The 57671-nt window shown below is 65.7% G+C and carries 52 protein-coding genes, 1 tRNA gene, 1 pseudogene and 1 riboswitch (1 of these 55 running past the window's edge); of the genes and pseudogenes, 39 read left to right on the top strand and 15 right to left on the bottom strand.

The annotated features are described in order from the left end of the window. The 5 genes from BMW75_RS02730 to BMW75_RS02715 form a co-directional block, all read left to right on the top strand. Positions 1-662 carry the 3' portion of a UbiH/UbiF family hydroxylase gene (locus BMW75_RS02730; RefSeq protein WP_092576440.1) on the top strand. The gene continues 508 nt to the left of window position 1, outside the view, so only the last 662 of its 1170 coding nucleotides appear in the window; its start codon lies beyond the left edge, outside the window; its stop codon occupies positions 660-662. 136 nt (positions 663-798) lie between these two features. Beyond that, entirely contained in the window at positions 799-1587 is a 789-nt protein-coding gene (locus tag BMW75_RS02725) for a DsbC family protein (RefSeq protein ID WP_092576437.1), read from the top strand. 66 nt (positions 1588-1653) lie between these two features. After that, complete coding sequence (locus BMW75_RS02720; RefSeq protein WP_092576434.1) at positions 1654-2613, top strand: D-2-hydroxyacid dehydrogenase family protein; 960 nt, start codon at positions 1654-1656, stop codon at positions 2611-2613. A 345-nt stretch (positions 2614-2958) separates the two neighbouring features. Next, entirely contained in the window at positions 2959-3492 is a 534-nt protein-coding gene (locus BMW75_RS29000; RefSeq protein ID WP_139208481.1) for a hypothetical protein, read from the top strand. Further along, positions 3455-4006: a hypothetical protein gene (locus BMW75_RS02715; RefSeq protein WP_139208479.1), complete on the top strand. Its 552-nt coding sequence runs from the start codon at positions 3455-3457 to the stop codon at positions 4004-4006. Before BMW75_RS29000 ends, BMW75_RS02715 begins: the two co-directional genes overlap by 38 nt. Before the next feature lie 84 nt (positions 4007-4090). Here the strand turns inward: BMW75_RS02715 and ttcA are convergent, their stop codons facing one another. Further along, positions 4091-5059 carry a tRNA 2-thiocytidine(32) synthetase TtcA gene (gene ttcA, locus BMW75_RS02710; protein WP_092576429.1) on the bottom strand — a complete coding sequence of 323 codons (969 nt, stop codon included), beginning with the start codon at positions 5057-5059 and terminating at the stop codon, positions 4091-4093. 2 nt (positions 5060-5061) lie between these two features. Next, positions 5062-5421 (bottom strand): dihydroneopterin aldolase, encoded by a 360-nt coding sequence (folB, locus tag BMW75_RS02705; RefSeq protein WP_008164827.1) that lies wholly within the window; start codon positions 5419-5421, stop codon positions 5062-5064. Positions 5422-5543: 122 nt separating this feature from the next. Here folB and BMW75_RS02700 point away from each other — a divergent pair, with 122 nt between their 5' ends. From BMW75_RS02700 to BMW75_RS02680, 5 genes are all read left to right on the top strand, one after another. Continuing rightward, entirely contained in the window at positions 5544-6446 is a 903-nt protein-coding gene (locus tag BMW75_RS02700) for an NAD(P)/FAD-dependent oxidoreductase (RefSeq protein WP_092576426.1), read from the top strand. A gap of 125 nt (positions 6447-6571) precedes the next feature. Beyond that, the gene (locus tag BMW75_RS02695; RefSeq protein ID WP_092576424.1) at positions 6572-7540 is read left to right on the top strand and encodes a Bug family tripartite tricarboxylate transporter substrate binding protein; all 969 of its coding nucleotides are present in this window, start codon (positions 6572-6574) and stop codon (positions 7538-7540) included. Beyond that, positions 7541-8206 carry a 3-oxoacid CoA-transferase subunit A gene (locus tag BMW75_RS02690; RefSeq protein WP_092576421.1) on the top strand — a complete coding sequence of 222 codons (666 nt, stop codon included), beginning with the start codon at positions 7541-7543 and terminating at the stop codon, positions 8204-8206. A gap of 1 nt (position 8207) precedes the next feature. Then, a complete protein-coding gene (locus BMW75_RS02685) occupies positions 8208-8924 on the top strand; it encodes a 3-oxoacid CoA-transferase subunit B (RefSeq protein WP_092576418.1) in 717 nt (238 codons plus the stop codon). 88 nt (positions 8925-9012) lie between these two features. After that, entirely contained in the window at positions 9013-9975 is a 963-nt protein-coding gene (locus BMW75_RS02680; RefSeq protein WP_092576415.1) for a Bug family tripartite tricarboxylate transporter substrate binding protein, read from the top strand. A 465-nt stretch (positions 9976-10440) separates the two neighbouring features. On the opposite strand, the gene thiC is transcribed toward BMW75_RS02680, so the two are convergent. Continuing rightward, positions 10441-12354, bottom strand: a complete 1914-nt coding sequence (gene thiC / locus BMW75_RS02675) for a phosphomethylpyrimidine synthase ThiC (protein ID WP_076517514.1) — start codon at positions 12352-12354, stop codon at positions 10441-10443. Between the two features lie 63 nt (positions 12355-12417). Further along, a riboswitch (TPP riboswitch) is annotated at positions 12418-12525 on the bottom strand. A 233-nt stretch (positions 12526-12758) separates the two neighbouring features. On the opposite strand from thiC, the gene BMW75_RS02670 reads away from it, so the two are divergent. Further along, a complete protein-coding gene (locus BMW75_RS02670) occupies positions 12759-13322 on the top strand; it encodes a SecDF P1 head subdomain-containing protein (RefSeq protein WP_092576412.1) in 564 nt (187 codons plus the stop codon). Positions 13323-13395: 73 nt separating this feature from the next. On the opposite strand, the gene BMW75_RS02665 is transcribed toward BMW75_RS02670, so the two are convergent. Further along, entirely contained in the window at positions 13396-13845 is a 450-nt protein-coding gene (locus tag BMW75_RS02665) for a helix-turn-helix transcriptional regulator (RefSeq protein WP_175493077.1), read from the bottom strand. Between the two features lie 54 nt (positions 13846-13899). Between BMW75_RS02665 and BMW75_RS02660 the strand changes: the two genes are divergently transcribed. After that, on the top strand, positions 13900-14619 hold the full coding sequence (locus BMW75_RS02660) for a response regulator transcription factor (protein WP_254791925.1): 720 nt from the start codon (positions 13900-13902) through the stop codon (positions 14617-14619). On the opposite strand, the gene proB is transcribed toward BMW75_RS02660, so the two are convergent. The 5 genes from proB to BMW75_RS02635 all read right to left on the bottom strand — a co-directional run bounded on the left by proB (position 14616) and on the right by BMW75_RS02635 (position 18814). Beyond that, a complete protein-coding gene (gene proB, locus BMW75_RS02655) occupies positions 14616-15752 on the bottom strand; it encodes a glutamate 5-kinase (RefSeq protein WP_076517508.1) in 1137 nt (378 codons plus the stop codon). The two genes, BMW75_RS02660 and proB, sit on opposite strands and share 4 nt — an antisense overlap. A gap of 55 nt (positions 15753-15807) precedes the next feature. Beyond that, complete coding sequence (gene obgE, locus BMW75_RS02650; RefSeq protein WP_092576406.1) at positions 15808-16944, bottom strand: GTPase ObgE; 1137 nt, start codon at positions 16942-16944, stop codon at positions 15808-15810. A gap of 199 nt (positions 16945-17143) precedes the next feature. Beyond that, positions 17144-17404, bottom strand: a complete 261-nt coding sequence (rpmA, locus tag BMW75_RS02645; RefSeq protein ID WP_006389959.1) for a 50S ribosomal protein L27 — start codon at positions 17402-17404, stop codon at positions 17144-17146. Between the two features lie 34 nt (positions 17405-17438). After that, positions 17439-17750 (bottom strand): 50S ribosomal protein L21, encoded by a 312-nt coding sequence (rplU, locus tag BMW75_RS02640; protein ID WP_006216228.1) that lies wholly within the window; start codon positions 17748-17750, stop codon positions 17439-17441. Positions 17751-18055: 305 nt separating this feature from the next. After that, positions 18056-18814 (bottom strand): IclR family transcriptional regulator, encoded by a 759-nt coding sequence (locus BMW75_RS02635; RefSeq protein ID WP_092576403.1) that lies wholly within the window; start codon positions 18812-18814, stop codon positions 18056-18058. 141 nt (positions 18815-18955) lie between these two features. Here BMW75_RS02635 and BMW75_RS02630 point away from each other — a divergent pair, with 141 nt between their 5' ends. The 13 genes from BMW75_RS02630 to BMW75_RS02570 all read left to right on the top strand — a co-directional run bounded on the left by BMW75_RS02630 (position 18956) and on the right by BMW75_RS02570 (position 36578). After that, the gene (locus BMW75_RS02630) at positions 18956-20125 is read left to right on the top strand and encodes a fumarylacetoacetate hydrolase family protein (protein WP_092576399.1); all 1170 of its coding nucleotides are present in this window, start codon (positions 18956-18958) and stop codon (positions 20123-20125) included. A gap of 180 nt (positions 20126-20305) precedes the next feature. After that, on the top strand, positions 20306-21271 hold the full coding sequence (gene ispB, locus BMW75_RS02625; protein WP_076517504.1) for an octaprenyl diphosphate synthase: 966 nt from the start codon (positions 20306-20308) through the stop codon (positions 21269-21271). Between the two features lie 141 nt (positions 21272-21412). After that, positions 21413-21489: transfer RNA gene (locus tag BMW75_RS02620), tRNA-Pro, on the top strand. Between the two features lie 661 nt (positions 21490-22150). Continuing rightward, positions 22151-23410 (top strand): nucleotide sugar dehydrogenase, encoded by a 1260-nt coding sequence (locus BMW75_RS02615; RefSeq protein ID WP_083714209.1) that lies wholly within the window; start codon positions 22151-22153, stop codon positions 23408-23410. A 38-nt stretch (positions 23411-23448) separates the two neighbouring features. Further along, positions 23449-25929, top strand: a complete 2481-nt coding sequence (locus tag BMW75_RS02610; protein ID WP_092576397.1) for a hypothetical protein — start codon at positions 23449-23451, stop codon at positions 25927-25929. Continuing rightward, positions 25926-27983 carry a glycosyltransferase gene (locus BMW75_RS02605; protein ID WP_092576394.1) on the top strand — a complete coding sequence of 686 codons (2058 nt, stop codon included), beginning with the start codon at positions 25926-25928 and terminating at the stop codon, positions 27981-27983. Before BMW75_RS02610 ends, BMW75_RS02605 begins: the two co-directional genes overlap by 4 nt. A gap of 51 nt (positions 27984-28034) precedes the next feature. Next, positions 28035-29192 (top strand): polysaccharide biosynthesis/export family protein, encoded by a 1158-nt coding sequence (locus BMW75_RS02600; protein WP_076517499.1) that lies wholly within the window; start codon positions 28035-28037, stop codon positions 29190-29192. Positions 29193-29199: 7 nt separating this feature from the next. Then, complete coding sequence (locus tag BMW75_RS02595) at positions 29200-30537, top strand: ABC transporter permease (protein WP_092576391.1); 1338 nt, start codon at positions 29200-29202, stop codon at positions 30535-30537. Between the two features lie 9 nt (positions 30538-30546). Continuing rightward, positions 30547-31263, top strand: coding sequence for an ATPase (locus BMW75_RS02590; protein ID WP_076517495.1), 717 nt, complete (start codon positions 30547-30549; stop codon positions 31261-31263). A 121-nt stretch (positions 31264-31384) separates the two neighbouring features. Beyond that, positions 31385-32416: a KpsE/RkpR family capsule polysaccharide export protein gene (locus BMW75_RS02585; RefSeq protein WP_172805905.1), complete on the top strand. Its 1032-nt coding sequence runs from the start codon at positions 31385-31387 to the stop codon at positions 32414-32416. Beyond that, positions 32409-34328 carry a tetratricopeptide repeat protein gene (locus BMW75_RS02580; RefSeq protein WP_092576387.1) on the top strand — a complete coding sequence of 640 codons (1920 nt, stop codon included), beginning with the start codon at positions 32409-32411 and terminating at the stop codon, positions 34326-34328. Before BMW75_RS02585 ends, BMW75_RS02580 begins: the two co-directional genes overlap by 8 nt. Positions 34329-34339: 11 nt before the next feature. Next, positions 34340-35548, top strand: a complete 1209-nt coding sequence (locus tag BMW75_RS02575; RefSeq protein ID WP_092576385.1) for a pectate lyase family protein — start codon at positions 34340-34342, stop codon at positions 35546-35548. A gap of 19 nt (positions 35549-35567) precedes the next feature. Beyond that, positions 35568-36578, top strand: coding sequence for a glycosyltransferase family 9 protein (locus BMW75_RS02570; protein ID WP_092576382.1), 1011 nt, complete (start codon positions 35568-35570; stop codon positions 36576-36578). Positions 36579-36753: 175 nt separating this feature from the next. On the opposite strand, the gene BMW75_RS02565 is transcribed toward BMW75_RS02570, so the two are convergent. Further along, positions 36754-38844, bottom strand: a complete 2091-nt coding sequence (locus tag BMW75_RS02565) for a PhoX family protein (protein ID WP_092576379.1) — start codon at positions 38842-38844, stop codon at positions 36754-36756. 184 nt (positions 38845-39028) lie between these two features. Then, the gene (locus BMW75_RS02560) at positions 39029-39412 is read right to left on the bottom strand and encodes a SecDF P1 head subdomain-containing protein (RefSeq protein ID WP_092576376.1); all 384 of its coding nucleotides are present in this window, start codon (positions 39410-39412) and stop codon (positions 39029-39031) included. Between the two features lie 395 nt (positions 39413-39807). Here BMW75_RS02560 and BMW75_RS02555 point away from each other — a divergent pair, with 395 nt between their 5' ends. Genes BMW75_RS02555 through BMW75_RS02535 form a run of 5 tightly spaced genes read left to right on the top strand, consistent with a single transcriptional unit; the run spans position 39808 to position 43956 of the window. Then, positions 39808-40431: an HAD-IB family hydrolase gene (locus BMW75_RS02555; protein ID WP_092576373.1), complete on the top strand. Its 624-nt coding sequence runs from the start codon at positions 39808-39810 to the stop codon at positions 40429-40431. Continuing rightward, positions 40428-41318 carry a decaprenyl-phosphate phosphoribosyltransferase gene (locus BMW75_RS02550; RefSeq protein WP_092576371.1) on the top strand — a complete coding sequence of 297 codons (891 nt, stop codon included), beginning with the start codon at positions 40428-40430 and terminating at the stop codon, positions 41316-41318. The genes BMW75_RS02555 and BMW75_RS02550 overlap by 4 nt, the downstream gene beginning before the upstream one ends. A 2-nt stretch (positions 41319-41320) precedes the next feature. Next, on the top strand, positions 41321-41659 hold the full coding sequence (locus BMW75_RS02545) for a DMT family transporter (protein WP_092576369.1): 339 nt from the start codon (positions 41321-41323) through the stop codon (positions 41657-41659). 15 nt (positions 41660-41674) lie between these two features. Continuing rightward, positions 41675-42814 carry a hypothetical protein gene (locus BMW75_RS02540; RefSeq protein ID WP_092576366.1) on the top strand — a complete coding sequence of 380 codons (1140 nt, stop codon included), beginning with the start codon at positions 41675-41677 and terminating at the stop codon, positions 42812-42814. After that, complete coding sequence (locus tag BMW75_RS02535) at positions 42811-43956, top strand: hypothetical protein (RefSeq protein WP_092576364.1); 1146 nt, start codon at positions 42811-42813, stop codon at positions 43954-43956. Before BMW75_RS02540 ends, BMW75_RS02535 begins: the two co-directional genes overlap by 4 nt. Here the strand turns inward: BMW75_RS02535 and BMW75_RS02530 are convergent. Next, entirely contained in the window at positions 43856-44809 is a 954-nt protein-coding gene (locus BMW75_RS02530; RefSeq protein WP_092576362.1) for a LysR substrate-binding domain-containing protein, read from the bottom strand. The two genes, BMW75_RS02535 and BMW75_RS02530, sit on opposite strands and share 101 nt — an antisense overlap. 186 nt (positions 44810-44995) lie before the next feature. Here BMW75_RS02530 and BMW75_RS02525 point away from each other — a divergent pair, with 186 nt between their 5' ends. From BMW75_RS02525 to BMW75_RS02485, 9 genes are all read left to right on the top strand, one after another. After that, a complete protein-coding gene (locus BMW75_RS02525) occupies positions 44996-46339 on the top strand; it encodes an MFS transporter (protein WP_092576359.1) in 1344 nt (447 codons plus the stop codon). Between the two features lie 2 nt (positions 46340-46341). Continuing rightward, a complete protein-coding gene (locus BMW75_RS02520) occupies positions 46342-47436 on the top strand; it encodes a M14 family metallopeptidase (protein ID WP_092576357.1) in 1095 nt (364 codons plus the stop codon). 299 nt (positions 47437-47735) lie between these two features. Beyond that, positions 47736-48545 carry an ABC transporter permease gene (locus BMW75_RS02515; protein ID WP_172805904.1) on the top strand — a complete coding sequence of 270 codons (810 nt, stop codon included), beginning with the start codon at positions 47736-47738 and terminating at the stop codon, positions 48543-48545. 3 nt (positions 48546-48548) lie between these two features. Further along, positions 48549-49595, top strand: a complete 1047-nt coding sequence (locus BMW75_RS02510; RefSeq protein WP_092576351.1) for an ABC transporter ATP-binding protein — start codon at positions 48549-48551, stop codon at positions 49593-49595. Between the two features lie 8 nt (positions 49596-49603). After that, positions 49604-50485 (top strand): ABC transporter permease, encoded by an 882-nt coding sequence (locus BMW75_RS02505; protein WP_092576348.1) that lies wholly within the window; start codon positions 49604-49606, stop codon positions 50483-50485. A gap of 28 nt (positions 50486-50513) precedes the next feature. Beyond that, on the top strand, positions 50514-51761 hold the full coding sequence (locus tag BMW75_RS02500) for a metal-dependent hydrolase family protein (RefSeq protein WP_092576345.1): 1248 nt from the start codon (positions 50514-50516) through the stop codon (positions 51759-51761). A 5-nt stretch (positions 51762-51766) separates the two neighbouring features. Then, positions 51767-53425 carry an amidohydrolase family protein gene (locus BMW75_RS02495; protein WP_092576343.1) on the top strand — a complete coding sequence of 553 codons (1659 nt, stop codon included), beginning with the start codon at positions 51767-51769 and terminating at the stop codon, positions 53423-53425. Beyond that, positions 53425-54408: a CobW family GTP-binding protein gene (locus BMW75_RS02490; protein ID WP_092576340.1), complete on the top strand. Its 984-nt coding sequence runs from the start codon at positions 53425-53427 to the stop codon at positions 54406-54408. Before BMW75_RS02495 ends, BMW75_RS02490 begins: the two co-directional genes overlap by 1 nt. A gap of 89 nt (positions 54409-54497) precedes the next feature. After that, a complete protein-coding gene (locus BMW75_RS02485; RefSeq protein WP_092576338.1) occupies positions 54498-55547 on the top strand; it encodes an ABC transporter substrate-binding protein in 1050 nt (349 codons plus the stop codon). 149 nt (positions 55548-55696) lie between these two features. Here BMW75_RS02485 and BMW75_RS29390 read toward each other — a convergent pair. The 3 genes and pseudogenes from BMW75_RS29390 to BMW75_RS29905 form a co-directional block, all read right to left on the bottom strand. Further along, a pseudogene (locus tag BMW75_RS29390) lies at positions 55697-55918 on the bottom strand (RHS repeat domain-containing protein); the annotation flags it as partial. 485 nt (positions 55919-56403) lie between these two features. Beyond that, complete coding sequence (locus tag BMW75_RS28995) at positions 56404-56754, bottom strand: hypothetical protein (protein ID WP_139208477.1); 351 nt, start codon at positions 56752-56754, stop codon at positions 56404-56406. An 11-nt stretch (positions 56755-56765) separates the two neighbouring features. Further along, positions 56766-57671: RHS repeat-associated core domain-containing protein (locus BMW75_RS29905; protein ID WP_175493076.1), on the bottom strand; the 906-nt coding region annotated here is incomplete at its 5' end.

Below are 57671 nucleotides of genomic sequence, written 5' to 3'. Positions count from 1 at the left end.
ACGAAGCCGAATCCTACGGCGACACCGGCCTGGTGGTGCACCTGGACGCGGAACTGCCGCACCACGGCACCGCGTTCCAATGGTTCCGCGACGACGGCGTGCTGGCCCTGCTGCCGCTGCCCGACACCGCGGACGGCCCGCAGGTCTCCATGGTCTGGTCTATGCGCAGCGACCTCGCCCAGCCCTTGCTGGACTTGCCGCCGGACGCCCAGGCCGCGCGGCTGGAGGCCCTGCTCGCCGAGGCCGCCGAAGGCCGGCTGGGCCGGCTGAAGGTCCGCAGCAAGCTGCATGGGTTCCCCCTTACGCTGGAACGCGCCCAGATGGTGGCGCCCGGCATCGCGCTTGCCGGCGACGCGGCGCATCGCCTGCACCCGCTGGCGGGGCAGGGCCTGAACCTCGGCCTGGGCGACGTCGAGGCGCTGGCCCGCATCGTCGCGGGGCGCGAGCCGTTCCGCCAGGCGGGCGACCTGCGCGTGCTGCACCGCTACCAGCGCGCGCGGGCCGAGCCGGTCCTCGCCATGCGGCTGGCCACGGACGGCCTGCACAAGCTGTTCGCCTCCAGGGCGACCCCGCTGGTCTGGCTGCGCAATGCCGGCATGCATTGGGTCGACCGGGCGCCGCTGGTTAAGCGCCGCCTGATTGCCGGGGCGTCCGCCAACTGAACCAGCAGGCCGGCGGAACCCGCGCTGGCGCGCGGACGTCTGATAGCTATCGGACCCTGGCCTTGCGCCGGGGCCGCGCCTGCCGGATCGGTTACGCTGTCCGGCTGAGCACACGAAGACACGTACAGGAGCACCGATGAAATTCCGCATTTCCCCCACCCTGGCGGCTTGTTTCCTGGCGGCGGGCATCGGCCTGTCCGCTTCCGCCCAGGCCCAGGACGGCAAGTCCGTCTCCACGCAGTCCGTGGGACAGCCGGCCAAGGGCGAGAAAAGCGTCTCCACCACCGAGCTCGACCCGCAGTCGGCTGCCGTGAAAGAACGCTTCCAGCAGCGCTTTTCCGGCATGAACGTCACGACCGTGCGCCGCACCCCTTATGGCCTCTTCGAAGTGCAGCTCGGCATGGACCTGATCTACACGGACGAGGGCGTCACGTGGGTCATGGAAGGTCCGCTGATCGACGCCATGACGCGCCGCGACGTCACCCGCGAATCCCAGGAAAAGCTCAGCGCCGTCACATTCGACCAGTTGCCGCTGGATCTGGCGATCAAGCAGGTCAAGGGCGACGGCTCGCGCAAGGTCGCGATCTTCGAAGACCCCAATTGCGGCTATTGCAAACAGTTGCGCAAGACGCTCGAGGGCGTGGACAACCTCACGGTCTACACCTTCCTCTATCCCATCCTGTCGCCCGATTCCAAGGTCAAGGTGCGCAACGTGTGGTGCGCCAAGGACCAGGGCAAGACCTGGGACGACTGGATGCTGCGCGGCAAGACGCCGCCCGCCGCCGATTGCGAGGTGCCCGAAGACAAGCTGCTGGCGCTGGGCCAGCAACTGATGGTGCGCGGCACCCCGACGCTGTTCTTTGCCGACGGTTCGCGCATCAGCGGCGCGCTGCCGCTGGACCAGCTCAAGGCCCGTTTGAACTGACCGGCGCACGTTGCGCCGGCCCGGGTGGGGTGGCGCAACACGCGCCACCCCACCCGGAGACCAGACTTGAAAATCGCAATACTCGACGATTACCACGACGTAGCCCGGCGCTATGCGGATTGGACCTCTCTGGGCGGTGACGCCGAGGTCCAGATCTTCAACAACTTCATTCCCGACGATCAGGTCGAGACCACGCTTGAATCCTTCGACGTGATCGTCGCCATGCGCGAGCGCACGCCGTTCCCCGCGTCGCGCATCCGCGCCTTGCCCAAGCTGCGCCTGCTGGTCACCACCGGCATGCGCAACAACGCGATCGATTTGCAGGCCTGCGCCGAGCAGGGCATCGTCGTCTCCGGCGCGCCGGGCAGCGCCGACGCCAACACCGCCACGGCCGAGCTGGCCTGGGCGCATATCCTGGGCCTCTTCAAGCATCTGCCCGCCGAAGACGCGGCCATGCGCCGCGGCATGTGGCAGACGGCCATGCCCGAACCGCTGGCGGGCAAGCGCCTGGGCGTGGTCGGCCTGGGCAAGCTGGGCGCCGCAGTGGCCAAGGTGGGCCTGGCCTTCGGCATGGACGTGGTGGCCTGGAGCCCCAACCTGACCGACGAGCGCGCGCAGGCCGCCGGCGTCACCCGCGTGGACAAGCACGAACTCTTCTCCACGTCCGACGTCGTGAGCCTGCACCTGATCCTGTCCGACCGCAGCCGCCACGTCGTGGACGCCACCGCCCTGGCCGCGATGAAACCCACCGCCTACCTCGTCAACACCTCGCGCGCCGGCCTGGTCGACCAGGAAGCCCTGATGGACGCCTTGGTGAAATTTCGCATCGCCGGCGCCGGCCTGGACGTGTTTCCCGAAGAACCGCTGTCCCCGACCGATAGCGTGCGCGACCTGGACAACGTGATCCTGACCCCGCACCTGGGCTACGTCAGCCGCGAGAACTTCGAAGCCTTCTACCAGAACTGCCTGGAAGCCGTGAAGGCGTGGGCAGCGGGCAAGCCGATCCGGGTGCTGAACGCGGCGTAAGCGTGCCCTGGGTTGCCGTCGTCGGCACCTGACGGCGGCGCAAGATGCGGCGCCGGGGGCAGGTATGGTCCCCGGCCAGAAAGAATTCGAAAATTGTCCTAGGGCACGCCATCGCGAATTGATCAATGCGCGATTAAAGCCTGCTTTCTCTCCCACATAGGACTGGGCCTATATCCTTTTTTGAGCAGCCATATACAGTCCATCGATGTGGCATCAGGAGAAGTAAGAACATTTCGGGCGCCACCTATTCGGAACGACTGTTGGACGGTCAATCAATTAAGCAGATAAAGGCGCTCGATGTCTCAGCTTGGATATATAGCCAACGGAACATCCGGATGGCTCAGGGTGAAATTGGAACCGTCAGGCACACAAATATCGTTGCCCGAGTTCATTCGGGTACAGCACGAACGATCTGCGGGCGGACGAGACTTTTTTACCGTGCATGAGGGCGTGCATGCAGGAAAGCGATGTTCGGTTGTCGGCGGATATCTCAAATTCGGCAATCCGGGATACAAGCCTGAGGCGAGGCTGTCCTTCAGCTTGAGCCGTGAGCTGCTTTCTTGGTCAGGCCATCAAATCAGGGCGATTACCTCGTCGCTCAACGCAGTCCCATTGGGCACGCATCCGATCCAGATTCCCGATTTTCCGCATACCGGCGGGGCGCATTACATGAGCCGGTCCGAATTTTCCAAAAGCTGGTTTTACTTGGGAAGAGGCAATGCCGTAGCCAATAACAACGACCGCTACTTGCACCCGGGTGCGGTCAGCGCAGGTTGCATTACAGTTGACGCAAATCGATGGACAGAACTCTATCGTCATCTAATCCTTTGCAGAGGCAACGATGGAAAATCGGTCGGCACGGTTGCTGTGGTTGATTAGCGGTGCGCTCGTGGCCTTGATTGGATGCGCGGAAGCCGAACCTGTGCCGCCAGCGGTTTTGACGCAAAGACAGTTGTCCGACCCCCAAGCTGTCTCCCAATGGCTGCGGGAGAATCCGGGGGGCGTCGACGCGAAGGGGGCGGCCTTTGCCTACGACGAGGGCCAGAAATACAAAAGCAGGAATGATTGGTCAGCCGCCGCAAAATCGTTTGGCGAGAGCGCCATTCGCTACCCCACTCCGCAGGTTTTGACCGAGTACGTGACAGCAATCCTGCGGATGTTGGGCGAGATTCGAGCCAGGAAGGGGGCGACAAGCCTCGGGATCGAGGGCGATATGAATTTCGCCCTGCTGCAATATCAGTCCGTCATGGCGGCGGATGACGTGCTGGATTCCTTGACCGAGCACGAAAAAAAGCTGGTCCAGGCCAACATCGCATGTTTGGGCAATTTCTTGAAGTCTCGGCAAGTGGCCGGGGACTGCCAACCACTGCTCGACTATGGAATACAGCCCTGAGGAAAACGAGATAAGGTCAGTCGCGGTGCTGTAGATGCGGTGTGCGCGGGCACGCGCCCGCTCACACCCTGCAACCAAGCGCCATCACCCGCGCGAAAACACCACCTTCTTCTCCACAATCCCGCCCGGCTCCGCTGCCTGCGGCGTATCCCCGCAGGCCTCGTCCGCATCCTCGTCGGGATCGACCGCGTCGAACGCCGTGTCGCCGTTGGCGTCCGGCACGCCCGTGGGCTTGAGGCCCACGAAATCGAACAGGTCGCGGTCCATCAGGTGCGAGGGCACCACGCGCGACAGCGCGTTGAACACGTTCCAGGAACGGCCCGGGTGCTGCTTGTCCCATTCCTTGATCATGCGGCCCACTTCCTTGCGCTTCAGGTTCTCTTGCGAACCGCAGAGGTTGCACGGAATGATGGGGAATTGCTTGAGTTCCGAGTAGGCGATCAGGTCGGTCTCGGGGATATACGCCAGCGGGCGGATCACGGTGTGGCGGCCGTCGTCGGACACCAGCTTGGGCGGCATGCCCTTGGCCTTGCCGCCGTAGAACAGGTTCAGGAAGAACGTGGCCAGGATGTCGTCGCGGTGGTGGCCCAGCGCGATCTTGGTGGCGCCCAGCTCGGATGCGACGCGGTACAGGATGCCCCGGCGCAGCCGCGAACAGAGCGAGCACATGGTCTTGCCTTCTTCCAGCACGCGCGTGACGATCGAATACGTGTCCTGCGTCTCGATGTGGAACGGCACGCCCAGTTCCTTCAGGTACTGCGGCAGGATGTGGTCGGGAAAGCCCGGCTGCTTCTGGTCCAGGTTCACGGCGATCAGTTCGAACTTGAACGGCGCGCGCTTCTGGAGCTGGAGCAGGATGTCCAGCATGGAATACGAGTCCTTGCCGCCCGACAGGCAGACCATCACGCGGTCGCCGTCTTCGATCATGTTGTAGTCGGACAGGGCGCGCGTGGTCTCGCGCGCCAGGCGCTTGGTCAGCTTGTTGGCTTCAAAGCGCGCCTTTTCGTCGGCGGGCGTGCGGAACTGCACGCCGGGGGGAGCAATATCGTTCATGGTCAGCGGGTGATCTGGATTTCCACGCCCACCGCGGCGCAGTCGGAGAAGGCCATGGGCTTGCTGATGCGCAGGCGCAGCGCGCGGATTTCCTGGAAATCGGCCAGCAGGCGCGCGGCGACCTGTTCGGACAGGGTTTCGATCAGGTTGACGTGCGCCTGCGTGCATTCTTCGACGATGGCCTCGCGCAGGCGGCGATAGTCCAGCACGCTGTGGATGTCGTGGTCGTCGACCGAGCGCTGGATGTCCACGTCGAAGTCGGCGTCGACATGCAGGGGCTGGGTGGCGCGGCGCTCGTGCTCGAGGATGCCGATGCGGGCGTCGAGCGCAAGCCCGGAAAGAATGATGCGGCGAGTGGGCATGATGAAAACCTGGGTGGAATAGCCGGAATTGTAAGGCGGCGGCGGGACAGGGGGGCGCGCTGGCTACAATCCGGCCATGTCCGGGCGCCCGCGAGGCGCCGGCGCTGTCAATAAGGGGTGAAATGCAACAGATGCACGATTCGGTCATTGTAGGCGGCGGCCCGGCCGGCGCCTCCTGCGCCCTGTGGCTGGCCCGGCTGGGGCTGTCCCCGCTGCTGGTCGAGGCCAGCGCCCGCCTGGGCGGCCTGGGCAATGACAATCCGTTCGCCGACGACTGGATCGCCGTCTTGCCCGGCGTGACGGGCCAGCAGGTCGCGGCCAACATCGACACCAGCGTGCGCGCCGCCAACGTGCCCATGCGCCTGGAAACCCGCGTCACCGGCGTGCGGCCCTGCAAGGGCGGCATCGAGGCCACGCTGGCGGGTCCGGCCGGGCAAACCAGCCTGGCCCGCGCGCGCACCCTGGTCATCGCCTCGGGCGTGCGCGCGAAGGGCCTGCCCGACCACCCCGCCGGCTCGTCCTGGCCCGGCGTGCTGATCGGCCCGGGCTCGCCCATCGTGGCGCAGGACTATTCGGGCCTGTCCGTGGCCGTGCTGGGCGGAGGCGACAACGCCTTCGAAAACTATGTCTACGTGCGCAACCGGGGCGCGCGCACCGTCCATCTTTACGCCCGCAGCGTCCGGGCCCAGCAGCAGTGGGTCACGCGCGCGGGCGTCGAAGGCGTGCACATCGGCCCCTACAAGGTGGACCCGGCTGCCCGCAGCGTGGACGGAAGGCAATACGACCTGATCCTGGTCTTTTACGGCTGGGAACCGCAGGCCGTGTTCGCCGACGACCTGCGGCTGGCGCGCGACGAGCGCGGCTACATCCGCACCGACTTCGCCACCGCCGAGACCAGCGTGCCGGACATCTACGCGATCGGCGAGGTCGCGCACCGCATGCACCCCTGCGTGGTCACGTCCATGGCGGACGGGGTGGTGGCGGCCAAGGCCATCCAGCGGCGCTGGGAGCGCGCGGGCGCCTAGGGTTTGCGCTGATCTTCGGCCCAGGCGAAGCCACACCTCCGGATTCCAGAATAGGCATTTGTCCGCGCCGCGCCCACACTCATGCGCATTAGTTGACCAATCAATGGTCACGCAGGGAGACAAGCATGATGTGTGCGCATCGCTGGCTGGCAGCCGGCGCGGTGGCGATCGCCATGGCGAATCCGGCCCAGGCGGCCTGGCCTGAACGGCCCATCACCCTCATCATCCCGGCCGCGCCCGGCGGCACCACCGACACCTCGGCGCGGCTCATCGCCGACAAGCTGTCCGCCAAGCTGGGCCAGCAGGTCATCGTGGAGAACCGGGCGGGCGCCGCGGGCATCATCGGCGCGCAGGCGCTGGCGCGCGCCCGGCCCGACGGCTACACGCTGCTGATGGGCAACATCGGCCCCAACGCCATCAACTACGCGCTGTACAAGACGCTGCCCTACAAGCCCGCCGACTTCTCGCCGGTGACGCTGGTGATCTCGGTGCCCAACGTGCTCGTCGTGAACGCGGCCTCGCCGTCCCGCAGCGTGGCGGAGCTGCTCGCGCAGATCCGGCAGGATCCCTCCAAGGTGTCGTTCGGCAGCTCCGGCGCCGGCCAGTCGCCGCACCTGTCCGCCGAAATGTTCAAGCAGCGCGCCGGCATTCCCGGCACCCACGTGGCCTACAAGGGCGCCGGTCCCGCCGTCGCCGCGCTGCTGGGCCAGCAATTCACGTTCATGATCGACAACCTGCCCAGCTCCATGCCGTACATCCAGTCCGGCAAGCTGCGCGCGCTGGCCGTCACCAGCGCCCAGCGCCTGGCGGAACTGCCTGACGTGCCGACCATGGCCGAAGCCGGCGTGAAAGACATGGTCGTCACCGCCTGGTTCGGACTGGTCGCGCCCGCCGGCACGCCGCCCGACGTCATCGACACGCTCTACGCCGCCACGCGCGATGTCGTGCGCAGTCCCGAAATCAGCGAACGCTTCAGAGCCATGGGCGGCCAGGCCGGCGGCAACACGCCCGCGGAGTTCGCGGCCTTCATCGACCAGGAACGCGGCCGCTGGAAAAGCATCGTGGACGCCGCGGGCCTCGCGCAGGAGCAATGAGTGATCGACAAGATTAAAGCGTCCATGGCACAGGCCGTGGCAGTCATTCCGGACGGCGCCTCGGTGCTGGTGGGCGGCTTCGGCGAAGCGGGCGTGCCCTACGAATTGCTGCAATGCCTGGCCGATCTGGGCCGGCGCGACCTCACCATCATCTCCAACAACGCCGGCACGTTTGAACGCGGCATCGCCGCGCTGCTGATACGCAAGCAGGTCAAAAAAATCATCTGCTCGCATCCGCGCCCGCCCAACTCCGAGGCCTTCGCGCGCGCCTACCGGGCCGGCGAGGTCGAGCTGGAATGCGTGCCGCAAGGCACCCTGGCCGAGCGGCTGCGCGCCGCGGGCGCCGGACTCGGCCCGTTCTACACGCCCACGGGCTACGGCACGGAACTGGCGCAAGGCCGCCGGCAGGAAGTCATCGACGGCGTCGGCTACGTACTGGAGCAGCCCCTGCGCGGCGACTACGCCCTCATCCGGGCGCACCTGGGCGACCGCTGGGGCAACCTGATGTACCGCCACGCCGCGCGCAACTTCAATCCCGTGATGTGCATGGCCGCCCGGCACGCCATCGCGCAGGTCGACGAAATCGTGCCGCTGGGTTCCCTCGTGCCGGAACAGATCATGACGCAGGGCATCTTCGTGAAATCCGTCGTGCGCGTGGAGGCCTGACATGCAGGACATCATCGGATTGACCCGTCAACAGATCGCGCAACTGCTGGCCAGCGACATCCCCGACGGCGCCATCGTCAACCTGGGGATCGGCATGCCCACGCTCGTCGGCGACTACCTGCCGCCGGACCGCGAAATCCTCCTGCACAGCGAAAACGGCATCCTGGGCATGGGCCCGGCCGCCGCCGGCGAGCAGACGGACCCCGACCTCATCAACGCCAGCCGCCAGCCCATCACCTTGCTGCAAGGCGCCTCCATCACCGAACACACCATCTCGTTCGCCATGATGCGCGGCGGCCATCTCGACTACGCCGTGCTCGGCGCCTTCCAGGTGTCGGAGCGGGGCGACCTGGCCAACTGGAAAACCGACGCCGCCGACGCCATCCCCGCCGTGGGCGGCGCCATGGACCTGGCCGTGGGCGCCAAGCAGGTGCTCGTCACCATGGAACACCGCGGCCGCGACGGGACGCCCAAGCTGCTCAGGCAATGCACCTATCCGCTGACCGGCCGGGGCGTCGTGTCGCGCGTTTACACCGACCTTGCCGTCATCGACGTCACGCCCACGGGCCTGCAGGTGCACGCCATGAAGGCAGGCATCAGCGAAGACTTCCTGCGCTCGGTCACCGGCGCCCCGCTTGGCTTTCCGGCCGCGCCGCGCACCATCGTGGTCGATGGGGCGGGGGTGCCGCGATACGAATCCGGGGGCGGCGATGGCTGATGCCGGGCTCCGAATGCGGTGATACAGGACGCCGGCGATTCCCGCCGCGCCCGAAATCTTGCGCCCGGTCCCGGGCAAAGGAGTCTCCATGATCCGATCGATCCTGGCCGCCGTATCGGCAAGCCTGCTGTGCCTGGGGGCGGCGCAGGCCGCGCCAGCCTATCCCGACAAGCCGATCACGCTGCTCATTCCCTATCCGCCGGGCGGCAGCGCCGACATGCTCGCGCGACCGCTGGGCGCCGAACTCCAGAAGAAATGGGGCCAGCCGGTCGTCCTGGAATACAAGCCGGGCGCCGGCGGCGCCATCGCCTCGGCCCAGCTCGCGCGCGCCAAGCCCGACGGCTACACCGTGCTGATGGTGCTGGCTGCCCACGCCATCAACCCCAGCCTGTACCCCTCGCTGCCCTACGACACGCGCAAGGACTTCGCACCGGTCTCCCTGGTCGCCACCCTGCCCATGCTCGTCGCCGCGCCGTTGGCCACGCCCGCCGACACCATTCCCGAACTCATCGCCTACGGCAAAAGCCACCCCGGCAAGCTCAGCTTCGCCTCGGCCGGCAACGGCAACACCAGCCACCTGGCCGCGGAAATGTTCAAGCACCAGACCGGCGCCGACATGATGCACGTGCCCTACAAAGGCAGCGGCCCCGCCGTCGTCGCGCTGCTCGGCGGCGAAGTGTCGCTGATGTTCGACAGCATTTCGACGTCGCTCCCGCAAGTGCAGGCCGGCAAGCTCAAAGCCATCGCCGTCACCGGCGAACATCGCTCGCCCCTGCTGCCGAATGTTCCGACCGTGGCCGAGAGCGTGCCCGGCTTCGTCGTGAATGGCTGGTACGGGATATTGGCGCCCGCGGGCACCCCAAAGTCGGTCGTCGACGCCTTGAGCAAGGGAATCGCCCAGGCGGTGACCGCGCCGGCGGTGAAACAGCAGCTATCGGGATACGGGTACGAAGTGGTCGGATCCACGCCCGAGGAATTCGGCGCACACATCGACCGCGAACTGGGCGCTTGGAAGAAAGCGGTTGAAGTTTCCGGGGCCAAGGTGAATTGAGCCATGACGCGCTGCCGATCATGGCCGGGGGGGCAGAGTCCGCCCCACTAGAACCCAGCATGCTGCGCAGCCACACGCGAAGCGTCATCATGCCGACGCAAGACACCGCGTAAGCCCCCAAAGGCCGCCCGCGCGGCCGGCCGGGGGCGGGCCCCGCAAGACGCTCCAACCCCTAATCAGTGCAGGCAAGAACCTAAAGAACCCCACCCGCCCCAGCGCCCGCAAAGCTGAAACCACCAAAGCCCGGTGTGGCGTGGGCCTGGGGTGGGCGGGGCGTTCAGGTGCGCCCGACGGAATCCGAAGGAGTCGCCGAAGGCGAGGACGAGGATGAGGAAGGGGCAGTCCGGAGCGAAGGCTCCGGACCGCAACCGGAGCCCCGCTCACCCCAGGCCCACGCCGCGCCGGGCGTCGCAAGAACGCAATCCGAAGCCAAAAAATAGCCCCAAACAAAGCCCCTCAAAAAAATCACTGCCGCTGATAAACCTCACTCCCTTTCCGCACAAACTCCACCGACTTCTCCTGCATCCCCTTCTGCAACGCCTCTTTCTCGCTGACCCCCTGTGCCGCCGCATAGTCCCGCACATCCTGCGTGATCTTCATGCTGCAGAAATGCGGCCCGCACATCGAGCAGAAGTGCGCCACCTTCATCGAGTCCTTCGGCAGGGTCTCGTCGTGGAACTCCTTGGCGGTGTCCGGATCCAGCCCCAGGTTGAACTGGTCATCCCAGCGGAACTCGAAGCGCGCCTTCGACAAGGCGTTGTCGCGGATCGCCGCGCCCGGGTGACCCTTGGCCAGGTCGGCCGCATGCGCCGCGATCTTGTACGTGATGATGCCGTCCTTGACGTCCTTCTTGTTCGGCAGGCCCAGATGTTCCTTGGGCGTCACATAGCAGAGCATCGCCGTGCCATACCAGCCGATCAACGCCGCGCCAATGCCCGAGGTGATGTGGTCGTAGCCCGGCGCGATGTCCGTCGTCAGCGGCCCCAGCGTGTAGAACGGCGCCTCGTGGCAATGCTCCAGCTGCAGATCCATGTTCTCCTTGATCATCTGCATCGGCACATGTCCGGGGCCTTCGATCATCACCTGCACATCGTGCTTCCAGGCCACCTGCGTCAGTTCGCCCAGCGTCTTCAGCTCGGCGAATTGCGCCTCGTCGTTCGCGTCATAGCCCGAGCCCGGCCGCAGCCCGTCGCCCAGCGAAAAGCTCACGTCGTACGCCTTCATGATCTCGCAGATCTCTTCAAAGCGTTCATACAGGAAGCTCTCCTTGTGGTGCGCCAGGCACCACTTCGCCATGATCGAGCCGCCGCGCGAGACGATGCCGGTCATGCGGTCCGCGGTCATCGGAATGAACGGCAGCCGCACGCCCGCGTGGATCGTGAAATAGTCCACGCCTTGCTCGGCCTGCTCGATCAGCGTGTCGCGGAAAATCTCCCAGGTCAGATCCTCCGCCTTGCCGTCCACCTTCTCCAGCGCCTGATAGATCGGCACCGTGCCGATCGGCACCGGCGAATTGCGGATGATCCATTCGCGGGTCTCGTGGATATGCTTGCCGGTGGACAAGTCCATCACCGTGTCGCCGCCCCAGCGGATCGCCCACGTCATCTTCTCCACCTCCTCGCCAATGCCCGAGCTGACCGCGGAATTGCCGATGTTCGCGTTGATCTTCACCAGGAAATTGCGGCCGATCGCCATCGGCTCCACTTCCGGGTGGTTGATGTTGGCCGGGATGATCGCGCGGCCGCGCGCGATCTCGGCGCGCACGAATTCCGGCGTAATGGCGGCGGGGATGGATGCGCCGAACGATTGTCCCGGATGCTGGCGCAGCAGGCGCTTGACCATCTTCTCGCCGTCGGGGCCGCTGTCGCGCAACGTCTGCAGATAGTGTTCGCGGCGCAGGCTTTCGCGGATCGCCACGAATTCCATTTCCGGCGTGATGATGCCGCGTCGCGCATAGTGCATCTGCGACACGTTCGCGCCGGACTTCGCGCGGCGCGGGGGGCGCTGCAGGTCAAAGCGCATCGCCGTCAGCTTCGGATCGGTCAGGCGCGACTTGCCGTAGTCGCTGGTCGGGCCCGCCAGCACCTCGGTGTCGCCGCGTTCCTCGATCCACGCGCGGCGCAATGCCGGCAGGCCGCGGCGGATGTCGATCTTGACCTCGGGGTCCGTGTAGGGACCGCTACAGTCGTACACCGTCAACGGCGGATTCTTCTCTCCGCCGAACATCGTCGGCGTGTCGTCCTGCTCGATCTCGCGGAACGGCACGCGGATGTCGGGGCGCGAGCCCACTTCATACACGCGGCGGGATTTGGGCAGCGGTGCGACGGCCGCCGCGTCGACTTCGGCGGTGGCGGCCAGGAATTTGGGATTGGCGTTCATGGAAAGCTCCAAGCGAGTGGTTGGAGCCGATCGGGATGGACTCCCGCCTGGGCGTGCGAAGACGCGTGGCGGGAATACGCTCCCAGCATCGGCATTATCCGTACTGGTACGAAGGGACTCTCTCAACACGTCGCCGCCTGAAGAGCGGGACGAGTACCCCTGCGTGAACGCGAAGTATAGAGCGAAGACGACGCCGTGCATCCATCAACCTGCGCACCGCGTCCCGCCCAACGCAAATCGGCGCGGAAAACGTGCCGCCAAGCATGCTGGTATTACTGCTTTACATTTGGATTCAGTCTCGGCAGACACTGTCATTCAGGTTCGGTACACTTTTTTCCACACGCCGCGTGTACAGTCTTAGAGTCTTACCGTCCGGCATCAGCCCACTTAAGAAGGAATCGAGCATGCAACTGAACCTACGCACATTGGCGCCCGCCCTCGTAGTCGTGACATTGGCGCTAGCGGGTTGCAAGACCGCCCCGACTAAGACGTCCGACGCCGCGGCCACTCCCCAGGCGGGCCAGCAATCGACGGCCCCCGCCACCGCGACGCGCGTGGATTTCTACCTGGCCAAGCGCGAACCCGGCCCCGGCCTGCGTGAGGTCAACCTGCCCGACGGCAAGCTCTATCTTCAGGAAACGCCCGTCCTCACCCGCGCCGACCTGACCGACGCCGCCGCGCTGGTGGATCGCCAGGGTCAAAACTTCGTGGGCCTGCGCTTCTCCGAGGCCGGCACGCGCAAGCTCACCACGGTCAGCACCGCCAACGTCGGCAGCGTGCTTGCCCTGGTGATCGACCAGGAACTGGTTGCGGCCCCGCTCATCGGCGAACCGCTCAACCGCGGCGTGCTGGCATTCGGCGTGCCGTCCGCCCAGGCCGCCTCCGAAATCGCCGCCCGCATCCGCGGCGACGCGGTCACGCCGCCCGCGGCCGGTGGCGCCGCCCCGGCGCCCGCCGCCAAGCCCTGATCGGGGCAAACGCAAAAAAGCCCGGCTTGCCGGGCTTTTTTTCGTCCAGGGGGGCGGAGTTCGCGCGGCGCGATCAGCCGGGCTTGCGGCCCCGCGGCTTGATGCCGCGCCTAAGCAAGGTCGTTTCGATGAAGGTCTGCGTCAGCGCCTCCAGCATCGCGCGGTCTTCCGGCGTAAGCGACTCGAACTGCGAAGGCGAGATATTGGGGTAGGGCCAGGGCGCCATCGGACGGGGCCGGCCGCCGGGACGCGGCGCCGATTCGGCCACGCCCGATACCGGCAGCGTGTTGCTCAGGTCGTAGCCGTCCATGGGAAGCTCCATGGGACCCTTGCCGGTTTCCAGCCATTCGACCTCAACCTTCAGCACCTGCGCCAGCTTGCGCGCGGATCGGCTGGAATGCCGCAAACCGCTTTCGTAGCTGCCGATTGCACTTTGGGAGATGCGCACCAGACGCGCGAGCGCCTTCTGCGTGTGGCCACGTAAGAGACGCGCGTGCTTCAGTCGGTCTGAGAATGTTTTCACAAGGCGATTGAAGCTTGCTGATCTGTCACTTTGGTGGCTATAAGTATTACTTAGGTGATAACTGGCAAGGGCAACTTCATGCTGGAGCGGGGCGTCGTATTCGTCGTGCAATCTGATGAAATAGCCGGCAAGAATCTTGCCGCTGCGCTGCGTCAGTTCCGGTGGGACGTCCGCGTCTTCGACTCGCTGGCGGCGCTGCAGGAAACCCTGCCGCGCCACCCCGCCGACCTCCTCGTGTTGCGGGGGTCCTGCGCGGCCATGCCCGAGCTCATCGTCGGATTGCGCCGCGCCGCGCCGGGCGCTTCCGTCGTGTGGCAGGCCTGCGGCGCGTCCCCGGCCGAGCGGGCGGCCGCCCTGGATGCGGGGGTCGACGCCTGCGCGCCGGCCACCACCGAGCCGTTGGAATGGGATGCCCTGCTGCGCAGCCTGTACCGGCGGGCGCGGCGCGGCATGTGCGCATGGCGCGTTGTCGCGCCCGCACGCCTGCTGGTCGGTCCTGCCGGCGAGCGTCTGCCGCTCACCGTGCGCGAGCGCGCCATCCTCGTTCGGCTGTTCAATGCGCCGGGCCACTGCCTGCATCGCGAAAGCTTCTTTCCCGGCGCCGCAGGCGATCCCCTGGACGGTGCGCGCCGGGTGGACGTGGTCGTGTCGCGGCTGCGCAGCAAGGCGCGCCGGTTCAACATCGAACTGCCTGTGCTGGCGGTGCGGGGGTGGGGGTACATCCTGCTGCCCCAGGGCGTCGCCAGGACGCCGGCCGGGGCGGACAAGGGCTAGAGCACGACCAGATTGTCCCGGTGCATGAGCTCGGGTTCGGTCATGCTGCCCAGGATGCGTGCGATCTGCGACGACGGCTGGCGCAGGATGCGGCGCGTGTCGGCAGACGAATAATTGATCAGGCCCCGGGCGCATTCATGGCCCTGGCTGTCCACGCAGGCCACGACGTCGCCGCGGCCGAACTCGCCTTCCACGTCGGTGACGCCGATCGGCAGAAGGCTCTTGCCTTCGCGCAGCAGCGCCTGCACCGCGCCGTCATCCAGCACGACGCGCCCGCGCAACCGCAGGTGGTCGGCCATCCACTGCTTGCGCGCCGACCACACCGGCAGCACCGCACGCAGTTCGCTGCCGATGCACTCGCCCTGGGCCAGCCGCGTCAGCACGTTGCGCTCGCGGCCAGACGCGATGACGGTGTGCGCGCCGCTGTGCGCCGCGCGCTTGGCGGCCAGCACCTTCGTGAGCATGCCGCCGGTGCCGATGCCGCTGCCCGCGCCGCCGGCCATCGCTTCCAGCGCCGGATCGCCCGCCTGGGCGTGCGACATGAACGTGGCCTGCGGATTCTTGCGCGGGTCGGAATCGTAGAGCCCGCGCTGGTCGGTCAGGATGACCAGCGTGTCGGCTTCGATCAGGTTGGTGACCAGGGCGCCCAGCGTGTCGTTGTCGCCCAGCCGGATTTCGTCGGTGACCACCGTGTCGTTTTCGTTCACGATCGGCACCACGCCCAACCGCAGCAGCGCAAACAGGGTGCTGCGCGCGTTCAGGTAGCGGTGGCGGTCAGCCAGGTCCTCGTGCGTCAGCAGGATCTGCGCGGTGCGCAGCCCGTGCTCGGCAAAGGCGGCTTCGTAGGCCTGGCACAGTCCCATCTGGCCCACGGCCGCCGCGGCCTGCAGTTCGTGCATGACGGACGGGCGCTTGCGCCAGCCCAGGCGCGCCATGCCTTCCGCGATGGCGCCGCTGGAAACCAGCACGATCTGCTTGCCCTGCTTGTGCAGGGCGGCGATCTGCGCGGCCCAGTGCGCGACGGCGGCGCGGTCCAGGCCTCGGCCTTCGTTGGTGACCAGCGACGAGCCGACTTTGGCGACGATGCGCTGGGCGTGGGTGACGACGGAAACGACGGGTGATTCAGCAGACATGATGGCGGCCGGCTGCGGCGAAAAAAAGCGTAATCGTAGGGACTGCGATTATGGCTTATTCGTCGTCGCCGCGCGGCGCGGCGGGCTTGTCGGCGTCGGTGCGCTTGTCGTCAAAGCGCGGGTCCGGCGCCACGTAGCTGCCATCGGCCTGGTCCTGCGCAAGCTGTTCTTTCTCGCGTTCGGCGTCCAGGTAGTCCTGCAGCGCGTAGATCAGGTCCTGCGTGCCTTCGCCCGACAGCCCGGAAATGCCGAATACCGGCCCCTTCCAGTCATAGGTCTCGATGAAGCGGCGCTTGGTGTCCTCGGGATCGGGCACCATGTCCAGCTTGTTGAGCACCAGCCAGCGCGGCTTGGCAGCCAGCTCGGGGTCGTAGCGGCGCAGTTCCTCGACGATGGCCCGCGCGTCGGCCACGGCCTGCTCGACCGGATCGGCGTCCGGGTCGGGCGTGGATACGTCCACCAGGTGCAGCAGCACGCGCGTGCGCGCCAGATGGCGCAGGAACAGGTGGCCCAGACCCGCGCCCTCGGAGGCGCCTTCGATCAGGCCGGGAATGTCCGCCACGACGAAGCTGCGCGACGGCGACGTGCGCACCACGCCCAGATTGGGATGCAGCGTGGTGAAGGGATAGTCGGCGATCTTGGGCTTCGCGTTGGAAATGCGCGTGATCAGCGTCGACTTGCCGGCGTTGGGCAGGCCAAGCAGGCCCACGTCGGCCAGCACCTTCAGTTCCATGCGCAGGTAGCGGTGTTCGCCTTCCTTGCCCGGCGTCCATTGCTTGGGGGCGCGGTTCACGCTGGACTTGAAGTGGATGTTGCCCATGCCGCCCTGGCCGCCCGCGGCCAGCACGACCTTCTGGTCGTGGGTGCTCAGGTCGAACAGGACTTCGCCGGTCTCGGCGTCATGGATGACCGTGCCCACCGGCACGCGCAGGGTGATGTCGGGGGCGGCTGCGCCGTACTGGTCCGAGCCGCGGCCGTTTTCGCCGTTCTTGGCGCGGTGCAGGCGCGCGTAGCGGTAGTCGATCAGCGTGTTGATGTTGCGATCCGCCACCGCATAGATGGTGCCGCCGCGTCCGCCGTCGCCGCCGTCGGGGCCGCCTCTGGGAATGAATTTTTCGCGGCGAAAGCTCGCCACGCCATTGCCGCCTTTGCCGGCGACCACTTCAATGGTGGCTTCGTCTACGAATTTCATGGTGTTTGCGCGTGTAGTGGGTGAGGGCGGATGCCCGATTGGGGCGCCGCCGGGGGGCATGGGAGAGCTTACTCGCCCATTGCCTTAAAACAAAAAAGCCCTGCCGCACGCGACAGGGCTTTTGCCGTTCGGAAACGCGGCGGACCGCGTCCCTGACCGTATGCGTCCGCGGACTTGCCGTCCGCGGGCTGCTATCCGATTACTCGGCAGCGACGATCGAAACGGTCTGCTTGTTCAACGCGCCCTTGAAGCCGAATTGAACCTTGCCGTCGACCAGCGCGAACAGGGTGTGGTCCTTGCCCATGCCGACGTTCACGCCAGCGTGGAAGCGAGTGCCGCGCTGACGCACGATGATCGAACCAGCGGGAATCAATTCGCCGCCGAATGCCTTGACGCCCAGACGCTTCGATTCTGAGTCGCGTCCGTTCCGCGTAGAGCCGCCGCCCTTTTTCTGTGCCATGTTTAGCTCCTGCTAAGTGGTACCGAGTCGCTTCTTAAGCCGTGATGGCTTCGATGCGGATTTCGGTGTAGTTCTGACGGTGGCCCTGACGCTTCTGATAGTGCTTGCGACGGCGCATCTTGAAGATCTTGACCTTGTCGTGGCGGCCTTGCGCAAGAACCGTTGCCTTGACCACGGCGCCGGAGACGAGGGGCGTGCCAACTTTCAGTTGGTCGCCTTCGCCCACGGACAGCACTTGGTCCAGGGTGATTTCTTGCCCAATGTCAGCCGGTATCTGTTCTATCTTGAGTTTTTCGCCAGCGGCAACGCGATACTGCTTGCCACCGGTTTTTACGACCGCGTACATGGGGTGTTCCTTAAATAGGTAAATGGGTTCGTTCACGCTGCCAGCCCTGCTGGGCATGGATGCCGTCTTGGCGGGCTCAAATGGCGGGCTCAATGAGATGGACTCAAAGCGTTGGGGTCAAAGCGTTGAACTCAACGGCGGGCTCAAAGAATCTGGGCACCGGATCGCCAAATGGCTTGCAAGTAGCTTGCGTAAACAACCGACGTAATTCGGCCATTGCTGACCGAATCCGAGATATTAGCCCGGGACTTTCCGAAAGTCAAAAAGCTGTTGCAGGCTAAGGGCTTAGGTGTGGCGTCGAGGCTTCACGCGCCCGGGATCACGCGCAGGGCGATGTCGCGCGCCACGCGGCGGATGCCCTCCGTGGCGTCGCGGCGGTGGGCGTCGTCGAGGCGGTCGGCGGGGATGGACGTGCTGACCGCCACGCGTTTGCCCAGCGGCGTGACGCCGACAAAGGCCGCGTAGCACACGAGGCCGGCCGCGACTTCCTCCTGGTCCTCGGCCAGGCCCTGCCGGCGCACGGCGTCCAGTTCGCGATGCAGGCGCGCCGCATCGGCAATCGTGCGGTCCGTCACGCGGGGCAGGGTCTGGGGCAGGCGGGCGGCCAGCTCCTCGGGCGGCAGGCTGGCCAGCAGGGCCTTGCCCAGCGCGCAGGCATGCGCGGGCAGCCGCAGGCCCAGGTCGGACACCAGCCGTACCGGCCGGCGCGCGTCTTCCCGCGCGAGGTAGACCACGTCAAAGCCGTCCAGCGCGGCCAGTTGCACGACCTCGTTGCAGCGGCCCACGAACGCGCTGGCGGCCTGGTGAAAGGCGGCCTGCAATCCGTCGTGGCGCAGGTAGGCGGACCCGAGCGCCATCAGTTCGAGTCCGATGATGTAGCCGCCCTCCTGGCGCTCGATCCAGCGGCGCTGTTCCAGGCAATCGAGGAGCAGGTACAGCGTGCTCTTGGGCAACTGGCAGGCCTGCGCCAGTTCCGCAGCCTTCACGGGCGTGGGGCGGCTGGACAAAACCCGCAGGATGTCATGCGTGCGCCGGACAGCGGGGACGTCGTAATCGTTGGCCATGGCGACTGGGATTCCAATATATTGGACCAAAAAACAAGATATTGGACATGATAAATGAAGTCCCCTAGACTGGCCCGCAGCAGTGGATCCGCCACCATGGCGATGACCTATTAAGCCTATATAAGCAAGCGAGGAGACGTCATGAACGAACACAATATGCTGCCGGCCGATCTGTCCCAGGCCTTGCTGGTGGGCCGCGTCTGGCGGCCCGGCCCGGTGAATGGGCCCAGCGTGGTCCTGGTGCGGGACGGCGAGGTGATGGACATCACCGCCATGGCGCCCACGGTGTCGGACCTGCTGGACCGTCCCGACCGCGTGGCGCTGGCGCGCGAGGCCAGGGGCGAATCCCTGGGCGACGTGCGCGCGCTGATGTCCGCCAGCCTGCAGGGCCAGGAAGGGCCGCGCCTGCTGGCGCCCTGCGATCTGCAGCCGGTGAAGGCGGCGGGCGTCACCTTCGCGATCAGCCTGCTGGAACGCTTGATCGAAGAAGAAGCCGGCGGCGATGCCAGTCGTGCGGAAGAGATCCGTGTAAGGATGCAGGGGCTGATCGGCTCCGACCTGTCCCGGCTGCGTCCCGGATCGCCCGAGGCCAATCGCCTGAAAGCGCAACTGGTCGAGGCCGGCCAGTGGTCCCAATACCTGGAGGTCGGCATCGGCCCCGACGCCGAAGTCTTTTCCAAGACGCCGCCCATGGCCTCGGTGGGGTTTGGCGCGCGTATCGGCGTGTTGCCCGAGTCCTTGTGGAACAACCCGGAGCCGGAGATCGTGCTGGCCGTCGACAGCCGGGGCGAGGTGGCCGGCGCCACCCTGGGCAACGACGTGAACCTGCGCGACATCGAAGGCCGCAGCGCGCTGCTGCTGACCAAGGCCAAGGACAACAACGGTTCGTGCGCCATCGGCCCGTTCATCCGGCTGTTCGACGGCGACTTCACGCTGGACAGCGTGCGGCAGGCCGACGTGTCTCTGCGCATCGAAGGCCCGGACGGTTTCGAGCTGGACGGCGTCAGCCACATGCGCGAAATCAGCCGCGACCCGCTGGATCTCGTGCGCCAGACCTGCGGCGCCCACCACCAGTATCCCGACGGCTTCATGCTGTTCCTGGGCACAATGTTTTCACCGACCAAGGACCGCAAGGGCCCCGGCACGGGCTTCACCCATCTGCCGGGCGACCGCGTCGTCATCGCCTCGGAGCGCCTGGGCGCGCTGGTCAACGAGGTGCAATCGACCAGCGCGATCCCGCCCTGGACTTTCGGGGTGCGCGCCCTCTACGCCAATCTGGCGGCGCGCGGCCTGCTGCCCCACGGGCGCTGATCCGGCCAGCGGATCCGACCCGGACAGGGCGCGCGGCGGCGGGCCCTGTCATGCGTGGCGGGCGTGCCCGGATTTCCCACGCACTCCCCGTATAATCCGTGGTCGAATCCCCCGCCGACCGCTGGCGGGCCCAGCGGTAAGAGCCGTCACGCGGCTCGCTTCACACTTGTCGGATACGTCTTGAATCTCCCCGCGCTCATTGCCCCCATTGCTGACGATATGAAAGCCGTCGACGCGGTTATCCGCGAGCGGCTGAATTCCGATGTGGTCCTGATCCGCACGATCGGCGACTACATCATTGGGGCCGGCGGCAAGCGCATGCGCCCGGCCATGGTGCTGATGGTGGCGCGCGCCCTGGGGTACGAAGGCACGCATCACCAGCTTCTGGCCGCCGTGGTGGAATTCATCCACACGGCCACGCTGCTGCACGACGACGTCGTGGACGAATCGGACCTGCGCCGCGGCCGCGAAACCGCCAATGCCGTATTCGGCAACGCGGCCAGCGTGCTGGTGGGCGACTATCTGTATTCGCGTTCGTTCGAGATGATGGTCGAGGCCGACTCGATGCGCATCATGAGCATCCTGTCCGAAGCCACCACGGTGATCGCCGAGGGCGAAGTGCTGCAGCTCCTGAACGTGCACGATCCGGACGTGTCCCAGGAGCGCTACCTGCAGGTTGTGCGCTACAAGACCGCCAAGCTGTTCGAGGCCGCCGCCCAGGTGGGCGCCGTGCTGGCGGGCGCCACCCCCGAGCAGGAGGCCGCAGCGGCCGCCTATGGCCGCCACGTGGGCACCGCGTTCCAGCTGGTCGATGACGTGCTCGACTACAGCGGCGACGCCGCCGCCCTGGGCAAGAACGTCGGCGACGACCTGCGCGAAGGCAAGCCGACCCTGCCGCTGATCCGCGTCATGGAAGTCGGTACGCCCGAGCAGCAGCAACTGATCCGCGACGCCATCAAGACGGGCGACGCCGACTTCGCCGCCGTGGCCGCCGCCATCCAGGCCACGGACGCCCTGGAACACGCCCGCCTGGCCGCCGTGGCCGAGGCCGACCTGGCCCGCCAAGCCCTTTCGATCTACCCCATTTCCCCTTTTCAAAATTCTCTGTTAGAATTCTGCGCTTTCGCGGTGAATAGAGATCGTTGACGAAATCGTTGATCAAAACGGCAGCGAAAACTTCGAAGCGAAAAGCAGTAGCAGTAGCAGTAGCAGTAGCAGTGGCAGTAAACACATACCGACGGTACTGAGCGCCGCGGGATGTAGCTTGAAAGAGCAAGTAGTAAAAATCGGGGCGTAGCTCAGCCTGGTAGAGTACTGCGTTCGGGACGCAGGAGTCGGAGGTTCGAATCCTCTCGCCCCGACCACTTATCTGTGGTCGAATTCTTGAAGGTGTTTCCCGACACCTTTGGCTGAAAGCCGGTATCGCGCAAGCGTACCGGCTTTTTTGCGTTTGGGCCTTCGGACGCAAAATGGACGTGGCGGCATGGCGATTGCTGTTGAAGCGAAATTCAGAATACCGCCGCTCAAAAAATGCACCTGAAAACATTTCCAGAGCATTTCCGGAACATTTCCAGATCGTGTCCGGAAGGTTTCATATTGCCCCGAGCGATAAATAAATAACCGCGGAAATGGATTATTCGTTTTTTCAGTTTGGTTAAACCGGAACAAGAAAAACGACTTTTAATATTTGTTCACAATTAAGCCCGGATCCAGTGTTGCAGTTTGTGTAATGAATGTAATTCTTTGAGGGAATTCCCGGGTTTATTACGGGCCGGTCTGACTCATTTCCACAGCAATAATAATTTTTAGAAAAAAGTTTGCTGTTCTGCCCATCTACGATTCGTTGGCTCGAAACTTGGCATGCCTGTGTAGGTATCGAGTTGTAATAAATCCCAGCAATATGTCCGCCCTGATACGGCAAACGTATTTCGATTTCATGTCGATTTCGTTTGTCGGCGGGCGTCGATTTCTAGTGTCTGCGACACGACGAAAACAGTGAGGTCTCCCGTGGTAAAGAGAATCGCAGTGTGTGGCCTTGGATATGTCGGCCTGCCCGTGGCAGTGGCATTTTCCAGGCGCTTTGATGTCATCGGTTTTGATGTGGACAAGCGGAGAATCGCACGGCTGAAAGAGGGTGATGACTGGACCGGCGAGATCGAGCGCGACGTATTGCTGGCTTCCCCGATGCAGTTCACCGACAAGATATCGGAACTGGAAGGGTGCGACTTTTTCGTGGTTGCCGTTCCGACGCCCGTCGACGAGAAAAACAACCCCGATTTTTCCCTGCTGGTGCGGGCCTGCCAATCGATCGGCCCGGTGCTGCGTCCCGGATGCATCGTGGTATTCGAATCGACCGTCCACCCCGGCGCCACCGAGGAAATCTGCGGCCCCGAGCTTGAGAAAGTGTCCGGCCTGCGCTGCGGCGTCGATTTCAAGCTGGGTTACAGCCCGGAGCGCATCAACCCGGGCGACCGCGAACACCCGCTGGAGAAAATCGTCAAGATCGTTTCCGGCCAGGACGCCGAATCGCTGGACGTCATCGCCGGCGTCTACGAGCAGATCATCGACGCGGGCGTGCACCGCGCTTCCTCCATCAAGGTCGCCGAGGCGGCGAAGGTGCTGGAAAACACGCAGCGCGACATCAATATCGCGCTCATGAACGAAATGTCGAAGATCTGCGACCTGGTCGGCATCCGCACGTCGGAAGTCCTGGCCGCCGCAGGCACCAAGTGGAATTTCCTGAAGTTCACGCCCGGGCTGGTGGGCGGGCACTGCATCGGCGTCGATCCTTACTACCTGACGTCCAAGGCCCAGGAACTGGGCTATCACCCCGAAGTCATCCTGTCGGGCCGCCGGATCAATGACGGCATGGCCGCCCACGTCGCGTCGCGCGTGGTGCAGACCCTGGCCCGCAACGGCCGCCTGAACGCGTCCACCCGCGTCGGCATCCTGGGCATGACGTTCAAGGAGAACGTGCCCGACATCCGCAACTCGAAGATCGTCGATCTTTACAACGCCCTGGGCCAATACGGCATCACCCCGATCGCGTGCGATCCCATGGTCGATCAGGAGCAGATGGAGCACGAGTACGGCATCAAGCTCGTCGAGCGCGATCAGTTCCGCGACATGGACGTCCTGATCCTGGCGGTGCCGCACCGCGAAACCATGGAAACCATCTGGGAAGACCTGCCGCAACTGGTCAAGAACGGCGGCATGGTGTGCGACTTGAAGTCCGTCCTGGATGCCAAACGGCTTCCGGCCGACCTCTTGTACTGGACGCTCTAGTTCAGGCGCGCAATCCATCAATCCAGGAGAGACCCTGAATGACTGCATTTACCATTGCTCCGATAGGAACCTGCCGCATCCACACGCCGCTGCGCGATGCCGTGGGACGCTACCCCATCAAGCTGCAACTGGGCCGCAACTACGGCTTCGTGCACACGGCCGCGGAAGCGCTCCAGCAGGCCCGCTTCATGTTCGGCCAGGGCGACATCCCCGCCGACGTCCAGCGCCTGATCTTCCGGCCCTCGAATGGCGAACAGGCCCGCAACGGCACGCATAAGCCGGCCGACCTGTACATGGTCGAGCTGTCCTCGCGCAAGCTGCTGGCGATTGACGGCTATCCCATCCAGTCCAATTACCTGGGCCGCTATTTCAGTGAGTTCTTCGCCGACCGCGCGCGCACGCGCTCGTTCTGGTCGATGGCCTCGGCCGAGCGCCTGGCCGAGCGCCGCGCGCTGCTCGATCAGGATCCGGTCTTCAAGAGCCTGAGCCCGGACGACCGCGACCTGCTGGCCCGCATCGTCAAGCGCGACCAGACGGACGAGGAGATCGAGCAGGAGATGCGCCAGCTCGTCGAGCTGCTGGGCCGCGACAAGGTCGTCTTCGTCACGCACGTCAACGCCCACACGCCGGACAACGTGCCCATCGAACAGCGCCAGCAGTTGATATCCGCGATCACCGCCGCCGCCCAGCGCATCGGCGTGCCTTGCTACGACCCGACGCCGCTGATGAACAAGATCGGCCAGGCCGACGCGATGGAAAACGGCGGACTGGACCTGACTCACTACACCCCGGTCTTTGCCGAGCGCCTCTATACCGACTGGTTCAAGAATTTCATCCGCCCGCGGATGGGCTCCGCGACGCCGCAACCCTCCGCGCCCAAGCTGGGCGCCGAAGACAGCGCCGAGCGCATCGAGAAGCTCTGGGAATCGGGCGAGCTGCGCGAGGCCTCGCGCCGCGTGCGCGACGTGCTGCGCCGCTTTCCCGGGCTGCAGGACCACGTACTGCTCTTTGCGCGCTTCCAGGAAGAGCTGGGCGACTACGAAGGGTCGCTCGCGCTCCTGGGCACCGCCGATGGCGCCCTGGCCTCGGGCAGCAAGGCCGAACAGATCCTGATGCGCAACCAGTTCAAGCTGGGCCGTTATGACGTGGCGTACTCGCTTGCGGCCGGCCTGCTGGGCGATGAGATCGAAACGCCGGAAATCGTGCGCATCGCGGCGGTATCCGCGGGCCACCTGGGGTACGTGGAGGAAAGCCTGGGCAACTGGAAGCAGTTGTTCCGCATCAGCGACGCTGACGACGCGATGGCGGTGGAAGCCGCCGACACGGTGCTTTCGCTGCTGCAGACGGGCGGCGACATGGAAGCGGCCATCCGCTGGGTCCAAGAGGTCCGCGCGGCGATCCCGAGCTACGGCCGCGGTTTCGCGGTGCTGTGGCGCGACCGCCTGCTGGCGGGCGACCGCGAGGCGCTGCGCGAGCTGGCGACCGAGCATCCTTCGCTGGACGAGGGCGCCGCGCTGGAACTGGTCAAGGAAGCCTCGTGGCGCGGTTGCATCATGGCTGCGGCGACGCTGGCGGCCTCGTGCGGCCTGGCCAAGAGCGAGCAAGAGCCCATCGGCGAATGGCTGCAGGCGCAGTCCGCGACCTGGGCCGAGGAAGGCAACCGCGCGCTGGAGGAAGGACGCCTGCGCGACGCGGCCGAACGCATCTGCGCGCACCGGCTGCTCAACCCCGACGCGCTGGCTGGCGCCCGGGCACAGCGCGCGTTCGAACGCGCCATGCGCCTGGGCGTGCGTGCCGCGCTGGTCGCCGGCAACCACAAGGAAGTGATCGACCTGACCAACCTGGCCATCGACACCAACGTGGACTTCCCCGAGCTGCACGCCATGCGTGGCCGCGCAGCCGATGCGCTGGGCGACAAGAAGACGGCGATGCGCCACCTGGAAGTGGCTGCCACGGGCGAGGCCGCGCCGTTCAGCGCCAAGCTGCACTTTGCGCGCGTGGCCTTCAATGGCGGCTGGTTCGGTGAAGCCATCGACGCGTACAAGGACGTGCTGGCCCACCCGGGCGCCGACCAGAGCGCCAAGGACGAGGCCGAGCGCCAGTTGGGCCGGCTTGGACCGCGCGCCATCCGCGGCGCCCGCGAGCTCCTGTCCAACGGCGAGCATCAGGCCGCGTGGAGGCTGCTGGATCGCGTGGCGCAGTCGTGGCCTGGCATGCCGGAAGTGGAGCACGAAAAGCGCCGCATCCTGGCCTATCTGTACGCCGAAGCGCGCGGCCTGGAGCCGTCCAGCACGACCGAGCGCCTGGCGCTGGGCGAACGCATCGTGTCGCTCGTGCCTGACGATCCCATCGGCCTGCGCCTGGCCGCGGTCGGCGCCATGCGTCTGCATCGCTTCGAGCAGGCCCTGCCGTACTGGAAGCAGCTGCAGGAGCGTTCCGAGAACCCGTCGCAGTACGACCACTACATCGAGCGCTGCCTGGTCTGGATCGAGAAGCTCAACCGGAGAAAGGCGGCATGAATCCTCCTCTGATTACCGAGCGAGCGGACGCCAAGTCCGATCTTCAGCAAGTTCAAGCGCAGTTGGAGGAAATCGTTGCGGCATCGGGGCGGGTTCAAGTCGCTCAGGAAAACCTGGCGCGGGCCAAGGCGCTGGCCCACGATCACATGGAGGACTCGAAGGTCCGCTTTCTCCTGCTTCGCCTGCAGGAGTCGGCGGGCCTGAACGAGGGCATGGCCGAGCAATGGGCGACCTTGCTCGAGGAATGCCCGGATGACCTGCAGATCGTGCGCTATTGCGCGACGCGGCTGGTGAAGGAACGGCACCTGGACGAAGCCATGGCGCTGGTCGACCGTCACCTGCCGGCGGAGACGACGAATCCGGATCGCCTGTTCTCGCGGGCCAAGCTGCTGAGCGACATTCGCGCGCACGAGCAGTCCGACGCGCTGTTCCGGCGTCTGATCTCGCAGCACACGGATCGCAACATGCGCGTCGAGTTCGCCAAGCGCCTGCGCAAGCGCGGGCTGCTGGCCGACGCGTGGGACGCGATCGCGCCCGTGGCCAAGCACCTGACGCCGGGCAGCAAGGCGGCCGAACTGGCCGAGGGGCTGGCCAGTGACTACGCGTTCTATCAGCGCTTCGAATCCGAAGAGGGGCTGGCGGGCAAGGACGTGCGCATCGTGTCGATGAAGCACGCGATCCTGCACTTTCGCAATCGCAAGATCGCGGAGAACACGCCGGAAAAGCCGGTGTCGGTGGCGCTGGTCACCGGCAGCCTGGGACCCGGCGGCGCCGAGCGCCAGTTGACTCGCCTGGCGGGCGAACTGACCCGTCTGGCGGCGTCGCCGGAACTGCAGCCACCCGACATCCTGATGCGGCCCAAGAAGGTCGAAGTGCTGGTCAAGCAGCACACCGAGCCGTCCGGGTCGCCGAAGAAGCAGGACGACTTCTTCCTGCCGGTGCTCACCAAGGCGCAGATTCCGGTCACGGAGATCAACCGCCTGCCGGCGATCTCGGTGGCGCACCAGTCCGTGCCTGAAGGCAACCTGGGCCGTCTGCTGGAGCAACTGCCCCCGCCCGTGCACTACGGCGTGACGCGGCTGGCGCCGGTGTTGCGCGCCAACCGGTTCGACGTGGTGAGCCTGTGGCAGGACGGCACGTGCCTCTTTGGCGCGCTGGCGGCGCTGCTGGCCGGCACGCCGACGATCCACCTGGTGTTCCGCGGCCTGCCGCCGAACATCCGCAAGGACCGTTTCCGCGAAGAGTATCCCGAGCTGTTCCAGGCCTTGGCTCAGGTGCCGGGCGTGGTGTTCGTCAGCAACAGCCGCAAGGCCGCTGAAGCGTATGCCGAGTGGCTGGACCTGCCGCTCGCGCGCTTCCACATCCTGTACAACGGCGTGCCCGACCTGGCAACCGATGCATCGGACGCCGACAAGGAAAAATGGGAAGCCTTCCACGAGCGCACCAAGGACGCCACGGAAACGATCGGCGGCGTGTTCCGCCTGGAGCCGGACAAGCGTCCGCAGCTCTTCATCAAGCTGGCGGCGCTTTACCTGAAAGAGCGGCCGCAGGCGCGCTTTTTCCTCGTGGGCGACGGACGCCTGCGCGAGAACATCGAAGCGCTGGCGCTAGAGCACGACGTGCTGGAACGCCTGTTGCTGGTGGGGCTGTCGAATCACGTGGGCTTCTGGTATTCGAAGATGGACGCCAGCGTGCTGTTGTCGCGCTACGAAGGCCTGCCGAATGTGCTGATCGAGGCGCAGTTGCTGGGCGTGCCGGTGATTTCCACGCCGGCCGGCGGCGCGGAAGAGTGCTTTGTCGAAGACGAGACGGGCCACCTGCTCAGCTGCGTGGACCATCCCGACATGCACGAGGCATGCGAGAAGGTCCTGAACATGGTGGACCAGGTGCGCAGCAATGCGGACATGCGGGCAAATAGCCGCCAGCGGGCGCAGAAGCTGTTCTCGCTGGACGCGATGCTCACCAAGTTCATGAGCATCTGCATGCCCGCCATGACCGAGTCCGATAACGACGAGCGCATCGACGTGGCGCCCAAGCGCCGGATGCTGGCGTGACACCGTGACACGCAGTCGCTCTTTTTTAAAGTGTTGAAGCTGAAGGAACCTATGCTAATGAACGTCCCGGCCCTGGGCGCGCGGCGCTACGCGACGCTTGCCATGCTGCTGCTTGCAGCGCTGACACTCTCGGGTTGCCAGCTCCCACGGTCCGGCCCGATGCTCAGCGAAATGACCGGCGCTCACGATGACAAGGATGTCATCGTGATGCCCGTGTCGCGCGAACTCGCGCAAAAGAGCAGGGTTCCCGAGGTGGCCGATTTTCCCGTGCGTTATCGCGACCTGACACAGGCGGGATTCGACAAGCTCGTGCCGGGCGACGGCATCAACGTGAAAGTGTGGGAACGCGGCGGACTGGGCGTGTTCGCCGCGGATCCGTCCGGCGTGAGCGACCTGGGCAACCAGGACATCGACAGCGCCGGCAACATCACGTTTCCGATCATCGGCAAGTTCCGGGCCCAGGGCATGACGCTGGGGCAATTGCATGACGCCATCGTGGCGCGCTTGAGCAAGCTCGTGGTTGGCGCCGACGTCAGCGTCACGCGCGCGGCCGACGCGCGCGGACAGATGGTGACGGTGCAGGGCAACCTGACCAAGCCGGGCATGTATCCCATCACGCAGACCGCCCAGCGCCTGAGCAGCGCGCTGGCGCAGGCCGCGCCGGTGCAGACGAATCCCGAGCAGCTCATCATCAGCCTGCGCCGCGACAACCAGGTGGCCTCGGTGCGGCTGGCGGACATCTACCGCAACCAGAACAACGACATCCTGCTGCGCTCGGGCGATGTCATCACCGCCTACGATGCCAAGGAATTCCTGACCGTGCTGGGCGCGGCCGGCCAGCAAGGCCGGGTTGAGATCAGCAAGCGCAACTACAGCGTGCTGGACGCGCTGGCCGATTCCCGCGGCCTGGACGACAAGCTGGCCGATCCGCGTTCGGTGTTCCTGTTCACGCCCGCGAAGGCCGGGGCCGAGGGCAAGCCGGACATGCTGCCCGTGGTTTACCAGTTTGACCTCACGCGGCCGGAGCAGGTGGCGCTGGCGCGCGAGTTCACGGTTCATGAAGGACAGGCCATCTATATCTCGGATGCGCCGTTCACGCAGGTGCAGAAGGTGCTGTCGGCCTTCCGCGTCACGATGAGCGCCGGCTTCAGCGCCACGCGAGCCATCGACAGCGATTCGGGCGGAAGTTCGACCGGCGTTTCCCAATAGCGTGTCCATGAGTAACGAGGACCGGATCAAGGGCTGGCGCTCGCGCCGGAAAGCAAGCAACTACACGGTGGGGTCCGGCGTCGCCAACTGGCGGCTGGATCCGGCCGCGCTGTTCGAGGCCAAGGCGCCGCCGGCGGTCCTGTTCAAGCCGCTGCTTGCCCGCCTGCAGGGCGAGCCGCACGATTCCGTGGCGGCGCGGCGGGCGGTGTACGAGGCCGTGCAGGCGGAGCTGGAAGCGGAGATCGAGCGCGGCAAGGTCGATGAGACCGTGGCCGACTTCTCCCGCCGCCGCCTGCGCATCATCGTTCGGCTGCTGGAGCAGGACATCCGCGCGGGCGTGGAAGTGTTCGCGCCGGGCTACGTGCCGGCCAAGCTGGTGGCCGAGGACGAGCGGCTGGCGGCCGCGCATGCGCGCCGCGTGGAGCGGCGCAAGCAGGACGAGGCACGCGAAGCGCGGCGTCATGCGTCGCGCAACGACATCGCGCTGGAGATCGAGGTCGCGCAAAGTGAATCGGGCGACCTGGCGATCCTGCGCGACCGGCTGCGCCACTTGCACGAGGGGCATTCGCAGGATACGGCCGGCCACCGGCCGATCGGCCGCACGCTGATGGCGATGTTCATCTATCAGCTGCGCGTGATGCACGGCGAGAGCCGCATCGCGCTGGTGTGGGCGCTGGTCGGGCCCGTGGTGCTGCTGACGCTGATTTCGTCGCTGTACATCCTGATGGGCACGCACTACATCCTGGGCATGGACGTGCAGACGTTCTCGCTGCTGGGCGCGACGACCTGGATCATGTTCCGCCAGATCGCCTTCCGGAGCAGCACCGCGTATGTCTCCGCGCGCGGCCTGCTGAATTTCCAGGGCGTCACCCCGCTGATGTGCGCGCTGGTGCAGGCCATGATCTATGTCTCGGTGTACCTGGTGGTGTTCGCGGTGCTGATCACCGCGGGCCACGCGATCGGCCTCATCACGCTGCCCAAGAGTTGGGCCGGCTTTATCACCTTCGTCGTGCTGATGGGGGTTGCTGGTGCCGCGATGGGCGTGCTGTTCGGGTCGATTGCGACGTACTGGCACTTCTTTCTTCGGCTGGCGCCGATCATCGAGCGCGGCCTGCAGATCTTCGCCGCCGTCTTTTTCGTGTCGGAGCAGTTTCCGGAGCAACTGCGGCCGTGGTTGCTGTGGTCGCCGCTGGCGCATGGCATGCAGCTGTTGCGCTCGGCGTACTTCCAGGCGTACCAGTCGCACGACGCCAGCCTGGGGTATTTCCTGACCTCGCTGGTGTTCATGATGGTGATCGCCCTGGTGGCCGAGCGCCTGGCCCGTCCCAATGTCCAGCCGATGTGAGGGTGAGGAATGATCCATCTGAATGGCGTAACCGACGAACCCTATGCCTTTGGCAGCCGGCAGCCGCTGCTTGCCAATGCCACGCTCGACATTCCGGCCGGGCGCTATGCGCTGCTGTCGCCCACGCCGGAAATGCACCGTCAGCTGGTGGACGTGCTGTGCTGCCTGCGTCCGCCGCGCCAGGGCTTCGTCAAGCACGACGGCAACGTCTCGTGGGCCATCGGCCGGCAAGGCTTCATCCGCGGCAAGGCCAACGGCCTGAGCATGATCGACTTCGTCAGCGAAATGTACGAGATCGATCCCGGCGCAACGTACGAACTGGTCGCGGACCTGATCAGCGATCCCAAGATGCTGGCCAAGCCCATGGAGCATTGGCCGCTTTACGTGCGGCAGGAGTTCTCGTTCGCGCTGGCGCTGGCGCCCGCGTTCGATGTCTACGTGATCGAAGGGAGCATCCCCTTCGAGCCTTGCCGTTTCACCCGGCTCTGGCTGGCTCTTTTCGAAGAGCGGCTGGTGGGCCGGACACTCATTTTTTCCAGTTATCGCCAGAATCAGTTGGCGGATTATTGCTTCAAAGGCTTGATCTATGAACGAAGCGCGCTCAGCATCGACGACGACCTCGACCAGTGCCTCCGCAGGTATCCCCCGCGACGATCACGGAGCGACTCCGGCACAGGCGACGACGTCCTCGGAGGCGGCTTCGACGAAGGCCAGCTCGGGTTCTGAAGGCGGATCCGAGATCGAACGCCGTCGCCGCGAACGGCAATCGGCGCTGCGCGAGCGGCGCCGCCATCGCTGGATCAATGCGCTGATTGTCCTGGTGCCCGTGGTGCTGGCGCTGATCTATCTGTCCTTTGTCGCCACGCCGCGCTATGAGGCCGAGTCGCGGTTCTTCGTGCAGTCGGCGTCCGGCCAGCAGGGCGGCGGCGGCGCGGCGGCCAGCCTGCTCACGACGGGCAACTCGGGCGGCATGCTCGGCGGATTCGTGGACGGGTGGGCCGTGGCTGACTTCCTGAAGTCGCGCGACAGCATGCAGCAACTGGACAGGAAAGTCGGCCTGCGCCGCTATCTGACGAACGACGGACTGGATCCGTTCAACCGCCTGGCCGAGGATTCCAGCGAAGACGACCTGTATCGCGCCTATCAGGCGTCGGTGCACGTGTCGTTCAACGCGCTGGAGCAGATCGACGTGCTGCGGGTCAGCGCGTTCTCGTCGGAAGACGCGGCCACGCTGTCCAAGGAACTGATCGGCCTGGCCGAGCAGTTCGTCAGCTCGATGAACGAGAAGGGCGTGGCCGACAAGCTGAAGGTAAGCGAGGAGTCGGTCAAGTTTGCCGAGGAGAAGGCGCTGGCGGCGCGGGACGCCCTGACGACGTGGCGCACGAAGCACGGCAACATCGACCCGAGCGCGACGGTGTCCATGCTGCTCAACCTGTCCAGCCAGCTGGAAGGCGAGCTGAGCAGCGCGCAGATCAACCTGGACAAGATCCGGGCCCTGAACAACAAGGACCACTTCATGCTCAAGCCGGCCCAGATGCAGGTGGCGGCGCTGAAAAAGCGGCTCGCGTCCGTGCGCCAGCGCCTGAGCGGCGATGGCAATACGGAAGCGAAGCAGCTCAAGGAATACGAAGCGCTGCGCAATGCCCAGGTGTTCGCGGATTCGAACCTGACGCTCGCGCAGCAGTCCTACCAGCAGGCGATGACGGACGCGCTGCGCCTGCAGCGCTATCTGTCCATCATCGCGCAACCGGTACCCACGGACCGGCCCAGCAGCCCGCGCGCGGGCATCCTGCTGCTGCAGGCGCTGGCGCTGGGTTTTGTGCTCATGTTCATCGCTCGGGTGGCGATGGCATTGTTGAGGGGTCTGCGTCATGGTTGATACCGCTATCGAAAGCCGCCGGGTCGACGCCGGCGCCGAGCCGCAGGACGCCACCGCGCGCCTGCGGGATGTGATTGGACAGATCCGGGCCTCGGCCCAGCCCGAACGCGACATGGCGGCGCTGGATCCCGCGCTGCGGCAGGCCAGGGACGGGTGGCGCGAGGTTCGGCGGCTGCTGGTTTCGCCCTACGTGAAAGAGGGCAGGCTGGTGCCCGCCGTCGCCGCGCTGGAGACGCTGATCGCCGCGCATCCCACGCGCGCTGACGACCGACGCCTGCTGGCCAGCCTGCTGGGCCGCCTGGAGCAGTGGGACAGGGCCATTGCCGAAGCCGACGCCGCCGCCGGCATCGAACCCGGCAATACGGCGCTGCATGCCGCGCGCATCCAATTGCGCGTGCAGGCGGGCCGCGTGGACCAGGCGGCAGAAGTCGCCCGCACGACCCTGCCGCTCGCGCAGAGCGCGCCCGAGGACGCGTATGCCTGGTTGATGGCCTTCGTGCGCAATGGCGACGTCGCCGAGGCGTCCGGCATCGCAGCGGCGCTGGATCCGGACAAGCTGCCTAATGAACGGGTGGCGACGATGGCCGTGCGCGCCCTGCTGGCCGACGGCCGCACCGCCGCGGCGATCCGCCTGGGCGACGGTGCGCTGCGCGCGGGCCACGATTGCGCGGCGCTGCGTTCGTCGCTGGGGTTGGCACACCTGCGGCGCGGCACGGAAGAAGACCGCAAGACGCACGCGCTGGCGCATTTCGAAGCCGGTCTGCAGGCGGCGCCGGACGACGTGCGGCTGCTGACGCTCCATGGCGAAACCCTGCTGCGCGCCGGCCGCTACAAGGAATCGGTGGCGCCGCTGGAGCGCGCCATCGAATTGGCGCCCGACCTGGAGCAGACACGCGGCCTGTACGCCCGCGCGCTGCGCTACACCCTGCGTTACGACGAGGCGGCCGACCAGATGATGAAGCTGCTGGAAAAGTCGCCCGACAACCTGCTGTGGCAGCGGTCCGCCATTGGCGCGCTGTCGCAGGCGGGCCGCAAGGAAGAGGCCGAGGCGATGTTCCTGCAGTACGTCGCCAAGCGCGGCGCGAAGTTGCCCGAGACGTTCCAGGAAGCCCTGGCGCGCATGGAAGAACAGCTTGATTCCGCGCCGATCCCGAAGGCGCGCCTGGACTGGGCCTGGTCGATGCGTGGCGACACGTCCATCGACCGCGCCACCTGGGAACACCGCGCGCGCTGGGGCCACCTGATCGACCATCTGCTCTTCGACTGGCTGGAATGCCGCGAGGAGCGGGTCGAGGAAGCGATGGAAATGCTGGGCGAACTGGACACCGGCGAGCGCTTCTTTGCGCCGCTGCTGGCGGCGGGGCGCGGCGTCGTGGTCGCCACGGCGCATGTTGGTCCGATGTACGCCGGGCTGATGGCGCTGGAACTGGTCGGCATCCCGTCTCGCTGGCTGGCATCGGCGCCCAGCATCGCCCGCAGCAGCTATGCCGAGGCGCTGATTTCCACCGCCGACCAGACCGAGGCGCAGGTCGCCAAGTCGTGCATGCGGGCAATCAATTCGGGCTTTGTGCTGTGCCTTGCCATCGATGGCGCGGCGAATCCCGCCGCGCCGCGCACGACCTTCGAAGGGCAGGAGGTGACCTATTCGGGCTTCGCGGCCCATCTGGCCCATCGGATGAACGTGCCCTCGGTGTTCTATGCGCCGCGTTGGGAAAACGGCCAGGTGGCCTACACGCTGGAAATGCTGCCGGCCGCCAATCCGGGCGAGGACGCGCAGGCGTACGCGCTGCGCTGGCAGAAGGCGTACTTCGAACACCTGCGCAACCACCTGGCCGGTCCGCCGGAGAACCTGCGCCTGAGCGGGGGTATCTGGCGCCATGTGACGGCCGCGGACCCGACCGCGCAAGAATAGGAGCACGCGGGATGCTTGCACGAAAGAAAGTGATGGCCTGGCTGGCGGCGCTGGTCGCGCTATATGGCAGCGCCGCCGTCGCGGACGAGCGGTGCGGCGCGCCGACGGAGCAATGCCCCTTCGTGTCCGAGCTGCTGCAACAGCGCGAAGGCTACGGCGCCAAGGCCACGGGCGGGCTGGGCGGCAGATTCATCGAGGTGACCTCGGACCAGGACTCGGGACCGGGCACGCTGCGTGCCGCCCTGAAGCAGGCCAAGAAGGGGCCGACGTGGATCCGCTTCGCGTCCGACATGACCATCGTGCTGGAATCGCAGTTGCGCGTGCCTTCGAACACGACGATCGACGGGCGCGGCAAGCGGGTGGCATTGATCGACGATGGCCTGGGCGTGTATGGCGTTAAGAACGTCATCCTGACGCATCTGACCATCGACGGGCGCCTGAACCGGCTGACCCAGGCCGTGAACGTGGCCAATGGCAGCCGGGACGTGTGGGTCGACCATATGGACCTGTCCCGGATGTCGGACCGCCTGCTCAATGTGAAGAACGGATCGACCGACGTGACGATCTCGTGGACCAAGTTCCACAACTCGAACAAGGTCATGCTGCTGAACAACATCACGTCCAAGGACCTCTTTCACAACTACGAGCGCGATGCGATTGCGCGCGTGACGCTGCACCACAACTATTTCTTCAACACCGTGCAGCGCAACCCCCGGGCGCAGTTCGGCACCTTCCACCTGTTCAACAACCTGGTTGAGAACTGGGACTTCTACGGCATGAGCTTCAGCCTGGAGGCCAAGGCCCTGGTCGAAGGCAACATCTTCAACAACGACGCGCAGCGCAAGTGCGTGGAGCCCGAGTTTTTTCCCACGGTAGAGGGCATCAACGTGAACTACTGCCGCTACATCCCCATCGCGCCCCAGCGCAGTGCGCTGGACAACGGCGAGTCCGACCGCGGCGCCTACGAAAAGCGCAAGGACGCGCACGGCTATACCCGCGATTACAAGGCTTTCCTTCGGTTGAAGGACAACCTGTACCTGGGCGACGCGAAGCCGGTGCTGCAGGACTACCGCCCGGACGCGGTCCCGACGCCGCCTTATTGCTACGGCTACGAAAAGGCGACGCCGGAACTGGCCGAGAAGATCCGCAAGTTCGCGGGCAATACGTCGGGGGACACACCGCTGCCGCAGTCGCGGACTGGCGCCGGTTGTCCACCGTGATTTCATCATTTAAGTAGCCATGGCAGATATCGTTGTATTCGTTCGTAGCAAGTCGCGATACGGCGACCAGATCGTGGCGTTTCCCGCGCTTTATCTCGTCAAGAAACTGTGGCCGGATAAGCAAGTGCGCGTGGTCTCCCGGTTCGACGTAGGCGATTTCTACACGCGGCTGCCGTGGGTGGACCAGTTCGTCCGCGCCGACGCATTCAGCGACCAGGTCAGGGCGTTCCCCCGAGGCGCCAGCGCATCGCTGACGCTGCATCATTCCAGCGAACGCTTTGCGCTGCTCAATCTGTTGCGTCGGCCCGCGCTGCGGCTGGGCTTCAATAACCGCAGGATTGGCGATTGCGTCTGGACGCATTCCCACATCAAGGACATCCGCGAGTACATCGGGCTGGCGAACCTGAGGCTGCTGGCGACGATACAGCCGCACGATCCGGAGGCCATCGCGCGCGAGTGCTTCCTGGAGATCGTGCGGCCCTGTGCCGGCAAGGTGAAGCCTGCCGACATCGTCATGATTCCGGGAGGCGGCAAGGGACCGTTCAAACGGTGGTCGGTTGAGCATTACGTCGCGCTGGCCGATCTGCTGCAGACCCGGCTGGGCGGCGACTCGGTGTTCTCGTTTGTCCTGGGACCGGCCGAGACGGCCGAGCGCGCCTGGTTGGAACATCTGAACCGTCCGGACTTCCGGCTGGAAAGCGGTCGGTCGGTGGCCGAACTGGTGGCGCTGATGCAGGACGCCCGTTTGGTCGTCGCAAACGATTGCGGTCCGTCCCACATCGGCCAGGGGCTTTGCGTGCCCTACGTGGGCGTGTTCAACGAACCCAATCCGGAGTGGTTCTGGGCGCGCGACTATACCCGGGATGTCGTGCCCGATGCGGGGTCCTCGGACATCAACTCGATCCCGCCGGCGCGTGTGCTCGAGGCGTGCATGGCAGTGCTTGCCGATCCCAAGTCACGATCGTCTTGTGACCGTGTCGCCCAGGCAGCGCATCGCTCGCTGAACAACCCGGTCCCTCTTCAGGCTTAGCCCAACGCCTGAGCAAGCGGACTTCAACGGACAGTGTCTCGCGGTCCGGGTCACACGCATCAATGCGAATGCCCCAGGAAGTCGGATCTTCTCCGACCTCCTGGGGCATGGTTCACGAAGCGTGCAGCGCTGATTCCGCGGTCAGGGCAGGCGGATCACCCTGGACGCCACGCCTTCACACGCCGATCGGACCGCCGTCGGCGCGCTGGATCACCACCGTCGACGAACGCGGGCGCACGACGCCCGTGGTGGCCTGGGTCGCATCATCCGTGTCGTACGCCGGCCAGTTCACCGGGTGCTGGATGTTCAGGAAGATGCTGGTGTAGTCCGGCGTGAAGGCAAAGCCGGTGACTTCGGCTTCGTTCGGGCCGACGAAGAAGCGGCGCAGGTCGGCCTGGTTGGACGCATTGATCGCGGGGCCCGTGCCGGTGCTGTCGGACAGGGCGCCGGGGATCACGGCCAGCATCTGGTCGTTGGTCGCCTTGGCCACGTTGTTGTTGCGGCCGCCGTCGATACCGTTGTCGGTCTGGATCCACAGGATGCCGCGCGCGTCGAAGCTCAGGCCGTCCGGGCTGGCAAGCTGGTTCAGCGTGGTCAGGCCCGAGCGATTGGTGTCGGCGTCGGCGCCGGCGTCCGAGCCGAACACGAAGATGTCCCACTTGAACTTGGTCGAGCCCGGCTCGTCGTGCCAGCGCACGATGTGGCCGTTGACGTTGTTCAGGCGCGGGTTGGCCGGGTTCGTGCCCTTGCTGGCGTTGCGGCTGGAGTTGTTGGTCAGCGTGAGGTAGATGTCGCCGTTGGTCGGGTGCGTCGCCGTCCATTCCGGGCGGTCCATGGGCGTGGCGCCCACGAAATCGGCCGCGCCGCGGGTATTGATGATGATGTTCTCTTGGCTGCCGAACTCGTCGGCCAGCGTGCGGCCGCCTGCGCCCACGGTCGAGCCGGTGAGCGCAATCCATTCGCCGGAGCCGTCGGCGTCGAAGCGCGCGACGTACAGCGTGCCCTTGTCCAGGTACTTGGCGCCGACAGCCAGGCGGTCCGTGCGTTCGGCGTCCTTCGGATCCCACACGGCTTCCGAGACGAAGCGGTAGATGTATTCGAAGCGCGAGTCGTCGCCGCTGTAGAAGGCCAGCGGCTTGCCGGCCTCGGGCTTGCCGTAGGCGCAGCCTTCGTGCGCGAAGCGGCCCATCGAGGTGCGCTTGGTGGCGATGCTGTTTTCGTCGTAGGGATCGATCTCGACCAGATAGCCGAAGCCATTCACCTCGTTGCGCCAGTCCTGCGTGAAGTCCGCGCCGGTTTCGGTGACGTTGAAGCGCGCGAACTCGCCCTGGACCTCCAGCGGATCGGCGGCGCCCGTTTCCCATTGGTAGCGGCCGGCGGTGGCGGGCACGCCGACGCGCACCTGGTGCGCGGGCTGGGTGCCGGTGTTCACGAAGCAGGCGGCCCAGTTTTCCTCGGCGGTGACGTAGGTGCCCCACGGCGTGAAGCCGTTGCCGCAGTTGTTGTTGGTGCCGCGCACCATCGTGCCGTTCGGCGAATACGGGGTCTTGACCCAGTCCGTGCCGGCCACCGGGCCTGCCAGCTTCATGGGCGTGGCCGACGTGAAGCGGCGGTTGTAGCGCGAGTTGTGGACGATGTTCCAACGGCCGTTCTCGCGGCGCACATGCAGGATCGCCACGCCATGCGCGTTGATTTCCTTGCGGATTTCTTCGATGGGGCGCTTGCCGGCAACGGTGGTGGGACCGTTGGGATGCAGCGCCTGCTGGTCGATGTATTCGTGGTTGACCGCCAGCAGGCCTTCGGTGGAGCTGCCGTTGATCGGGAAGAAATGCATGCCGTCGTGGTGCATGCCGGTGGAATTGAGCAGGTCGGTCGAGCTGTTGTTGCCGTTGCGATCCCAGGGGTTTGCGTTGTCGTTGAACGGCGTGCCCCACGGTGCGAACACGTGGGCGATGTAGCCGGCCGGCACGACGCAGGCGTCGGTCATCGACGGAGCCAAGGAATCGAATCCCAACTTGACCGGCGCGGCGGGCTGCTCGCCGCCGGGCACTTCGGGCGAGGGGTTCTGGCCGCCGCCGTCGACGTCGTCGTCATCGTCGTCGCTGCCATTACAGCCGGCAAGGCCGAGGCTGGTCACGGTGGCGAAGGCGGCGGCGAGGCCGCCGCGCATCACCATGCGGCGCGACATGTTCTTTTCCAGGATCTCGCTGAATGGCGTGCTCTGGCTGGGGTTGCGGACGGTCTTGTCGGAGATGGACTTGCTCATTGGAACTCCTGGCTTTGGGTCTGTGCCCGATCGGGACGAGCAATACTAGAAGTCCGAAATGAAAGGTTAATGACAGATGGTTGAAATCAATTGGCGGTTGACCGACACGCGCGCGATGCCGCAAACAAAAGGCTGACGCCGCTTTCGCGGCGCCAGCCCGGGACTGCCAGGATTGCGGGCGTGGCTATCGGTTCTCGTCGTCCATGGTCAAGCCGCCTTCCTTCATGATGCTTTGCGCGATTTCTTCGGCCGACTTGCCGGCAAAGCCGTGCTCGCCCGCCGTGATGCGCAGGCTGTCGCCTTCCAGCGGGCTCTTCAAGGTGGCCGAGGACAAGAGGATGCCGTTCGAGCGAAGCTGGATGCGCTGGCCCACGCGCTCGCGCGTGAAGGCGGCCAGGGCCTGGGTGCTTTGCGGCTTGAGCTTGATGTCGACGACGCGGGCGTTGGTGTGGGGATCGGCGCCCGGTGTGGCCTGCTCGACTTGCAGGACGACGGATTCGGCGTGGGCGGCCAGGGGGAGGGCGACGGCCAGCGCCGCGGCCAGCGCGTAATGTCGCAGGGTTGGCATGGAAACGCTCCTTCTGTGGGACGACGCCTCCATCCTATACGATCTTGCGGCGCCGCCAGGCGCACCCCGCGCCGCGATGCGTTCGTCGATGGCCGAACGCATCGCGCTCACAGGCGGCCGGCCACCGCGCACGGGCAAGGCCGGAGGAGGGCGAGAAGAGGGGCAGGAATGACACGGTTCTTGCCGCCTTGCCCGGCGCAAGCCGGAGTATCATCGGATGTGTTTTCTGTTACATCCAAATAAATATTGACATAAAGCATGGGCTTTCTTTGCGTCTGGTTTGCATCCGGACACGCCCGCGTCTCGCAACTCGCATTCGCGCCTTGGGCGTTTGCACATTTTCCGGCATAGTTTGTGACGGCCAGGCCCCGGCCCCGCTCCGTCGCGATAGCAGCATGGCTATACAACCGCAGATTCCATCCCCCACCCACGTGATCGCGGCCTTCGACTTCGACGGCACCCTGACCCAGCGCGACACATTTATCCCGTTTCTGGCCCATCTGTCCTGGGTCCGATTGCTCGCGTCGACGGTCCGAACGTCGCCCGCATTGCTGGCATTCGCCCTGGGCCTGCGCAGCAACGACCACGCCAAGATGGCGCTGTGCCGGGCCGCGCTGCAAGGGCGTTCGCGCGCGGAACTGGCGCACATCGCGCGCGCATGGGTGCACACCATCCCGCTGCGTCCGGGCCTCATCGAGCGGTTGCGCTGGCATCAGCAGCGCGGAGACCGCTGCGTGCTGGTCAGCGCGTCGCCCGATATCTACCTGGATGAGGTCGCGCGCTACCTGGGGTTTGACGACCTCCTCTGCACGCGCATGGCGGTTGACGCGCAGGGCCGGCTGACGGGCGGCTTCGAGGGCCCCAACTGCTGGGGTCCCGAAAAGCTGCGGCGGCTGGTCGAGCGGTTTGGCGAGCCGGACCGGTATGAGCTCCATGCCTATGGCGACAGCCGCGGCGACCAGTGGCTGATCGACGCCGCCCGCCATGCGTGGTATCGCGGCCAGGCGGTCAAGCCATGAATGCCATCAATGCCCTGATATCTCTGCTGCGGCCTCAGCAATGGCTGAAGAACGGCTTTGTCCTGATCGGCCTGATATTCAGCCACAGGTGGTCGGACCCGGCGCTGGTGTTTGCGGTGGGCGTGGGCTTCGTGGCGTTTTGCCTGGCGTCCAGCGCGGTGTACGTGCTGAACGACTATCACGACCGCGCCGTCGATGCGGTCCATCCCAAGAAGCGGCTTCGCGCCATCGCCAGCGGGAGGGTCAGCCTGCCCGCGGCCCGCGTGCTGATCGCCGTGCTGGCCGTCGCGGCGCTGGGCCTGCCGCTCGCCTGCGGGCTGTGGCCCGTGGCGCTGTCCGTTGCCGCCTATCTGCTTCTGAACATTGCGTACACCCTGAGCCTGAAGCACAAGGTGCTGGTCGACGTGTTCTGCATTGCCACCGGCTTCATGATCCGGCTGGCCTGCGGCACTTACGCGGTCGGCATCATTCCGTCGCGCTGGATGCTGCTGTGCAGCTTCATGCTGACGCTGTTCCTGGGCTTTGCCAAGCGGCGCGCCGAATTCGCCTCGGCGCCCATCGATGCACCCGCCGCGAATGGCGGCACGCGCACCGTGCTGCGGCACTATTCCCCGCAATTGCTGGACATCCTGGTGGCCATCACCGCCAGCGCCACGTTGCTGGCCTACGGCCTGTACACGGTGGACGCGGAGACCGCGGCATTGCATGGCACCCAGCATCTGGTCATCACGCTGCCCATCGTGACCTTCGGCGTCTTTCGCTATATCTACCTGCTGCACAAGGGCGGATCGGGCGAGGAACCGGGCCGCGACCTCTTGGCCGACACCCCGATTCGCATTGCGGTGCTGGTGTGGGTGGCGGTGGTGGTTTTGCTCGTAAGGACGTGAAGATGGCATATGTATGGCTGATACTCAGCGGGGCATGCAGCGTGGCGGCCAGCGTGGCGCTCAAGCTGGCGGGGGCCGCTTCCGCGCAGGCGGCCGCGCCGTCGCTGCTGGCACAGGCATTGCCCTATCTGGGCGCGATTGGCGCCTACGGCCTGGGATTCGGCTTTTACGCGCTGGCGTTGCGCCAGCTCGATCTGACGCTGGCCTACCCGCTGATGGTGGCGTTCGCGATCGCGGGGGTGTTCGTCTATGGGCTTGTGTCGGGCACCGAGACCATCACGGCCCTGCGCATGGCGGGCGCGGCGTTCATCGCCATCGGCGTCTTTCTCATCTCGAAATAGGCGTGCGAGCACTCCATGAAACGATTCTTCCATAGCGCAGGCTACCGCTGGTTTTTGCTGTGCTGCGCGTATGTCGTGGTTGCCGCCGCGGTGATGAACGGTTTCTACACCAAATGGCGGCTCAACGACGGCCATCCCGCCCTGGGCCTGTCGCAGATGGTGGAAGGCACCGCCCACCGCCCCTACGTGTATCGCCAGTTCATTCCGGCGCTCGCCAACGGCGTCCAGGCGCTGCTGCCGCCGGCCACCGTCGCGCGCTTGTCCGAACGCCTGTCCGAGCCGCGGCGCGTGAATAGCCGGTCGGGGCTGGCGATGCGCTATCCGGGGTCCGAGGCCTTGCTCCCCGCTGTCACCTTGCGCTATCACCTGGTCTATTACCTGACGTTCGTCGCCCTGCTGGCGTCGCTCTTCGTCATGCGGCGGCTCTGCCTGCAGGCCGGCGCCACGGCGGTCGCCTCGACCGCCGCGCCTGCCGTGCTGGCGCTGATGTTGCCGTTCTTCCTTACCGAGGGCGGGTATTTCTACGACTTCGTCGAGCTGCTTTTCGTGATGAGCGCAGTGCTGCTGGCCTTGGGGGGATCGCGTCAGACACCGATGAGGCTCGCCGGGCTGGTGGCGTTGGCGGGGCTGGCGACCTGGAACAAGGAGTCTTTTTTCTTTTTCACGCCCGCCCTGTACCCGCTCTTGCGGCGGAACCTGCCCCGCCCGCAGTCGGCCGCCCTGGTGGCCGTGCTGCTCCTGGTCTGCGGCAGCGTCTACCTCGCATTGCGGATGCGCTACGCGGGCAATCCCGGCTCGACCGTTGACTACCAGCTGTGGGACAACCTGCGCTACTACGCCGATCCGGGCAACTGGCTGCGCACCGAAAGCACGTACGGCGTCCTGCTGCCGCGCGGCTTCGGCATCGTGACCGTGCTGGCTTTCGCCGGCATCGCCGTCAACGGATGGGCGCGGCTGCCGCCAGCGCTGCGCGGGCACGCGCGGGTGGCGTTGTGCATCAACCTGCCGCTGTTCTTGCTGTTCTGTTCGCCCGGCGAGATGCGCAACCTGAGCATGCTGTATCCGTCCTTGCTGTGCCTGCTGGCGCTCGCGCTGGACAAGTGGCTGGCGCCGCACGCCAGGACGGATCCGGCCGTCATCCCGGATGTCCGATGAACCGGTTTTTCGATAGCGCGGGCTATCGCCGTTTCCTGCTAGTCCTGCTGTATTGGGTGGTCGCCGCCGCGGCCTTCCATGGTTTCTATACCAAGTGGCGCCTGAACGACGGCCACGTTCCCCATTCGCTGGCGTCGATGGTGCAAGGCACCGCCGACCGCCCGTACGTGTACCGCCAGTTCGCGCCGGCCCTCGCCAATGGCATCCAGGGCCTGCTGCCGCCCGCCTCGGTGGCGCGCATTTCCGAGCGGCTGGCGGACCCGCGGCGCGTGAACAGCCGCTCGGGGCTGGCCATGCGCTATCCGGCCTCCGAGGCGATGCAGGCGCCCGTCACGCTGCGCTACCACCTCGTCTATTACCTGACCTTCCTGGCGCTGCTGGGCGCGATGGCCGCCATGCGGTCGATCTGCCTGAAAGCGGGCGCCAGCGTGCCGGCCGCCACGACGGCGCCGTTGGTCATGGCGTTGTTGCTGCCGTTCTTCCTGACCGAAGGCGGCTTCTTCTACGATTTCTTCGAAGTGCTGTTCATGGCGTGGGCAATCCTGCTGGCGTGGCGCATCCCCGTGCACAGCCCGGGGCGCGCGGCCGGGCGGCTGATCCTGCTTGCCGCCGTCGCCGCGATGGCGACCTGGAACAAGGAGGCATTCTTCTTTTTCGTGGCAACGCTGTATCCCTTGCTGCGGCTGAGCCTGTCGCGGATCCGCGCGGCCGGCGTCGTGGCGGCGCTGGTGTTCGTCTGCGGCTGCGTCTACCTGGCGCTGCGCATGCGCTACGCGGGCAATCCGGGCGGCGCGGTGAGCTTCCAGCCGGGGGCGAACCTGCTGTACTTCCTGGACCCGGGCAACTGGTTCCGCACCGAAAGCACCTATGGCGTCGCGCTGCCCAAGGGGCTGAGCGCCGTGATGGTGCTGATGATCGCGGGCGTGGCCGTCATCGGCTGGGGCCGCCTTCCCGCGCCGCTGCGCCAGCACGTGCTGGTGGCCGTGGCGGTCAACGTGCCGCTGTTCCTGCTGTTCGCCGCCGAAGGCGAGGCGCGCAACCTCAGCATGCTGTATCCGTCGCTGCTGGTGCTGATGGCGATGGCCTTGACCGCGTGGATGCGCGGCGCGGCATCGCCTGCGCCTCGCGCAGGCAATCGATGAAGCACTGCGCCGCGGGCGTGGGCGGCGAGCCGGCGCGCGTCAGGATGGAGACGCGTGCCGCGGGAAGCGCGTGATCCAGCGGCACCATGCGCAGCCCGCGGGGCAGCAGCTGGTGGTCGAACAGATTGCGCACGAAGATGCCCAGCGCGTCGCTTTCCGAGATGAGCGCCAACGCCACGGCGATGGACTGGCAGGGAATCACGTCGCGCGGCGGCGGCAGCTTGTGCGCGTCGAACGCCAGCCGCAGCAGGTTGGCGGGCGCCTGGATGTTGCCGGGCAGCAGCCATAGCGCGTCGCCCAGGTCCGCCAGGCTGCGCGCGCCGCGCAAGGGATGGCCCGCGCGCGCACCCACCGCCAGGGGCAGCGAGAACAGGGTGGTCCGTGCAAAGCCGTCGTCGATCTCGCCGTCATACTCGGTCTGGACCAGGAAATCGTAGCGGCCCGACTCCAACTGCTCATGGCTGTAGGGCGGCGCGACTTCGTTGAAGGCCACCGCGACGCGCGGCATGCGCGCGCGAAACGCCGCCAGGGCGGCAGGCAGCACGGTCAGCGCGGCCGAGCTGATGGCCAGGTTGAGGGTGCCGCCTTCGCCGTCGCGCATCTGGCCGATTTCTTCCTGGGCCTTGCGCGCTTCCTGCAGGATCAGGACGGCGCGCTTGTACAGCGCCTCGCCGTAAGCGGTGAGCTCGACGCCCTTGGCGCTGCGGCGAACCAGTTCGGCGCCCACGCTTTGCTCCAGTTCGCGCAGGCTGCGGGTGGCGGCAGGCTGGGTGACGAAAAGCGCGCGCGCTGCGGCGCGGATGCTGCGATGCTCGGCGATCAGCACGAAGGCGCGAAGTTGGCGCAGGTTCATGGGCGTTGCGGTCCGGTTGCGGGCCGCCCGCGGCCAGGGGCGGCGGCCATATAAAGAAAAGTATTCACTAGAACAAAAATACTGTCTTTTTCTTATCGTGCGCCATCCGTATATTCACGGCGATGGGGCAGGCAAAGCGTCCGGAGCCACGGACGGGCTGCCCCGACCGGACATCAAGGGGAAAACATGTCTATTGCCATCGCCGCATCGGGCGGTCATGCGCTGTACGCGCCGTCGATGCGCCGCCGGGTCATTGCCGGCACCACCATCGGCAACGCGCTGGAGTTCTTCGACTTCACCGTCTTCACCTTCCTGATGCTGGTCATCGGGCCGCTGTTCTTTCCGGCGGCGTCCGCGTACGGCCAGTTGCTGCTGACGACCGCCACCTTCGGCGTGGGCTTCCTGATGCGGCCCGTCGGCGGGATGCTGATCGGGTCGTACGCGGACCGGCATGGGCGGCGCGCGGCAATGACCCTGACGCTGTGGCTGATGGGCCTGGGCTGCGCGCTCATCGCGGCGGCGCCCACCCACGCGCAGATGGGCGTGCTGGGCCCGGTCCTGATGGTGCTGGCGCGGCTGATCCAGGGGTTCGCGGCGGGCGGCGAGGTGGGCGCGTCGACGACGCTTCTGGTCGAACACGCGCCGCCCGGCAAGCGCGGCTTTTATTCGAGCTGGCAGTTCGGCAGCCAGTCGCTCGGCGTGATGCTGGGCGCGCTGACCGTGGCCGTCCTGACGGCGGCATTGACCAAGGCGCAGATGCAGGAGTGGGGTTGGCGCGTGCCTTTTGTGATCGGCATCCTGACGGTGCCGGTGGGCGCGTACATCCGGCGCAACCTGGAAGAAACGCTGGAACCCGCGCCCGCGCCCACGCCCGCCACCGGCGACCGGCGGGCGGCCGTGGCGGGCCATCAGCCGCTGCGGCGGGTGTTTGCCGAGCACAAGGGCACGGTCACCAAAGGCATTCTGCTCGTGATCGGCGGGATGGTGTGCGCGCAGATCATCGGCTTCTACATGCCGGCCTACGCCACCAAGGAACTCGGGCTGCCCGCCACGTCCACGCTGCTGGCCAGCGTGGTGCTGGGTGCAATCGGCTTCGTGCTGGCGCCCATGGTCGGCATGCTCGCCGACCGGGTCGGCCGCAAGCGCGTGATCTTCTGGTCGCGCGCCGTCACGGTATGCGCGCTGCTGCCGTGCTTCGAATGGCTGGTGTCCGCGCCCAGCACGGGCCGGCTGATGACGGTCATCGCCTTGCTGGCCGTGCTGCTCGCGATGCAGACCGCGCCGGTGATCACGATGCTGCCCGAACTGTTCCCCAAGTCCGTGCGCACCACGGGCATGTCGGTCGTGTACGGGCTGGGCATCTCCGTCTTCGGCGGGTTCGCGCAGTTCTTCGTGACGTGGCTGCTGCACGTGACCGGCAACCCGATGGCGCCCGCCTGGTACCTGATGGTCACCGTGACGCTTTCCACCGTGGTGCTGTTCTGGATACGGGACCGCACCGGCCACGACATCGACAGCCAGGAGCCCTGATCATGCCATCGCCGAATCGCTATTTTTCCGACAGCTATGCGCAGGCGCGCGAGCGCTTCCTGGCCGCGGCCGCGCCGCTGGCCTCGCACGTGCAGTCCTACGCCATCGCGCCGACGGGCAGCCAGGGCGAGCCGCTGGCCACGGACGTGGCGCTGATCGGCGATGCCGACGCGCAGCGCCTGCTGATCATGACGTCGGCCACGCACGGCGTGGAAGGCTTCTGCGGATCGGGCTGCCAGCTTGCGCTGCTGGATGACGCGCCCATGCTGGAACGCGCGCGCCAGGCGGGCGTGGCGTTGCTGCTGGTCCATGCCGTGAATCCCTACGGCTTTTCCTGGATCGCCCGCACCGACGAGGACAACGTGGACCTGAACCGCAATGCCCAGCCCTTCGACGGCGGGCCGCTGCCGGCCAATCCCGGCTACGGCGACATCCATGACCTGCTGCTGCCGCAGACGTGGCCGCCGACCGAGCAGAACCGGCAGGCCATCGCGCGCCACATCGACGAACACGGGCTAGCCGCCACGACGCAGGCGGTGTCGCGCGGTCAATACACGCATCCCGATGGCCTGTTCTACGGCGGCGCGCGCCATGCGCCGTCGCTGCTCAACCTGCGGGAGATCCTGCGGACCCACGCCAGCCGGCACGCGCGCATCGGCTGGATCGACGTGCACACCGGACTGGGTCCGCGCGGCCACGGCGAGAAGATCTATGCCGGGCGGCGCGACGACGTGCAAGTGGCGCGCGCGCGGCAATGGTGGGGCAGCGACCTCGCGGTGCCTTACCAGGGCAGTTCGGCCTCGGTGGACATCACGGGCCATTTGGCCGGGCTGATCTACGACGCCTGCCCGACGTCCGAGCCCACCTTGATGGCGCTGGAATTTGGCACGCTGCGATGGGACGAGGTGGTGCACGCGCTGCGCGGACGCAACTGGCTGCGTGCGCATCCGGATGCGGACGACGCGTTGCGCCGCGACATCCTGCGTGCCACGAAGGACGCGTTCTATTGCGGGCAGGAAGACTGGCACGGCATGGTGCTGGGCCAGACCCGCGTGGCGGTGTTGCAGGCGCTGTGCGGCCTGGAGGCGGCGCCGTAGCTGCCCGGACGCTGCCCGGTAGCTGCGGCCGCGAGCGTCGGGTTGCACCTGCCCGGCCGTTGCATTACGGCAGGTTGCACCGGTTGTGGGGCTACCGCAGGGATAACCCGCGACTTTTGGCGTGTCGTGGGTTATCCCTACTTGAGCCGCGCAGCAACCGCTAGATATGCTTGGTTAACCGTAGAGGCCGAAGAGTCTCCGGAGGAGTTTCAAACCGAGCCGGCAGTTGCTGAAAGGATCCGGATTTGCAGAATGCACCTCCTTTGGACCCAGCCGTCGCGGTCTTGCGGGAAAAGCCTTTGCGCGTGATCCCGTGGGCCACGTGGCTGCACCGCGTTTTCGTGGTACTCATGTATGCGTTCATGCTCAGCCCCATCGTGCTGGTGGTCTGGCTCAGCTTCTTCAAGGACGCCATCCTCTATTTCCCGCCATCGGGCTACACGCTGTCCTGGTACGTGAAAGCCTGGGAGAACCCCGCGTTCGCCAATGGCTTCATCTTCAGCCTGCAGGTGTCGCTGGTGGCCGCGTTCATCGGCGTGGTCATGGGCGTGCTGGCGGCGGTCGCCATCGCGCGCTATCGCTTCGCGGGCAGCAAGGGCGTCAACACGCTGCTGCTCTCGCCGCTGCTGATCCCCGGCATCGTCGCGGGCGTGGGGATCTATCTTTTTTACCTGCGCGCCGAGAACGTGCTGGACCAGGATCTGGTCGGCACCTTCGGCGGCCTGGTCATCGCCCACGTGTGCCTCACTATCCCGTGGACCGTGCGCCTCGTCACGGCCGGCATGGCCGGCCTGGACGGCTCCATCGAAGAGGCCGCGCGCAACCTGGGCGCCAGCGCTCCCAAGGCCTTTCTGCGCGTGACGCTGCCCATGCTGCGTCCCTCCATCGTCGCGGCCGCCCTGTTCAGCTTCGTGGTGTCTTTCGAGAACCTGGAACTGTCGCTGTCGCTGGTGGGGCCCGGACGCACTACGCTGCCGATCGCGATCATGCAGTACCTCGAATTCAACCTGGACCCGACGATCGCGTCGGTGGCCTCGGTACAAATCCTGCTGTTGGGCATCATCATGCTTGTGACCGACCGCTATGTGAAACTCAGTCAGGTGGTGTAAGAAATGGCGAAGGTCTCAATCGAGAACATCCGCAAGCAGTTCGGCGCGGCGGTCGCGGTGTCCGACTTTTCCCTGGAGATCGCCGAGGGCGAGCTGGTCACGTTCCTGGGCCCCAGCGGCTGCGGCAAGACCACGACGCTGCGCATGATCGCCGGCTTCATCACGCCCACGGCGGGGCGGATCCGCATCGGCGAAACGGACGTCACCAGGCTGCCCGTGCACAAGCGCGACACCGGCATGGTGTTCCAGCGCTACGCGCTGTTCCCGCACATGACGGTGGCCGAGAACGTGGCGTTCGGCCTGGAGATGCACAAAGTCCCCAAGGCCGACCGCGACGCCAAGATCCGCCGCGTGCTGGACATGGTGCGCATGACCGAGCTGCGCGACCGCTATCCCCGCCAGCTTTCCGGCGGCCAGCAGCAACGCGTGGCGATCGCCCGCGCGCTGGCCATCGAGCCCAAGGTGTTCCTGCTGGATGAACCGCTATCCAACCTTGACGCCAAGCTGCGCCTGGAGGTGCGCGAGGAAATCCGCGCCCTGCAGCGGCGCCTGGGCCTGACCACGGTCTTCGTGACGCACGACCAGGAGGAAGCCCTGGCCATCGCGGACCGCATGGCGATCATGCATGACGGCATCGTGCAGCAGGTCGGCGCGCCCGACACGCTCTACGAGCGGCCGGCCAATCTCTTCGTGGCCGACTTCCTGGGCAAGATGAACGTCTTCACGGGTCGCGGCCAGGCCGACGACCAGTTCCAGACCCAGGCCGGCCAGCGCATCGCCGCGCCCGGCGGCGGCAAGGCCACGCATGTGGGTGTGCGGCCCGAGCGGGTGCGGCTGCAGTCGCAGCCTTCGGGCGGCAACGCGCTGGCGGGCGTCGTCGAATCGTCGCTCTACCTGGGGTCGGTGCTGGAGGTGCGGGTGCAGCTCGATGGGGGCGACCGCATGATCAGCCAGGTCGTCAATGGCGGCGCTCGCGCCGCGCCGCCCGTCGCCGGCGCGCGCGTCTACGCGTGCTTCGAGCCCGACGACTGCGTGGCCTTCACGCAATAGGAGGCGACATGACGACCGCAACGCAGGACGGGCGGCCCAGCCGCTGGCTGGGTCCGGGGCTGGCATTTCCGGCTTCGCTGGTGGTGCTGGTGATCATCATGATCCCCATCCTCCAACTCGCGCGCTACAGCTTCAATCATTTCGACCCCGTCGAGATGATGCAGACGGCCTTCACCTTCGAGAACTACGCCAAGTTCTTTGGCGATCCCTACTATCGCGACATCTTCTTCACCACGCTGGGCATCGCGGCGCTGTGCACCGTGCTGGCCCTGGTGCTGGGTTTTCCGGTGGCGTACTTCCTGGCGCGCACGCAGAGCCGGTTCAAGAGCCTGTTCGTGATCCTGCTCGTGTTTCCCCTGATGGTGGGCAACGTGGTGCGCGCGGCGGGCTGGATGGTCGCGCTGGGCAACGCCGGCGTCGTCAACGCCGTGCTGCAGGGGCTGGGCATCATCGACAAGCCGCTGACCCTGATGTACACGCCCACCGCCGTCGTGATCGGCACCACCGCTGTCGTCATGCCCTATCTGATCCTGACGCTGCAAAGCGTGCTCGAAGGCATGGACCTGTCGGTGGAAGAGGCGGCGCGCAACGTGGGCGCCAGCTTCTTCACCACGTTCCGCCGCATCGTGCTTCCGATCGCCGCCCCGGGCGTGGCGGCGGGGACGATGCTGGTGTTCATTCTGTGCATGAATGCCTACGCCACACCGGTGCTGCTGGGCGGCTCGGGCCTGACGATGATGGCGCCCGCGCTGTACGACCAGATCACCAAGGCCTCGAACTGGCCGTTCGGCGCCGCGCTGGCGGTCATCCTGGTCTGCGGCACGCTCATCATCGCGCTGGTTTCGAACTGGCTGATCCACCGCCGCTATATCAAGACCATGGCGTCCTGACCGCGACGCTACCCACAAGGAACTCCCCATGTCCGCTGTATTGTTCAAGAACGCGAACCTGCTCGATCCCCTGCAGCCCGATCTGCTGGAGGGACACCATGTGCTGGTGGAAGACGGCGTCATCAAGGAAGTGTCGGACAAGCCGATCGGCGCGTCCTCAGCGCGCGTGATCGATGCCGCGGGCCGCACGCTAATGCCGGGCCTGATCGACCTGCACGTGCACGTGCTGGCCACGCAGTTGAATCTCAGCACGCAGGGCGTGCTGCCCGATGCGCTGGTCATGATGCGCGCGGTGCCCATCATGGCCGCGATGCTGCGCCGCGGCTTCACCACGGTGCGCGACGCGGGCGGCGCGGGCTGGGGCCTGAAATGCGCCGTCAATGAGGGCACGGTCAAGGGGCCGCGCCTGTTCATCTCGGGGCGCGCCATCAGCCAGACCGGCGGCCACGGCGATCCGCGACCGCGTTCGGACCACCTGCGCCCCATGAGCTTCTGCGGCTGCTGCTTTCGCGCCGGCGACATCGGCCGGGTGGCGGACGGCATCGACGACGTGCGCAAGGCCGTGCGCCAGGAACTGCAGATGGGCGCGGACCAGATCAAGATGATGGCCTCGGGCGGCGTGGCTTCGCCCACCGATCCCATCGCGTCCTTCGGCTATTCGGAAGAAGAGATCCGCGTCATCGTCGACGAGGCCGCCAGCCGCCAGACCTATGTGATGGCGCATTCCTATACCGCCGACGCCATCGAGCGCGCCATCCGCAACGGCGTGCGCACCATCGAGCACGGCAACCTGGTCGATGCGCGCGTGGCGCGCTTCATGGCCGAGAAGGGCGCGTTCGTGGTGCCGACGCTGGTCACCTACGAGGCGCTTGCCAACGAAGGCGCCGACTATGGCCTGCCGCCCGATTCGGTGGCCAAGATCGCGACCGTGCGCACCGCCGGCCTGCATTCGCTGGAGATCTACAAGAAGGCGGGCGTGAAGATCGGCTACGGCTCGGACCTGCTGGGCCCGTCCCAGCGCCTGCAAAGCGACGAATTCCGCATCCGCAACGAGGTGCTGTCCGCGCAGGAAGTCATCCAGTGCGCGACCACGACCGCCGCCGAAGTGCTTAACCAGGTGGGGCAACTGGGCCGCATCCAGGAAGGCGCGCTGGCGGACGTGCTGCTGGTCGACGGCAATCCCTACCGCGATCTGTCCTGCCTGCTGGGACAGGGCGAGCACATCGGCCTGATCATGAAGGGCGGGGTCATCGAACACAACGAACTGGGGGTGTAGGGGCCATGAACGATCCCACGTTTTCGCAGTCGGAAGTCGGCGAAGAGTCGCGCGACGTCAATGCCGCCAAGGGCTGGCATCCGCCCTCGGCGCCGGCGCCCCGCGACCGCGGCCTCGGGCCGTTTCCGCGGCTGATCCTGCGCGGAGCCACGATCATCGACGGCACCGGTGCGCCGCCGTGGGGGCCGGTCGACATCGTCATCGAGAATGAACGCATCACGGCGCTGGTCAATGTGGGCACGCCGCACAAGGCCATCGACCCCAAGCGCCGGCCCGGGCCGGGCGACCACGAGATCGATTGCCACGGTAAGTTCGTGACGCCGGGCTTCGTGGACGCGCATGCCCACATCGGCACGCCTTATCACGCCATGAGCGGCATCGTGCCGCCCGCCGACTACATCTACAAGCTGTGGCTGGCCCACGGCGTGACGACCGTGCGCGAGATGGGCGCGATGGGCGGGCTGGGCTGGACGATGGAACAGCGCGAGCTGTCCGCCGCCAACAAGATCGCCGCGCCGCGCATGATCGTGCACTCGGTGTTCCCGGCGGTGAATGATCGCGTCAAGACCATCCACACGCCCGAGCAGGGCCGCGAATGGGTGCGCAAGCTGGCCGCGCGCGGCGCGGACGGCATCAAGTTCTTCGGCGCGCCGCCCGCCATCATGGAAGCCGCGCTGGACGAGGCCGCCAAGGTGGGCCTGCGCTCGGGCTGCCATCACGCGCAGATGGCGGTGACGCGCGTGAACGCGCTGAAGTCCGCGCGCTGGGGGCTCACCAGTTCCGAGCATTACTACGGCCTGCCGGAGGCGCTCTTTGAAGACCGCGTCGTGCAGTCCTTTCCCACGGACTACAACTACAGCGACGAGTACTACCGCTTCGCCGTGGCGGGCCAGACCTTCATGCAGGCCGCCCAGCCGGGCTCGCCCAAGTGGCGCCAGGTCATGGACGAATTTCTGGAGCTGGGCCACACCTTCGTGCCCACCTTCAACATCTATGACGCCAACCGCGACCTGATGCGCGCGCGCCGTGCCGACTGGCACGATGAATACACCTGGAAGGCGGTGTGGCGTTACTTCCAGCCCCAGCGCGGCGGCCATGGCGCCTACTGGTATCGCTGGAGCACCACCAACGAGATCGAGTGGAAGCAGAACTACCGGCTCTGGATGCAGTTCATCAACGAATACAAGAACCTGGGCGGACGCGTCTGCGCGGGCAGCGATTCGGGATTCATCTACCAGATCTACGGGTTCGGCTTCATCCGCGAACTGGAATTGCTGCAGGAAGCGGGCTTTCATCCCATCGAGGTCCTGCGCGCCGCCACGTCGCACAGCGCGGCGCTGCTGGGCATCGACGAGGACACCGGTTCCATCGACGTGCAAAAGCGCGCCGACCTGCTGATTCACGACCAGAATCCGCTGACCGACTTCAAGTTGCTCTTCGGCACTGGCGCCATGCGCCTGAACGACGATACGGCCAAGGTCGAGTGGCAGCGTTGCCTGCGCACCACCATCAAATCCGGCGTGGTGTATGACACCGCCGAACTGCTGGCGGACGTGCGCGCCCTGGTCAAGGACAGCTGGGCCGACGATCCCGACGGCGAGCGTCCGCCGATTGGCGGGGCCCCCGCCGGCTCGCCGTGCGAACCCGGTGAGGACGCGTCCTGATGGCCGTTGATCTGTTCCTGTTGTGCGGGTTCCTCGGCAGCGGCAAAACCACGCTGCTGGTGGATTACCTGCGCGATCCGGAATCGCGGGACACGGGTGTGATCGTCAACGAGGCGGGCGAGGTCGGTGTGGACGGCGCCATCGTGGCCAACGACAGCGACAACGTGCCGATGACCTTGATGGCCAACGGGTGCGTCTGCTGCTCGCTGCGCAGCGACCTGGTTTTCACGTTGAGCGCGCTGCTCGATGCGCCGCGGCCGGAAGGGGCGGGCCCGCTGGCCCGCGTCATCCTGGAATGCAGCGGCCTGTCGCGGCCCGGCCCGATCATCGCGTCGTTGGCGGATCCCGAGCTGGCGAGCCGCGGCCTGCGGCTGACGGTTGTCTGCACCGACGACTGCGCGCGCGATCCCGATGCGCTGGCCGAGATGGACGAAGCCATGGCGCAGTTCGGCGCCGCCCATCGCATCGTGCTTACCAAGACTGATCTATTGCCGGCGGCGCCGGACGCGCTGGCACGCCGCGCCGCGCGCGCCGCAGCCCTTAACCCGCTGGCGGCCATCGTTGCCGACACGGACCGGCGGCGCGCCGTGCAGGCCGCCTTTGCCCCGTCGCAAGGCGTCGCGGACCTGGCCGGCCTGGCCGCGCAAATGCTGGCGGCAGGCGGGCAGGGCGGGGCGCATCCCCGCATCCGCGTGATGGCGGCGCGCGCCGAGCCCGGCATCAGTTGGACCGATTTCTCTGAATGGCTGGACAACCTGGCCGGCCTTTGCGGCGAGCGCCTGCTGCGCGTCAAGGCCGTGGTGCGCGTCAGCGATTGCGAGGAGCCCATCTTGATCCAGTCGGTCGGCTCGACCTTCAGCGCGCCGCAGCGCCTGACCCGGCAGCCCGATGCACGCGACGCCATCATCGTGATCGCGCGCGACATCGAGGCCGACGAGATCCGCGCATCCGCACCGGACGCGCCGGTGCGGATGCTGGTCTGAATACCGTTGAACCCAACGCCGCGCAGCGCACTGGCCTGCCGCGCGGCGCATCGTAGCAAGTCGTCAGTTCCTTTCGATACGAGGTCGTTATGCAAGAGAAAAACCTGAATCGCCGTGGCTTCATCAAGACGGCCTCCGGCCTGGCCCTGGCGCCGGCCCTGGGCTGGCTGCCCGGCATGGCGAACGCCGCCGAAAAGGAAATCGTAGTGGGCACCTGGGGCGGCGATTACCAGAATCTGCTGCAACAGATCATCAACCCCATCGTCGCCAAAGAAGACGTGAAGGTGGTCTATGACACGGGCAACGCGGTGGGCCGCGTCACCAAACTGCGCGCCGAGAAGAACTCGCGTCGCGGCAGCATGGACGTTGCGCTGCTGGGCGAAGTCGACATGTACGACGCAGAGCGCTCCGGCACCCTGGAGCCCATCGATGCCAAGAAGCTGCCCAACCTGGCTCACGCCATCGAAACGCTGAAGACGCCGTACTCCATTCCGCACATCTTCAGCGCGATGACGCTGGTCTACAACACCGAAAAATTCCCCACGCCGCCCGACTCGCTGCAGGTCCTGCTGGATCCGAAATGGAAAGGACAGGTGGGCTTTTCGGACATCCTGTATCTCTATAACTCCGTCTTCGTGGGCCTGGGCGCGGGCGGAACCACCAAGGACTTCGAAGGGGGCAAGCGCTTTCTCGCCAAACTCAAGCCCAACGAGCCGCGCATCTACCCCTCCAACGAAGCCGTCGCCGCCGCCTTCAAATCCGGCGAAATCGCCATCGCCGTCATGTGGAAGGCCCGCGCGCTGCAATGGAAGGACAGCGGCCTGCCGCTGGGCTTCGTCATCCCCAAGGAAGGCTCCGTGCCGGTGTCCTTCGAAGCCGCCGTCGCCAAAAACAGCCGCAACAAGGACGCCGCGTGGGCATATCTCAACGCCATGCTGGACCCGCAAGGCCAGATCGGCTTCGCCGAAAAAATGGGCTACGCGCCCACGGTGACCAATGCGTCGCTGCCGGAGGCGTTAAAGCGCGTGGGGTTCACTGAGGCCGAGGTCAAGTTGCTGCACGCGTATGACCTGAAGGGGCTGACGGAGAAGAAGGCGGATATTCTGGAGTTCTGGAATAAGGAGTTCAAGGCGGGCTGAGGCGGGGGCTCATGCCGGGTTGATGGGGAGCTTGGCATGAGCTTGAATCGGCGATGTGGCTCACAACATTGCACTGCCATCGGCCGATTGGTAAATATCGACCCACCCGCAAACCTGATCGTATCCTTCGCGATGAGTCGTCCGGTCTGCGGATCGTAGTACCGATGCCGGTTGTAGTGCAGGCCCGTTTCCGGGTCCAGATGCTGCCCCTGGAATCGGATCGGATTACGTATCCGCTCCGCGCGGGCGGCATCGCTGATGGCTTCTTTTGCGGCGCCCCACGCGAGGTAGTGCGCGCTCCACGCAATCTCGCCCTGCGCGTCTGTCAGTTCCTGCGGCGGGCCCAGGTGGTCGCAGTGATACCAGGCCATGGCGTCCACCGGGTCCGGGTCGGGCGAGGTCGTCCATAGCGGATCGCGATCGATGTCATAGGCATCCGCGTAAACCGGTTGCTGATGCGGCAGCATGGGCTTGCGGCTGATCGCCTGGGCGAGCGGGTCGAAGCTGCTGGGTTCGTAGAGCTAGTGCGTGGCCTGGTCGTCGTGGCTTTCCTGGACGAGCGTGTCGCTGTCGCAGTCTCAGTTGTTGAGCGTTTGCGGGTAGCTCACCTTCAGGCGGTCGTCGCCGTAGCCTCTCAAGCGATTGAAGAGATCCCACTTAAAGTGCGTTGTAGCGGTTGTGCCCCTTCTCAATGGGTGTTGCTCGCGTCGTAGGGTAGGGGGAGTCATCTTTCGTCCGAGTCAGCCGCGTCGTCAATCCCTATGCCCTGCGTGTCTTGTGCCCATGAGTTCGAACCGGCGATGGTTTGCTGTTTGTGGAGGAGAAGCAACAACAAACTCGATAGTCACGCACCAGATTATTTTATGGTTGATATTTTCTGTAAGGCTTCAATCATAAGTGGCCTTGATTTTTCTAGATAGGAGATAAGTTCCACTTCTTGGTTAACAAAATTCACTCTGTGGTGTATGACGCCCAGCGAGTTGGATATGCAAACAAAGTAATCAGTTCTATCTTTCGATATTATTTCCATTGTTACTTCGTCGCAGCTTTCGTCCAGCAAAAAGTCCCTGGATATTAAGATGCTAAAGATGAATGCTGTACTTTCCCCAATGAGTCTGGCCTCAATTGAAGATAGTTTTATTCCATCTGATTTATATTTATTTTTTTCTGAAATAAGTGCGTCAAAGATTAATTTTTCAGTATTCAAAATACTCTCCGTTAACAGTCAGTCGCAACACGATTTTTTACGGCATCGGTGTAAGGGGATCGGGCATCAGTTCCTCGCGTGTTTGCCCACTCCCTTAGTTTCGACATATCCGAATCGTCAGTTGGCCTTATGGAGGCGTGATTTTTTCCATCTTGAACTACATCTAGGCCGCCCTCATTTAACGTTCTAACATCTAGCGTTTGATATCTTCCCGTCGGCTTTTCCAGTGCTGTTGATAGCCCGGTGGTTGCATCTCTCTCCGGTCTCGGCGTCAAGTTGGTGGCGGAGCTACTCCCCATCCTATAAACGCGACCCTCAGTCAGTTTCTTATTCAGTCCAAGAGGATCAATCCACTCAATCGGGTTATCCGCATACTGATAAACATTCAACCCACCCGCAAACCCAATCGGATCCTTCGTAATGAACCGTCCGATCTGCGGATCATAGTACCGGTGCCGGTTGTAATGCAGGCCCGTTTCCGAGTCCAGATACTGCCCCTGGAATCGGATCGGATTACGTATCCCTGCCGCGCGGGCGGCATCGCTGATGGCTTCTTTCGCCGCGCCCCACGCGTGGTACTGCGCGCTCCACGCAATCTCGCCTTGCGCGTCTGTCAGTTCCTGCGGTGTGCCCAGGTGATCGCAGTGATACCAGGCCATGGCGTCCACCGGGTCCGGGTCGGGCGAGGATATCCATAGCGGATCGCGGTCGATGTCATAGGCGCCGGCGTACGCCGGTTGCTGGTGCAGGAGAATGGGCTTGCGGCTGATCGCCTGGGCCAGTGGCACGAAGCTGCCGGGTTCGTAGAGGTAGTGCGTGGTCTGGTCGTCGTGGCCTTCCCATGCCAGGGTGTCGCCATCCCAGCCGAATAGCGTCGTGCAGCAGCCCATCGCGCGGTTCACGCGGGCTTGCTCTTC

The sequence above is a fragment of the Achromobacter sp. NFACC18-2 genome, assembly GCF_900108985.1.
Lineage (GTDB): Bacteria > Pseudomonadota > Gammaproteobacteria > Burkholderiales > Burkholderiaceae_B > Achromobacter.
This window is presented reverse-complemented; position numbering and strand designations above follow the sequence as displayed.

Coding starts and splice junctions, on each gene's coding strand:
- BMW75_RS02635 (WP_092576403.1), bottom strand. CDS start 18,814: ATGGCCAACGATTACGACGTCCCCGCTGTCCGGCGCACGCATGACATC.
- obgE (WP_092576406.1), bottom strand. CDS start 16,944: ATGAAATTCGTAGACGAAGCCACCATTGAAGTGGTCGCCGGCAAAGGC.
- BMW75_RS02555 (WP_092576373.1), top strand. CDS start 39,808: ATGGCTATACAACCGCAGATTCCATCCCCCACCCACGTGATCGCGGCC.
- BMW75_RS02520 (WP_092576357.1), top strand. CDS start 46,342: ATGCCATCGCCGAATCGCTATTTTTCCGACAGCTATGCGCAGGCGCGC.
- BMW75_RS02490 (WP_092576340.1), top strand. CDS start 53,425: ATGGCCGTTGATCTGTTCCTGTTGTGCGGGTTCCTCGGCAGCGGCAAA.
- BMW75_RS02500 (WP_092576345.1), top strand. CDS start 50,514: ATGTCCGCTGTATTGTTCAAGAACGCGAACCTGCTCGATCCCCTGCAG.
- rpmA (WP_006389959.1), bottom strand. CDS start 17,404: ATGGCACAGAAAAAGGGCGGCGGCTCTACGCGGAACGGACGCGACTCA.
- proB (WP_076517508.1), bottom strand. CDS start 15,752: ATGTCTGCTGAATCACCCGTCGTTTCCGTCGTCACCCACGCCCAGCGC.
- BMW75_RS02715 (WP_139208479.1), top strand. CDS start 3,455: ATGGAAAATCGGTCGGCACGGTTGCTGTGGTTGATTAGCGGTGCGCTC.
- BMW75_RS02605 (WP_092576394.1), top strand. CDS start 25,926: ATGAATCCTCCTCTGATTACCGAGCGAGCGGACGCCAAGTCCGATCTT.
- BMW75_RS02560 (WP_092576376.1), bottom strand. CDS start 39,412: ATGCCAACCCTGCGACATTACGCGCTGGCCGCGGCGCTGGCCGTCGCC.
- BMW75_RS02580 (WP_092576387.1), top strand. CDS start 32,409: ATGGTTGATACCGCTATCGAAAGCCGCCGGGTCGACGCCGGCGCCGAG.
- BMW75_RS02725 (WP_092576437.1), top strand. CDS start 799: ATGAAATTCCGCATTTCCCCCACCCTGGCGGCTTGTTTCCTGGCGGCG.
- rplU (WP_006216228.1), bottom strand. CDS start 17,750: ATGTACGCGGTCGTAAAAACCGGTGGCAAGCAGTATCGCGTTGCCGCT.
- BMW75_RS02525 (WP_092576359.1), top strand. CDS start 44,996: ATGTCTATTGCCATCGCCGCATCGGGCGGTCATGCGCTGTACGCGCCG.
- BMW75_RS02485 (WP_092576338.1), top strand. CDS start 54,498: ATGCAAGAGAAAAACCTGAATCGCCGTGGCTTCATCAAGACGGCCTCC.
- BMW75_RS02535 (WP_092576364.1), top strand. CDS start 42,811: ATGAACCGGTTTTTCGATAGCGCGGGCTATCGCCGTTTCCTGCTAGTC.
- BMW75_RS02595 (WP_092576391.1), top strand. CDS start 29,200: ATGAGTAACGAGGACCGGATCAAGGGCTGGCGCTCGCGCCGGAAAGCA.
- BMW75_RS02545 (WP_092576369.1), top strand. CDS start 41,321: ATGGCATATGTATGGCTGATACTCAGCGGGGCATGCAGCGTGGCGGCC.
- BMW75_RS02540 (WP_092576366.1), top strand. CDS start 41,675: ATGAAACGATTCTTCCATAGCGCAGGCTACCGCTGGTTTTTGCTGTGC.
- BMW75_RS02495 (WP_092576343.1), top strand. CDS start 51,767: ATGAACGATCCCACGTTTTCGCAGTCGGAAGTCGGCGAAGAGTCGCGC.
- BMW75_RS02700 (WP_092576426.1), top strand. CDS start 5,544: ATGCAACAGATGCACGATTCGGTCATTGTAGGCGGCGGCCCGGCCGGC.
- BMW75_RS02630 (WP_092576399.1), top strand. CDS start 18,956: ATGAACGAACACAATATGCTGCCGGCCGATCTGTCCCAGGCCTTGCTG.
- thiC (WP_076517514.1), bottom strand. CDS start 12,354: ATGAACGCCAATCCCAAATTCCTGGCCGCCACCGCCGAAGTCGACGCG.
- BMW75_RS02600 (WP_076517499.1), top strand. CDS start 28,035: ATGCTAATGAACGTCCCGGCCCTGGGCGCGCGGCGCTACGCGACGCTT.
- BMW75_RS02530 (WP_092576362.1), bottom strand. CDS start 44,809: ATGAACCTGCGCCAACTTCGCGCCTTCGTGCTGATCGCCGAGCATCGC.
- BMW75_RS02685 (WP_092576418.1), top strand. CDS start 8,208: ATGCAGGACATCATCGGATTGACCCGTCAACAGATCGCGCAACTGCTG.
- folB (WP_008164827.1), bottom strand. CDS start 5,421: ATGCCCACTCGCCGCATCATTCTTTCCGGGCTTGCGCTCGACGCCCGC.
- BMW75_RS02510 (WP_092576351.1), top strand. CDS start 48,549: ATGGCGAAGGTCTCAATCGAGAACATCCGCAAGCAGTTCGGCGCGGCG.
- BMW75_RS02570 (WP_092576382.1), top strand. CDS start 35,568: ATGGCAGATATCGTTGTATTCGTTCGTAGCAAGTCGCGATACGGCGAC.
- BMW75_RS02670 (WP_092576412.1), top strand. CDS start 12,759: ATGCAACTGAACCTACGCACATTGGCGCCCGCCCTCGTAGTCGTGACA.
- BMW75_RS02695 (WP_092576424.1), top strand. CDS start 6,572: ATGATGTGTGCGCATCGCTGGCTGGCAGCCGGCGCGGTGGCGATCGCC.
- BMW75_RS02505 (WP_092576348.1), top strand. CDS start 49,604: ATGACGACCGCAACGCAGGACGGGCGGCCCAGCCGCTGGCTGGGTCCG.
- BMW75_RS02590 (WP_076517495.1), top strand. CDS start 30,547: ATGATCCATCTGAATGGCGTAACCGACGAACCCTATGCCTTTGGCAGC.
- ttcA (WP_092576429.1), bottom strand. CDS start 5,059: ATGAACGATATTGCTCCCCCCGGCGTGCAGTTCCGCACGCCCGCCGAC.
- BMW75_RS02565 (WP_092576379.1), bottom strand. CDS start 38,844: ATGAGCAAGTCCATCTCCGACAAGACCGTCCGCAACCCCAGCCAGAGC.
- BMW75_RS02550 (WP_092576371.1), top strand. CDS start 40,428: ATGAATGCCATCAATGCCCTGATATCTCTGCTGCGGCCTCAGCAATGG.
- BMW75_RS02680 (WP_092576415.1), top strand. CDS start 9,013: ATGATCCGATCGATCCTGGCCGCCGTATCGGCAAGCCTGCTGTGCCTG.
- BMW75_RS02575 (WP_092576385.1), top strand. CDS start 34,340: ATGCTTGCACGAAAGAAAGTGATGGCCTGGCTGGCGGCGCTGGTCGCG.
- BMW75_RS02610 (WP_092576397.1), top strand. CDS start 23,449: ATGACTGCATTTACCATTGCTCCGATAGGAACCTGCCGCATCCACACG.